Annotated in this window: 41 protein-coding genes and 1 pseudogene (1 of these 42 running past the window's edge); 26 read left to right on the forward strand and 16 right to left on the reverse strand. The window is 67.0% G+C overall.

Annotation, left to right across the window (positions count from 1 at the left end; genetic code table 11):
• The first annotated feature begins 22 nt into the window (after positions 1–22).
• The 4 genes from ACJH71_RS05000 to ACJH71_RS05015 are packed head-to-tail and all read left to right on the forward strand — an operon-like array spanning position 23 to position 15,208.
• Positions 23–4,105, forward strand: coding sequence for an SDR family NAD(P)-dependent oxidoreductase (locus ACJH71_RS05000; protein WP_406756931.1), 4,083 nt, complete (start codon positions 23–25; stop codon positions 4,103–4,105).
• Positions 4,105–9,528, forward strand: coding sequence for a type I polyketide synthase (locus tag ACJH71_RS05005; protein WP_406756932.1), 5,424 nt, complete (start codon positions 4,105–4,107; stop codon positions 9,526–9,528). Before ACJH71_RS05000 ends, ACJH71_RS05005 begins: the two co-directional genes overlap by 1 nt.
• Positions 9,525–13,928 carry a type I polyketide synthase gene (locus ACJH71_RS05010; protein WP_406756933.1) on the forward strand — a complete coding sequence of 1,468 codons (4,404 nt, stop codon included), beginning with the start codon at positions 9,525–9,527 and terminating at the stop codon, positions 13,926–13,928. Before ACJH71_RS05005 ends, ACJH71_RS05010 begins: the two co-directional genes overlap by 4 nt.
• Positions 13,929–13,954: 26 nt before the next feature.
• Positions 13,955–15,208 carry a phthiocerol/phthiodiolone dimycocerosyl transferase family protein gene (locus ACJH71_RS05015; protein WP_406756934.1) on the forward strand — a complete coding sequence of 418 codons (1,254 nt, stop codon included), beginning with the start codon at positions 13,955–13,957 and terminating at the stop codon, positions 15,206–15,208.
• On the opposite strand, the gene ACJH71_RS05020 is transcribed toward ACJH71_RS05015, so the two are convergent.
• Complete coding sequence (locus tag ACJH71_RS05020; RefSeq protein WP_406756935.1) at positions 15,201–16,031, reverse strand: class I SAM-dependent methyltransferase; 831 nt, start codon at positions 16,029–16,031, stop codon at positions 15,201–15,203. The genes ACJH71_RS05015 and ACJH71_RS05020 overlap by 8 nt on opposite strands.
• Positions 16,032–16,191: 160 nt before the next feature.
• Here ACJH71_RS05020 and ACJH71_RS05025 point away from each other — a divergent pair, with 160 nt between their 5' ends.
• The 5 genes from ACJH71_RS05025 to ACJH71_RS05045 all read left to right on the forward strand — a co-directional run bounded on the left by ACJH71_RS05025 (position 16,192) and on the right by ACJH71_RS05045 (position 21,671).
• The gene (locus ACJH71_RS05025) at positions 16,192–16,890 is read left to right on the forward strand and encodes a flavodoxin family protein (protein WP_406756936.1); all 699 of its coding nucleotides are present in this window, start codon (positions 16,192–16,194) and stop codon (positions 16,888–16,890) included.
• A 13-nt stretch (positions 16,891–16,903) separates the two neighbouring features.
• Positions 16,904–17,407: a DUF2505 domain-containing protein gene (locus ACJH71_RS05030; RefSeq protein WP_406756937.1), complete on the forward strand. Its 504-nt coding sequence runs from the start codon at positions 16,904–16,906 to the stop codon at positions 17,405–17,407.
• Positions 17,400–18,119 (forward strand): nitroreductase family protein, encoded by a 720-nt coding sequence (locus ACJH71_RS05035; RefSeq protein ID WP_406757242.1) that lies wholly within the window; start codon positions 17,400–17,402, stop codon positions 18,117–18,119. The genes ACJH71_RS05030 and ACJH71_RS05035 overlap by 8 nt, the downstream gene beginning before the upstream one ends.
• 330 nt (positions 18,120–18,449) lie before the next feature.
• Positions 18,450–20,081, forward strand: coding sequence for a hypothetical protein (locus tag ACJH71_RS05040; protein WP_406756938.1), 1,632 nt, complete (start codon positions 18,450–18,452; stop codon positions 20,079–20,081).
• 240 nt (positions 20,082–20,321) lie between these two features.
• On the forward strand, positions 20,322–21,671 hold the full coding sequence (locus tag ACJH71_RS05045; RefSeq protein WP_406756939.1) for a hypothetical protein: 1,350 nt from the start codon (positions 20,322–20,324) through the stop codon (positions 21,669–21,671).
• 129 nt (positions 21,672–21,800) lie between these two features.
• Here ACJH71_RS05045 and ACJH71_RS05050 read toward each other — a convergent pair whose 3' ends face one another.
• A complete protein-coding gene (locus tag ACJH71_RS05050; RefSeq protein WP_406756940.1) occupies positions 21,801–22,883 on the reverse strand; it encodes a PE-PPE domain-containing protein in 1,083 nt (360 codons plus the stop codon).
• Between the two features lie 151 nt (positions 22,884–23,034).
• On the opposite strand from ACJH71_RS05050, the pseudogene ACJH71_RS05055 reads away from it, so the two are divergent.
• Together ACJH71_RS05055 and ACJH71_RS05060 are read left to right on the forward strand one after the other, a co-directional pair.
• Positions 23,035–23,835, forward strand: a pseudogene (locus ACJH71_RS05055) (SDR family NAD(P)-dependent oxidoreductase); the annotation flags it as partial.
• A gap of 87 nt (positions 23,836–23,922) precedes the next feature.
• Positions 23,923–24,708, forward strand: coding sequence for an alpha/beta hydrolase (locus ACJH71_RS05060; RefSeq protein ID WP_406757243.1), 786 nt, complete (start codon positions 23,923–23,925; stop codon positions 24,706–24,708).
• 42 nt (positions 24,709–24,750) lie between these two features.
• Here ACJH71_RS05060 and ACJH71_RS05065 read toward each other — a convergent pair whose 3' ends face one another.
• The 5 genes from ACJH71_RS05065 to ACJH71_RS05085 form a co-directional block, all read right to left on the reverse strand.
• The gene (locus ACJH71_RS05065) at positions 24,751–25,563 is read right to left on the reverse strand and encodes a phthiotriol/phenolphthiotriol dimycocerosates methyltransferase (RefSeq protein WP_406757244.1); all 813 of its coding nucleotides are present in this window, start codon (positions 25,561–25,563) and stop codon (positions 24,751–24,753) included.
• Between the two features lie 70 nt (positions 25,564–25,633).
• On the reverse strand, positions 25,634–26,464 hold the full coding sequence (locus ACJH71_RS05070) for an SDR family NAD(P)-dependent oxidoreductase (RefSeq protein ID WP_406756941.1): 831 nt from the start codon (positions 26,462–26,464) through the stop codon (positions 25,634–25,636).
• Positions 26,461–27,819 carry a cytochrome P450 gene (locus ACJH71_RS05075; RefSeq protein ID WP_406756942.1) on the reverse strand — a complete coding sequence of 453 codons (1,359 nt, stop codon included), beginning with the start codon at positions 27,817–27,819 and terminating at the stop codon, positions 26,461–26,463. Before ACJH71_RS05075 ends, ACJH71_RS05070 begins: the two co-directional genes overlap by 4 nt.
• Positions 27,820–28,015: 196 nt before the next feature.
• Positions 28,016–28,783, reverse strand: a complete 768-nt coding sequence (locus ACJH71_RS05080) for a phthiotriol/phenolphthiotriol dimycocerosates methyltransferase (protein WP_406757245.1) — start codon at positions 28,781–28,783, stop codon at positions 28,016–28,018.
• Positions 28,784–28,880: 97 nt separating this feature from the next.
• The gene (locus ACJH71_RS05085) at positions 28,881–29,930 is read right to left on the reverse strand and encodes a diiron oxygenase (protein WP_406757246.1); all 1,050 of its coding nucleotides are present in this window, start codon (positions 29,928–29,930) and stop codon (positions 28,881–28,883) included.
• 273 nt (positions 29,931–30,203) lie between these two features.
• Here ACJH71_RS05085 and ACJH71_RS05090 point away from each other — a divergent pair, with 273 nt between their 5' ends.
• The 3 genes from ACJH71_RS05090 to ACJH71_RS05100 all read left to right on the forward strand — a co-directional run bounded on the left by ACJH71_RS05090 (position 30,204) and on the right by ACJH71_RS05100 (position 35,398).
• On the forward strand, positions 30,204–31,691 hold the full coding sequence (locus ACJH71_RS05090) for a flavin-containing monooxygenase (protein WP_406756943.1): 1,488 nt from the start codon (positions 30,204–30,206) through the stop codon (positions 31,689–31,691).
• A 75-nt stretch (positions 31,692–31,766) separates the two neighbouring features.
• Positions 31,767–34,781, forward strand: a complete 3,015-nt coding sequence (locus tag ACJH71_RS05095; protein WP_406756944.1) for an RND family transporter — start codon at positions 31,767–31,769, stop codon at positions 34,779–34,781.
• 143 nt (positions 34,782–34,924) lie between these two features.
• Positions 34,925–35,398 (forward strand): hemerythrin domain-containing protein, encoded by a 474-nt coding sequence (locus ACJH71_RS05100; protein ID WP_406756945.1) that lies wholly within the window; start codon positions 34,925–34,927, stop codon positions 35,396–35,398.
• 19 nt (positions 35,399–35,417) lie between these two features.
• Here ACJH71_RS05100 and ACJH71_RS05105 read toward each other — a convergent pair whose 3' ends face one another.
• Positions 35,418–36,176: a lipase family protein gene (locus ACJH71_RS05105; protein WP_406756946.1), complete on the reverse strand. Its 759-nt coding sequence runs from the start codon at positions 36,174–36,176 to the stop codon at positions 35,418–35,420.
• A 297-nt stretch (positions 36,177–36,473) separates the two neighbouring features.
• On the opposite strand from ACJH71_RS05105, the gene ileS reads away from it, so the two are divergent.
• The 4 genes from ileS to ACJH71_RS05125 all read left to right on the forward strand — a co-directional run bounded on the left by ileS (position 36,474) and on the right by ACJH71_RS05125 (position 42,973).
• Complete coding sequence (gene ileS, locus ACJH71_RS05110) at positions 36,474–39,629, forward strand: isoleucine--tRNA ligase (protein ID WP_406756947.1); 3,156 nt, start codon at positions 36,474–36,476, stop codon at positions 39,627–39,629.
• Between the two features lie 388 nt (positions 39,630–40,017).
• On the forward strand, positions 40,018–41,223 hold the full coding sequence (locus tag ACJH71_RS05115; RefSeq protein ID WP_406756948.1) for a PPE family protein: 1,206 nt from the start codon (positions 40,018–40,020) through the stop codon (positions 41,221–41,223).
• Between the two features lie 18 nt (positions 41,224–41,241).
• The gene (locus ACJH71_RS05120) at positions 41,242–42,582 is read left to right on the forward strand and encodes a PPE family protein (protein ID WP_406756949.1); all 1,341 of its coding nucleotides are present in this window, start codon (positions 41,242–41,244) and stop codon (positions 42,580–42,582) included.
• Positions 42,583–42,592: 10 nt separating this feature from the next.
• Complete coding sequence (locus ACJH71_RS05125; protein ID WP_406756950.1) at positions 42,593–42,973, forward strand: DUF732 domain-containing protein; 381 nt, start codon at positions 42,593–42,595, stop codon at positions 42,971–42,973.
• A gap of 8 nt (positions 42,974–42,981) precedes the next feature.
• On the opposite strand, the gene ACJH71_RS05130 is transcribed toward ACJH71_RS05125, so the two are convergent.
• Positions 42,982–43,548, reverse strand: a complete 567-nt coding sequence (locus ACJH71_RS05130; protein WP_406756951.1) for a class I SAM-dependent methyltransferase — start codon at positions 43,546–43,548, stop codon at positions 42,982–42,984.
• An 87-nt stretch (positions 43,549–43,635) separates the two neighbouring features.
• Between ACJH71_RS05130 and ACJH71_RS05135 the strand changes: the two genes are divergently transcribed.
• Entirely contained in the window at positions 43,636–44,961 is a 1,326-nt protein-coding gene (locus tag ACJH71_RS05135; RefSeq protein WP_406757247.1) for a DNA polymerase IV, read from the forward strand.
• Between the two features lie 4 nt (positions 44,962–44,965).
• Here the strand turns inward: ACJH71_RS05135 and ACJH71_RS05140 are convergent, their stop codons facing one another.
• Genes ACJH71_RS05140 through ACJH71_RS05150 form a run of 3 tightly spaced genes read right to left on the reverse strand, consistent with a single transcriptional unit; the run spans position 44,966 to position 46,874 of the window.
• Positions 44,966–45,436 carry an OsmC family protein gene (locus tag ACJH71_RS05140; protein ID WP_406756952.1) on the reverse strand — a complete coding sequence of 157 codons (471 nt, stop codon included), beginning with the start codon at positions 45,434–45,436 and terminating at the stop codon, positions 44,966–44,968.
• 34 nt (positions 45,437–45,470) lie between these two features.
• Complete coding sequence (locus ACJH71_RS05145) at positions 45,471–45,932, reverse strand: hypothetical protein (protein WP_406756953.1); 462 nt, start codon at positions 45,930–45,932, stop codon at positions 45,471–45,473.
• A gap of 3 nt (positions 45,933–45,935) precedes the next feature.
• On the reverse strand, positions 45,936–46,874 hold the full coding sequence (locus ACJH71_RS05150) for an asparaginase (protein WP_406756954.1): 939 nt from the start codon (positions 46,872–46,874) through the stop codon (positions 45,936–45,938).
• 41 nt (positions 46,875–46,915) lie between these two features.
• On the opposite strand from ACJH71_RS05150, the gene lspA reads away from it, so the two are divergent.
• Positions 46,916–47,551 (forward strand): signal peptidase II, encoded by a 636-nt coding sequence (gene lspA / locus ACJH71_RS05155; RefSeq protein ID WP_406756955.1) that lies wholly within the window; start codon positions 46,916–46,918, stop codon positions 47,549–47,551.
• A gap of 7 nt (positions 47,552–47,558) precedes the next feature.
• Positions 47,559–48,479: an RluA family pseudouridine synthase gene (locus tag ACJH71_RS05160; protein ID WP_406756956.1), complete on the forward strand. Its 921-nt coding sequence runs from the start codon at positions 47,559–47,561 to the stop codon at positions 48,477–48,479.
• 9 nt (positions 48,480–48,488) lie between these two features.
• Here the strand turns inward: ACJH71_RS05160 and ACJH71_RS05165 are convergent, their stop codons facing one another.
• Both ACJH71_RS05165 and ACJH71_RS05170 read right to left on the reverse strand, forming a co-directional pair.
• Complete coding sequence (locus tag ACJH71_RS05165) at positions 48,489–49,253, reverse strand: methyltransferase domain-containing protein (RefSeq protein ID WP_406756957.1); 765 nt, start codon at positions 49,251–49,253, stop codon at positions 48,489–48,491.
• Positions 49,254–49,261: 8 nt separating this feature from the next.
• Complete coding sequence (locus tag ACJH71_RS05170) at positions 49,262–49,498, reverse strand: dodecin family protein (protein ID WP_024443139.1); 237 nt, start codon at positions 49,496–49,498, stop codon at positions 49,262–49,264.
• Positions 49,499–49,635: 137 nt separating this feature from the next.
• On the opposite strand from ACJH71_RS05170, the gene dnaE reads away from it, so the two are divergent.
• Positions 49,636–53,187 (forward strand): DNA polymerase III subunit alpha, encoded by a 3,552-nt coding sequence (dnaE, locus tag ACJH71_RS05175; protein WP_406756959.1) that lies wholly within the window; start codon positions 49,636–49,638, stop codon positions 53,185–53,187.
• A gap of 32 nt (positions 53,188–53,219) precedes the next feature.
• Here the strand turns inward: dnaE and ACJH71_RS05180 are convergent, their stop codons facing one another.
• Positions 53,220–53,672 carry a PPOX class F420-dependent oxidoreductase gene (locus ACJH71_RS05180; RefSeq protein WP_406756960.1) on the reverse strand — a complete coding sequence of 151 codons (453 nt, stop codon included), beginning with the start codon at positions 53,670–53,672 and terminating at the stop codon, positions 53,220–53,222.
• Positions 53,673–53,726: 54 nt separating this feature from the next.
• On the opposite strand from ACJH71_RS05180, the gene ACJH71_RS05185 reads away from it, so the two are divergent.
• The gene (locus ACJH71_RS05185) at positions 53,727–54,113 is read left to right on the forward strand and encodes a MerR family transcriptional regulator (RefSeq protein ID WP_406756961.1); all 387 of its coding nucleotides are present in this window, start codon (positions 53,727–53,729) and stop codon (positions 54,111–54,113) included.
• Positions 54,114–54,384: 271 nt separating this feature from the next.
• Complete coding sequence (locus ACJH71_RS05190) at positions 54,385–55,101, forward strand: hypothetical protein (RefSeq protein ID WP_406756962.1); 717 nt, start codon at positions 54,385–54,387, stop codon at positions 55,099–55,101.
• A gap of 9 nt (positions 55,102–55,110) precedes the next feature.
• On the opposite strand, the gene ACJH71_RS05195 is transcribed toward ACJH71_RS05190, so the two are convergent.
• A complete protein-coding gene (locus ACJH71_RS05195; protein WP_406756963.1) occupies positions 55,111–55,944 on the reverse strand; it encodes a class I SAM-dependent methyltransferase in 834 nt (277 codons plus the stop codon).
• A gap of 86 nt (positions 55,945–56,030) precedes the next feature.
• Between ACJH71_RS05195 and ACJH71_RS05200 the strand changes: the two genes are divergently transcribed.
• Both ACJH71_RS05200 and fadD11 read left to right on the forward strand, forming a co-directional pair.
• Positions 56,031–56,828 (forward strand): enoyl-CoA hydratase/isomerase family protein, encoded by a 798-nt coding sequence (locus tag ACJH71_RS05200; protein ID WP_406756964.1) that lies wholly within the window; start codon positions 56,031–56,033, stop codon positions 56,826–56,828.
• Between the two features lie 24 nt (positions 56,829–56,852).
• Positions 56,853–57,671, forward strand: partial view of a fatty acid--CoA ligase FadD11 gene (gene fadD11, locus ACJH71_RS05205; protein WP_406756965.1) — the start only. It continues 1,017 nt past the right edge of the window; 819 of the gene's 1,836 nt are visible here — the first part of the coding sequence; the start codon lies at positions 56,853–56,855; its stop codon lies beyond the right edge, outside the window.

Raw genomic sequence — 57,671 nt, forward strand, 5'->3', positions numbered from 1 at the left:
GGCGGGGGTGTCCTCGTTTGGGGTGTCGGGCACTAATGCGCATGTGATTGTGGAGCAGGCTCCCGATGTTGAGGTTGCTGCGGCGGGTGCTCCCGCGCCGGTGAGCACGTTGGTGGTGTCGGGGAAGTCGCCGGCGCGTATCGCGGCAACCGCCGGAGTACTCGCACAGTGGATGCAGACCGATGGTGCTGGTGTGTCCCTGGCCGACGTCGCAGTGACCCTGCAGCAGAACCGAAGCCGCTTCAAATACACCGCGGGTGTATGCGTTCGCGACCGCGCCGCCGCGGTGGCCGGCCTGACGGCGCTGGCTGCTGGCGAGTCCGCGCCCGGCGTCATCGAGCCCCGGCCGCGTCCGGCGACATCTCGGCCGGTGTTTGTGTTTTCGGGTCAGGGTTCGCATTGGGTGGGGATGGGTCGTCGGTTGTTGGCCGATGAGCCGGTGTTTGCCGATGCTGTTGCTGAGTTGGAGCCGCTTTTTGCCCGGCAGGTGGGTTTTTCGCTGCGTGAGGTGATTGAGCAGGGCGTTGAGATTTCTGGTGATGCGCAGGTGCAGCCGGTGATCATGGCGTTGCAGTTGGCGTTGGCTGCGTTGTGGCGTTCGTATGGGGTTGTTCCGGATGCGGTGATTGGGCATTCGATGGGGGAGGTGTCTGCGGCGGTGGTGGCCGGGGCGCTGACGCCGGAGCAGGGTTTGAAGGTGATCGGGGTGCGGTCGGCGTTGATGTCGCGTCAGGCCGGTCAGGGTGCGGTGGCGTTGTTGGAGTTGGATGCCGCCGCGGCCCAGGAGTTGTTGGTGGGTTATCCCGGTGTTGAGGTGGCGGGGTATTTGTCGCCGCGGCAGACGGTGGTGGCGGGTTCGCCGGCGGATGTGGATGCGGTGATTGCTGCGGTGGCTGCTGCGGAGCGGTTTGCGCGGCGGGTGAATATGGAAGTGGCTTCCCATACCGCGTTCATGGATCCGATCCTGGATGAGCTGCGTGCCGAGTTGGCCGACCTGACCCCACAAATGCCGCAGATCCCGTTCATATCCACGGCGGTGGATCCTGCGGGGCCCACGCCGCGTTTGGACGCGGACTACTGGGTGGCCAACGTGCGCAAGCCCGCGTTGGTCAGCCAAGCCGTGACCGTGGCGGTCGCGGAGCACGACACGTTCATCGAGATCAGCCCCCACCCGTTGCTGACCCACTCGATCACCGAGACGGCCGAAGCCGCCGCCGCCGAACCGGTGACCGTGGCCTCGACCCTGCGCCGGGGCGACGACGAAACCCTGAGCTTCCATGTTCAGCTCACCGAACTCGGCCGGCATGCCGGCGACACCAACGCTGCCAATCCCTCCCAGGCCGGCGGATTCGCCGAACTGCCGACCACCCCCTGGCAGCACAGCCGGCATTGGCTCGCCCCGCGTGGACCAGCTACTCAGGCCCAGGACGTGCATCCACTGCTCGGTGTGCACGTCGAGATGCTCAGCGGCGGCGACCACATCTGGCAGAACGATCTGAGCACCGAGACGATGCCGTGGCTGGCCGAGCACCCGGTGCACGGACAGTCCGTGGCGCCGGCGGCGGCGCTGATCGAGATGCTGGTGGCAGCGGGCAGCGAGGCGCTCGGCCGACCCACCGAGTCGATCGCGGTGACCGGCATACAGATCGAACAGCCGCTGGTGCTGGAGCGCGGGATGCAGGTCACCACCCAGCTCAGCGGCAGCGAGGGGCAGACCCGGGTCGAGATCCACGCCCGCGCGGCCGGCGAAGCATGGTCCCGGCATGTGGTCGCCGACATCTCGCCGGCACCGGCCGAGCGGGACGGTTCGGCGTCCCAAGAGGACTCCGCGCACAGTGTGCTCACGTTGCCCGACAGCGTGGCCACCCATCCCGCCTACCGCCTGCACCCCGCATTGCTCGATGCCGGGCTGCGGCAACTGGCGGCGGCTATCTCGGCCGAGGGGATCAGCTACGTGCCGACGGCGGTGGCCGCGGTACGGGTGTTCGCCCCGGCTGGGCGCCAGGTTGGTTGCCACGCCGAAGTGACCAGTCACGAAGACCAGGTGGCCGTTGGCCGGGTCGTCCTGAGCGATGAGGCGGGCGCCGTCCTTGCAGAGCTCACCGGCATCGAGCTGCGCCCGCTCGATCCCCGGTCCCTGCGGGTGCCGCTGGATCAGAAGCTCTTTGCCACCGAGTGGGCTCTGTCGCCTGCACCCGACGCCGCCGGGGCTGCCGACGGCAGCTGGCTGGTGCTGTCCGAGCCGTCGGCCGGTGAACTCGCCGCGCAGTTCGGGGCACGCCTGGGCGGCCCGAATCGCAAGGTTGTGACCGGCCCGTTCGCCGACGAACCGGCCCTGACTGAAGCGGTTGCACGTGCCGCCGCCGACCCCGCGCATCCGCCGGCCGGCATCGTGGTCTTCCTGGACCGGCGCGGATTCGACGGGTCCGACCCGGAAGGCGCACTGGCTCGCGCCCGCGAGCTCGTCTGGACGGCTTCATCGACGGCTCGCGCAGCGGTCCAGGGCTGGCCGGCTGCGACCGGAGCCAACAAGCCGCGGTTGTGGCTGGTCAGCCGCGGCGGGTTGGCCTTCGGCGATCGTGAGCCGCATGAGCCGGCTGACCCGGCTATCGGCGCGCTCAAAGGTGTGGTCCGTACCTGGCGCTTCCCCGGCGAACTCGCCCGGGTGCTGGCCGATGAGCCCGACCTGGGCGCCACCCTGGTCGACCTGGACGCCTCGGCGGACACCGCGGCCCTGGCCGACGCCCTGCTGGCCGAACTGGGCGCTCCGCTGCGCGACGACGTGATCGCCTGGCGCGGCGGACAGCGCTACACCGAACGGCTCACCCGGGCCACCCTCGACGGTGCCGAGACGATCCAGGCCCCGCAGGCCGAGGTGCGCGCCGACGGCTCCTACCTGCTCACCGGTGGTCTGGGCGGTCTGGGCATCGTGGTGGCCCGCTGGCTGGTGGCCCGCGGCGCCGGCCGAATCGTGCTGAACGGCCGCAGCGAGCCCGCCGAACAACAGCGCGCCGTCCTGGACGAACTGGCCGCCGGAACCGAGGTGGTCTTTGTCGCCGGCGACATCAGTTCACCGGGAGTAGCCGACGCTCTGGTGGCCGCCGCGCAGGAGACGGGCAAGCCGCTGCGCGGTGTCGTGCACGCCGCCGGTGTGCTCGGCGACGGACTGGTGACGGCCGTGACCCGCGAGAGCTTGGAGAGCGTCTGGTCCGCCAAGGCCGTCGGCGCCGCCCGGCTGCATGCGGCGACCGCAGCCACCCAGCTTGACTGGTGGGTGGGTTTCTCCTCGATGGCCGCGCTGCTGGGTCTGCCCGGCCAGCTCGGCTACGCCACCTCCAACGCCTGGCTGGATGCGCTGATGGCGTGGCGGCACGCCTCCGGTCTGCCCGCGACCGCGATCAACTGGGGCCAGTGGTCCGATGTGGGTCTCGGACGGTCGATGACGCTCAGCGTCCTCGACCCGATCAGCCCCGACGAAGGCATCGAGGCACTGGATGCCGTGCTGGGTGCCGACGCCGGCCGGATCGGGGCCCGGATCGGGGTGGGACGCCTGCGCATCGACCGTGCGGTCGCCACCTCGCCGGAGTTCCGTGAGCTGACCTTCTTCGAGGATCTGGTGAGCGAGGCCTCTGAAGCCGGAGTGACGCTCGGTGCTGCTGCGACCAGTGAGCAGTCCGGCGCCGCTGCCTCGGCGGCAGGCGTTCCGGACTGGTCGACCATCCCCGCCGACCAGCGGCACGGGGAACTGGTGGTCAGGCTGCAGGCTATTCTGGCCCGCGAACTTCGGACATCTGCGACAGCGGTCGATGTGGATCAGCCGTTCCCGGAGATGGGGCTCGATTCCATGATCGCGATGACGGTTCTGAAAGAGACACAACAGTTGGTGGGGGTGGATTTGTCGGCGTCGATGCTGTGGAATCACCCCAGCATCTCAGCGTTGGCAACGCACCTGGTGGGACTGCTGGCGTCACGTTATGTCGAACCGGACACCACAACGGGGCAAGACGACGATGATTTGGGGTTCGGCTCATCCGGCGGTGTGCTGGACGAGTTGTTCGATCAGGTCGAGTCGGCTTCGACCGGTAGCGAGAGCGGTATTTATTAATGACGACGATCTTCAACAGGATGTCGGCCATGGGGGCCGACAAGCGGGGGGCGCTGACCGAGCAGTTCGACAAGGCGTCGCGGATCGCCGCCGCCGAACCGATTGCGGTCGTCGGGATCGGCTGCCGCTTCCCGGGCGGTGCCTCGGGCCCGGACGCCTACTGGGAGCTGTTGGAGACCGGGCGCGACGCCATCACCGAAATCCCTTCGGATCGCTGGGACGCCGACGAGTACTACGACCCGGATCCGCTGGCCCCGGGCCGGATGTCGTCGAAGTGGGGTGGCTTCATCTCCGACGTTGCCGGCTTCGACGCCGACTTCTTCGGAATCTCTCCGCGCGAAGCCGAGGCGATGGACCCGCAACAGCGTCTGATGCTCGAGGTTGCTTGGGAGGCCCTCGAACACGCCGGGTTGTCGCCGGAAACCCTGTCGGGCATCCGGTCCGCGGTGATGATGGGTGTGTATTACACCGAATACCAAGGGATTTCAGCAGCCAATCCAGATGCGATCGACGGCTACTCGGCCACCGGTAACGCCCACGCCGTCGCCGTCGGCCGAATCGCCTACCTGCTGGGACTGCGCGGTCCCGCGGTCGCGATGGACTCGGCATGCTCGTCGTCGCTGGTCACGATCCACATGGCCTGCCAGAGCCTGCGCATGCGGGAGAGCGACCTGGCCCTGGCCGGCGGTGTCAGCCTCATCCTGCGGCCGGAAACACAGGTCGCCATGGCCAAGTGGGGAATGCTGTCACCGCGCGGCCGATGCCACACCTTCGACGCCGGAGCGGACGGATTCGTGCGCGGCGAGGGCGCCGGGATCGTCGTACTCAAGCGCCTCACCGACGCCATCCGTGACGGCGACCGGGTGCTGGCGGTGGTGCGCGGCTCGGCGGTCAACTCCGACGGCAAGTCCAACGGGCTGACCGCGCCGAACACCATCGCTCAGATCGACGCGATCAGCCGGGCGCTGCGTAGTGCCGACGTTACGGCCAATTCGGTGAACCTCATCGAGACGCACGGCACCGGAACGGCTTTGGGTGACCCGATCGAGTTCGAGGCGCTCGCAGACGTCTACGGCCGCGGCGCCGACAAGTGCGCCTTGGGTGCGGTCAAGACCAACATCGGGCACCTGGAGGCGGCGGCCGGCATCGCCGGCTTCATCAAGGCCGCGTTGTCTGTGCAACACGGCCAGATTCCGCCGAACCTGCACTTCTCCAAGTGGAACCCGGCGATCGACCCGTCTCCGACGCGGCTGTTCGTCCCCACTGAGATGACGCCTTGGCCGGCGGCCGAGGGGCCGCGCCGGGCCGCGGTGTCATCGTTCGGGCTGGGTGGAACCAACGCGCACGTGGTGCTCGAGCAGGGACCGGACCCGGTACCGGCACCGGCGTCGGCCGAACCGGTCGCCACGCTGGTGATCTCGGGCAAAACCGAAAAGCGGGTGGCGGATTGGGCCGCCACGTTGGCTGACTGGATCGCGGGCCCGGGCGCCGCCGTACCGCTGGCAGACGTCGCCAACACCCTCAATCACCACCGCAGCCGGTACGCCAAGTTCGCCACCGTCTGCGCACGCGACACCGAGCAGGCGCTGGCCGGGTTGCGGGCGGTCGCCGGCGGATACCCGGCTCCCGGAGTGGTCGGCACGCGTGCCACGTTGCGCGGCAAAGGAACCGTGTTCCTGTACTCGGGCCAGGGATCTCAGTGGGCCGGCATGGGCCGCCAACTGCTGATCGATGAGCCGGCGTTCGCCGCCGCCGTGGACGAGCTGGAGCCCGATTTCGTTGCGCAGGTTGGGTTCTCGTTGCGCCAGGTTCTCGAATCCGGCGAGCCGGTGGTCGGCATCGATCGCATCCAGCCGGTGTTGGTGGGCATGCAGCTGGCACTGACGGCGCTGTGGCGATCCCACGGAGTCGAGCCGGACGCGGTGATCGGCCATTCGATGGGGGAGGTGGCCGCGGCCGTGGTGGCCGGTGCGCTGAGCCCCGCGGACGGCCTGAAGGTGATCGCCACCCGGTCGAGACTGATGGCCCGATTGAGCGGCCAGGGCGCGATGGCGCTGCTGGAGCTCGATGCCGACGCCGCCGAAAAGCTGGTCGCCGAGCACCCGGACATCACCGTGGCGGTGTACGCAGCGCCGCAGCAGACCGTGATCGCCGGACCGCCCGACCAGGTCGACGCCGTCGTCGCGATCGTCGACGCCCAGGGCAAACTGGCCCGCCGCGTCGAGGTGGACGTGGCGTCGCATCACCCGACCGTCGACCCGATCCTGGGCGACCTGCGGAGCGCGCTGGCTGACCTGAGGCCGTCCGCGCCGAAGATTCCGCTGATCAGCACCGTCGGTCAAGAAGGAACCGGCGTGCCGGCTTTCGATGCGGACTACTGGGTGCACAACCTGCGCAACCCGGTGCGGTTCGCCCAGGCCGTGACTGCGGCCGCCGCTGGGCACGCCACCTTCATCGAAGTCAGCCCGCATCCGTTGCTCAGCCACGCCATCAACGGCAACCTTGAAACCGCGCGGCCCGCCGGCGACAGCGTGGTGACCGGCACCCTGCTGCGCGAGCAGCCCGAGGCGCTGAGCTTCCACACCAATCTGGCGACAGTGGCACCGCCGCCTGCCGACGCACCGCAGCCCGACGGCGGGATCGGCCGCGCCGATCTGCCGCCGCGGCCGTGGCAGCACGTCCGCTATTGGGCCGCGCCGGTCGCCGCGAACCGTCACAGCGCCGATGCACATCCGCTGCTGGGTATCCACGTCGAGCTGCCGTCGGGCCACGGCCACGTCTGGCAGGCCGACGTGGGCACCGACCTCGTGGCGTGGATGGCCCACCACAAGGTGCACGGCCAGGTCGTGATGCCCGCGACCGGCTTCGCCGAGATGGCGTTGGCGGCGGCGGGTGAGGCCTTGGGTCTGCCGCCGTCCGCCGTCGCGGTGGATCGGGTCGAGGTGGAGCAGATGCTGCGCGTCGACGAGCGGACCGAAGTCACCACCCGGTTGCTGCACGACGCCGACGGTTCCGACGAACTGCGCATCGAGATCCATTCCCGCCCGGCCGGCGGCAGCTGGTCCCGGCACGCCGTGGCCCGCGCTGCGGCGGCGCAACCCGCTGCTGCGGCGCAACGTCCGGCACCCACCGGCGGCGGCACCGCGCTCTCACCGGCCGACCTCTACACGGCGCTGCGCCGCACCGGCCTGCAGCACGGGCCGGCGTTCGCCGCGCTGACGCGGATCGTGCGCAAGCCCGGCGGCGCCTCGGAGGCCGAGATCGTGCTGCCCGACGAGGCCACCGCGCACCGGGGTTATCGGATCCACCCGGTGATGCTCGACGCGGCCCTGCAGTGCCTGGCCGCGGCGCTGCCCGACGAGTCGTTGATGGGCTCGGCCGGGATGGAAGAGGCCACCTATCTTCCGGTGGCTGTTGAGAACATCCGGATCTTCGGCGACGTCGGCCGCCGGGCCCGCGGGCACGCCGAACTGGTCAGCCACGACGACGGCGGGATCCTGGGCCGGGTCACGCTGACCGACGACACCGGGGCGGTCACGGCCGAGCTGTCCGGGATCTATCTGCAGCGGGTGCAGCGCCGTACCGTGCCGCTGCCGTTGACCCAGAAGATCTTCGACACCGAGTGGATCGACACGTCTGTCCCCGCGCAGCCGCCGGCAGCTCCCGATGGCAGCTGGCTGGTGCTCACCGACGGTGCCGAAACCGAAGCGCTGGCAGCCGATTTCGCCACTCGCTTCGGTTCGGACAGCCGCCGGGTGATCACCGCAGACCTGGCCAGCGAACCCGCCGTGCGGGAGGCGTTCGCGCAGACCGCCGACGACCCGGACCGGCCTCCGGTCGGGGTGATCGTGTTGGCTGCTCAAGGTGCCTTCGACGGCACCGAGATCGGCGATGCGCCGGCACGCGGTCGTGACCTGGCCTGGTCGGTCGCCTCCACGGTGCGCACCATCGTCGGCGGCTGGCACGGCGCCACGCCGCGGCTGTGGCTGGTGGGCCGCAACGGCCTGACCGTGGGTGCGCTTGAGCACGGTGACCCGTCGATCAGCGCCCTCAAGGGGCTGGTTCGGGTGTTGGCCTACGAGCACCCGGACCTGCACACCGGCGTGGTCGACCTGGACGCGTCGGCGGATCCGGCGGCGGCGTTGATCACCGAGCTGGGGCTGGCGAGCACCGATGACGTGGTGGCCTGGCGCGGGGAGCACCGCTACGCCGAACGTCTGAAGCGCGCGACCTTGACACCCACCGGCGCCCCGACCGTGCGATCGGACGGCGCCTACGTGCTGACCGGCGGCCTGGGCGGCATCGGGCTGGTCGTCGCCCGGTGGCTGATCGACCGCGGTGCCGCGCGGATCGTGCTCAACAGCCGCTCGCAGCCGTCGGAGGAGCAGCGCGCCGTGCTGTCCGAGCTGGAGGCGCGGGCCCAGATCGCGGTCGTCTCGGGCGATCTCGCCGCACCGGGTGTGGCCGAGAGCCTGGTCGCCGCCGCGGAACAGACCGGGCTGACGCTGCGCGGTGTCATCCACGGTGCCGCGGTCATCGATGACCAAATCGTGGTCGGCATCGACAAAGACACGCTCGGTCGGGTGTGGGCGCCCAAGGCCGCGGCCGCACTGCGACTGCACGTCGCGACGGTCGGCAAAGAGCTGGACTGGTGGGTCGGGTTCTCCTCGACCTCGTCGCTGCTGGGGGCACCCGGCCAGGCGTCCTACGCCGCGGCCAGCGCCTGGCTGGACGGCCTGGTGGCGTGGCGGCGGGCCGCCGGGCTGCCGGCGATCACCATCAACTGGGGCCAATGGTCCGGAGTCGGTGTCGCCCAGGAGCTCAAGTTCAGCGCGCTGGACCCGATCAACCCCGACGAAGGCATGGAGGCCCTCGAGGCCGTCCTCGGCGGCGATCTTTCCCGGATCGGTGTTGCCCGGCTGCGCCTGGACCGGGTGGCCGCGGCCTTCCCGGAACTGCAGCAGCTCGGGTACTTCGCGACCCTGGCCGAAGAACTCGACCTCGACGACGAGGACGACGACTGGCCCGGTCCGGAAGGCCTCAAGCAACTCAACGCCGCCGAGGCCACCAAAGCCGTTGTTGCACGGTTGGGTTCGCGGATCATGGCGATCATGGGCTACCCCAAGGGTAGCGTCATCGACCCGGCGAGGCCGTTGACCGAGCTCGGCATGGATTCACTGATGGCAGTGCGCATCCGCAACACCGTCCGGGGCGACTTCGGTGCGGAGCCCCCGGTGGCACTGCTGCTGCAGGGTGCCTCATTGACCGACCTGGCCGCTGACCTGGCCCGCCAACTCGGCCTCGCCGAGCCGGAAGGGGCGGACGGCGCAGGCGACGTCGGCGGTGTTCGGAGCCGAGCCCAGCAGCGTGCCGCGGCACGTCAGCGGGCCGCGGCACGGCGAAAAGTAGGAGATCGTTCGTGACCAACAATGAAGTGCCGCCCAACGCGATCGCGGTTGTCGGCATGGCGGGGCGCTTTCCGGGTGCCCGCACCCTGACCGGATTCTGGAACAACCTGCGCAACGGCACCGAATCCATCGTCACGTTGTCCGAGGACGAGCTGCGCGCCAGCGGTGTGAGTGACAAGGCACTGGCGAACCACAACTATGTGCGGCGGGCCGCGCTGCTGGACGGCATCGACGAGTTCGATGCGGGCTTCTTCGGCTTCACCCCGTTGGCTGCTCGCACCATGGACCCGCAGCACCGGCTGTTCCTGCAGACCGCCTGGCACGCCCTGGAGGACGCCGGCTACCGGCCCGGCGAGATCGAGGGATCGGTCGGCGTCTACGGGACCAGCACCACCAGTGGCTACCTGCTGCACAACCTGATGTCGCACTACGACCCGAACCTGATCATCGGCCAGGGCGTCAGCTTCGAGATGGTCAACCTGTCGTTGCAGAACGACAAGGACTATCTGGCCACCCGGGTGGCTCACCAGCTCGACCTGCACGGCCCGGCACTGTCGGTGCAGACGGCCTGCTCGTCGGCGTTGGTCGCGCTGCACCTGGCCTGCCAGAGCATCCTGGGCGGCGAATGCGACATGGCGCTGGCCGGTGGTTCGTCGCTGCGGGTTCCGCACCACGTCGGGTACTGGCACGAGCCGGGCTCGATGGTCTCGGCGAGCGGGCATTGCCGGCCGTTCGACGTGCGCGCCGACGGCACCATCTTCGCCAGCGGTGTCGGTGTGGTGGTGCTCAAGTCGCTGGATGCGGCCGTCGATGACGGTGACCAGATCCACGCGGTGATCCGGGGTTCGGCGCTGAACAACGACGGCGGCACCAAGATGACCTACGCGGCGCCCACCGCGGCCGGGCAGGCTGACGTGATCGCCGAGGCGCACGCGGTCGCCGAAGTCGACGCGTCCACCATCAGTTACATCGAGTCGCACGGCACCGCCACCCCGCTGGGTGACCCGATCGAAATCGAAGGCCTGCGACAGGCTTTCGCGGTCTCCGAGGAACAGCGGTCCGGCCCCTGCTATGTGGGCTCGGTGAAGTCCAACATCGGCCACCTGGAGTCGGCGGCAGGTATCGCCAGCCTGATCAAGACCATCCTGTGCCTCAAGCACCGGGCTATTCCCGGCACGCTGCACTACACCAGCCCGAACCCCGAACTGCACCTCGAAGACGGGCCGTTCCGGATCCGCGGCGAATACGGGCCCTGGGAGTCCGACGGCATCCGGCGCGCCGGGGTCAGCTCGTTCGGCGTCGGCGGCACCAACGCCCACGTCATCGTCGAGGAGTGGCCGCAAGAGGAGACCGCCGGCGCCGCGCCCAAGCCCGGCCCCGAGGTGCTGTTGCTGTCGGCGCGTACCGCCGAGGCACTGGCGCAGGGACGCATCGATCTGGCTGCTGAGCTGTCCGGCGGTGACGACGCCGAGGCGCCCAGCCTCCCGGATGTTGCGTACACGCTGGCCAACCGGCACCCGCACAACCTGCGGCTGGCCGCGGTCGTCGCCGATCGCGCCGACGCGGCGGCGGTGCTGGGCGCCGAAGAGAGCGAGAACGTCTTCATCGGCGAGGGCGTGGACCTCAAAGAGGTGGGCGACGCCGCCGACCGGGTGGTGTTCCTGTTCCCGGGCCAGGGTGCCCAGCACATCGGAATGGCCCGCGGCCTCTACGACAACGAGCCGGTGTTCGCCGAGTACTTCGACCGCTGCGTCGCCGGCTTCGAGGCGGAGCTGGGCTACGACCTGCGCGAGATGATCTTCGAGGGCACCTCGCGGGACCTGGAGCGCACCGACCGCACCCAACCGGCCCTGTTCACCGTGGAATACGCGCTGGCCAAGCTGGTCGAGAGCTACGGTGTGCGCCCGGCGGCGCTGGTCGGCCACAGCATCGGCGAATACGCCGCCGCCACCGTTGCCGGTGTCTTCGACCTCGACACCGCAATCAAGGTGGTGGCGATGCGGGCCCGATTGATGCATGCCGCACCGCGGGGCGTCATGGTGGCCGTACCGATCAGTGCCGACGCGGTCGGCGCCTACCTGACCGAGGGTGTCGACCTGGCCGCGGTCAACGACCCGGACGGCTGCGTGGTCGCCGGAACCGAAGCCGACAGCCGTGAATTCTCCGACGCGCTCAAGCAGGCCGGGATCAACGCGCGCCGGGTCCGGACCTCGCACGCATTCCACTCGCGCCTGATGGACTCGATGATCTCGGAGTTCACCGCGTTCCTGTCCCGGCAGACGCTGCACGAACCGCAGATCCCGCTGCTGTCGAACCTGACCGGTACCTGGCTGGCGCCCAGCGAGGCGACCAATCCTGCGACGTGGGCGCGCAGCGTACGGGCCACCGTACGGTTCGCCGACGAGATCGACACGGTGCTGAACGACCCGCACCGCGTCCTGCTCGAGGTCGGCCCGGGAGCCACCCTGACCGCGTCCGCGGCCCGCAACCCGAAGTTCGCGGGTGGGCATCGGGCGGTTCGACTGATGCGTCACCACGCGCAGAACCGCGACGACCGCGACACCTTCTTGCTGGCCCTCGGCCAACTCTGGGCTGCAGGTGTCGACGTGGACTGGTCGGCGTTGCGTGGCGATTACCAACCCAAGCACGTAACTGTTCCCGGTTACCCCTTTGAGCGCCAACGGCATTGGCTTGAACACAATGCCGGCGCCACCTGGGTGTCCGGCTCGGGCGCCGGAAGCGGCGCCGCCGGCGGGCAGAGCAACGGTAGTGGCAGTGGCGGCTCGGCCGGGTCTTCGATCGAAGCGACGCTGCAACGCATCTGGGCGCTGTGCCTGGGTGTCGGCTCAGTGGACCGCACGGCCAACTTCTTCGACGTCGGCGGTGACTCGCTGGTGGCGATCAGCGTCGCCATGGCCGCCTCCCACGAGGGGCTGGACCTCACCCCGCAGGACCTCTACGACAACCCGACGGTGGCGGCGCTGGCCAAGGCGCTGACCGCCCGATACACCGCCGGCGGGCTGGGGCGCCAATCGCTCGGCGAGGTCGAGCACCCGCCCGTGCCGCCGAACATCACCTACTTCCTGGAAAACGGTGTCCGCGAACACGGTCGCTGGCGTATCCCGCTGATACTGCGGTTGCGGCCGGACGTCTCGGTCGATGACGTGCGAGCCGTGTTGACCGCGGTGGTCAACCACCACGACGCGCTGCGGCTGCGCATCACCGAGCGGGCCGGTACCTGGGAGCAGCGGATCGTCGAACCCGGCGATTTCGGGGAGATCAGCACCCACTCGCTGCCCGAGGGGCTGACCGCCGAACACGACGCGGTGCGCACGCTGCTGGCCGAGCACATCCGCGACCAGGACCTCTCCGGACCGCCGCTGACTGCGCTGTACATCCGGGGCGCGTCGGGTGATCTGTGCTACCTGGCGCTGAGCCTGCACGCCGGAGTCGGTGATGAGGCGTCCCGCGACATCCTGCTGACCGACATCTTCACGGGCTTCGGCCAGAAGCTGGCCGGCAACGACATCGAGCTGCAGCCGGTCGGGGTGGGCTGGACCGAGTGGTCGCAGCGTTGCGCCGGACTCGCGACCCACCCGGCGGTGCTGGAAAGCCGCGAGTTCTGGTTGAAGGCAACGCAATCAGCGACTCTGCGGCTGGCCGCGGATGTCGCCGAACCCCCGGCCGCCGCTGACCTGTCCAAGCTCACCACGACGCTGCCTGCCGCCGACACCAGCGAGATCGACGACGCGCGCCGGCGGCTGCGGTTGCCGATCAACGAGATCCTGTTGGCCGGCCTGAGCCGGGCGGTGGCATCGGTGATCGGCGAGGGCACCGTGGCCGTCGACATGGGGGGTGCGGGCCGTTCGGTGCTCAAGCCCGACGTCGATCTGCGCCGTACCGTGGGCTGGTTCACCACGCTCTACCCGGTCGCGCTCGGCTGCTCCACCGAGGGCCAGGTAAGTGCCCGGCAGCTGCTGGACTCGGTCCACGAAGCGCTCGACGGCGTACCGCATTACGGAATCGGCTACGGCCTGCTCCGCTACCTGTACGCACCGACCGCGCGACTGTTCGGCTCGATTCCTCCCGCGGATATTCATTTCGACTACGTCGGCGCGATTCCCGAGCCGCCATCGCTCGGCGACGCGCCCGTGCAGTTCGACCCCGATACCGCGATGCCGGTGCGTGAGGCGATCCCGGGGCTGGGGCACGCACTGGAGCTGCGGGCCTATCGCACGGGAGGTGTGCTGTACCTGGATTGGTGGCACGACAGCCGCCGGATCGAGGAGTCCGTGGTGCGCGCGATCGCCGACGGCTTCTCCACGGCGGTGATGGACCTGGTCCGCGCGGCCCTCGCCGAAGAGGACATGGCCTCGCAGGGCGAGGACGAAATGACCTTGGTCGAGTTGTCGTAGGCCTTTGATTTAGGAGAGAACCGAAAGTGTTTGCCACGTCGGTCATTCGGAAGCTGGCGATCAGTGAGGAGATGCTCGCCGAGACCCACAATTTTGTGGGCCTCGCCGCGCACGTCACCGGTCCGGTCGACATTGATCTGCTCTCGGAGGCCTACGAGGCGCTGCTGGAGGCGCATCCGATCCTCACCGGGCGCCTGGAGCGACTGCCCGATGGACGCCACCAGTTCGTCACCGACGACCTGATGCCCGACGGTATCGAGGTCATCGAACTCGACGGGCCCGACGCGCAGCCGCCCACCCCGCGGTTCGATCAGACGGAGTCACTGGTGGCGATGCGGGTGATCATCCGCGATGGGCAGGCCCAGCCGACGCTGTACGTGCACCATGCCGTGGCCGACGGTCACCACATGTATGCGCTGATCGAGGAGATGCTGTCCTTCTATACCGACCTGGTCACCATCGGCCGGATCGGTGCGATCAACGTTGAGCCCGCTCCGTTGTCCATCGAGGCGGTGCTGGCCGATCGGGGGATCGCGAAGCAGCAGCGTTCCGGGATCGAGCGGTTCATGCCGGCACTGTTCGCCTACGACCTGCCGCCCACTCGGCGGGCTGTCGGCCAAGAGACGCCGTCGTCGCCGGTGCTGGTGCCTATGGCGTCGTGCCGGTTGACCGAAAGCCAGACCGACAGCGTGGTCGCGTTCGGCCGGGCACACGACCTGAGTCTGCACGCGGTGTTGTCGGCGGCGGTGCTGATCGCCGAATGGCAACTGCGCGGCAAGCTGAGTATCCCGGTGCCCTACGTCTATACGGTCGACTTGAGATACTTTCTGTCACCGCCGGTTTCGGCTACCGGATGCACCAATCCGATCGGACTGGCCACCTATCTCGCCGAGATCGACGCCAAGACCGACCTGGTCGAAATGGCGCGCGATATCGCCGCGAACTTCCAGAAAGACCTCGACGAAGGCGTCATTCAACAGTCCCGGCTGCACTTCAGCCCGCAGTATGTCGGAAACCCACCGGGACTGCCCGACGTTGTCGTGCTGAGCAACAACGGTCTGGTTCCGCCGGTGCGGACACCACCGGGCGTCGAGGTGACCACGACACACGGCGAGCTGTATTTCGCCGTGAGCGCAGGCATCGACATCTACTTCACCCAGATCTTCTCTGGGCAGCTCAATATCGAATATCACTCACACGGTCCGGCGCCGGAGCGCTCGGTGGAGGCGATTCGCGCGCTGCTGTGCGACATCGCCGAGCAGCACGCCGGCGTCAGCTGACCGGACCGAAGGCGTAGCGGTGGTACTGCAGCATTCCGCGCAGCGGCCCCACCGCACGAGCCAGGCGGCTGGATCGCCGGAATCCGGCTGGGACCCGACCGAAGGTCTCCGCGTCGAAGAAATTCGCGGCAGCCAACAGTCGAATACCGGTGACCTTGTCCAGAATGTCGCTGGGGCCGTTGACCGCCCAGTGCAACGTGGCGCCGGACTGTCGTTGCAGCCGATGGGTTTTCTGGCTCTTGATACCGAACCAATTGTAGAAGTCGATCTGCAGTTCGCCGGCCGGGAAGCGGTCGACGATGCTCTGCAGCAGTGCCACACCGTCGGCTTCGGCCAGGTACATGCTGATGCCCTCGGCCAGCAGCAGGACCGGGCGATCGGTGGGAATGTCGTCCAGCCACGACGGGTCCGTCGCCAGCGTCGCCACCAAGTGGTAACCCGGGCGGTCGGGGTAGACCTGCTTGCGCAACGCGATCACCGGCGGTTGGTCGACGTCGTACCAGGCCACCGCGGGACCGGGATCGATCCGGAAGACCCGGGCGTCCATCCCGCAGCCGAGATGAATGACGGTCGCGTCCGGGTGGGCGGCCAGGAACTGACGCGCCCAGATGTCGTATTGCGCGGTGCGCACCGTCACCAGGGGCGCCCAGCGGCCGTTAGCCTTGAGGGCATCCCAGTCGAAGTCGATACGCTCGACCGCCGCTCTGGCGTACCGATCGCCCAGCACCGGCTGGTCGAAATCGGCGTCGAGGGCCTTGAGGTAGAGCGTCGTCAGCATGGTTGCCGCGGCGCCGTGCAGGTCGACGGGGATCTTGTCTGCCACGTCGGCGAGCCTAATACGCTTGCCGGAAAGTCGATGCACCGCACGGTCGGACCCGGCGGTTCAGCGAGGCTCGACGGAGGAGAGCCGAAGCTGGGACCGCCGTATCAACCCGGCGGTTCAGCGAGGCTCGACGGAGGAGAGCCGAAGCTGGGACCACCGCATGAATCAGGAGGCACAGATGGCGGTTCAGGCCAGCGAGCGCAACGGACGAGCGCCGCGGATCCTGTTGTTGTACTACAGCTTCTCCGGGCAGTCGCTCAAGGTGCTCGAGGCCGCCGGCGAGGTGTTCGCTCAGCGGGGCTGCGAGGTGGTCAAAGCCGGCATCGAGTTCACCGACCCGCGCTACTCGCAGCGTTTCGCGCAGTTCCCGCTGCGCCGGGTCTGGCCGGACATGCTCAGCGTGCTCAAGGCACAACAGCGGGGCGAAACGGGGGAGATCCGCACGCCCGACGCGGTGCGCGACGGTGAGTACGACTTGATCTGCATCGGCTCGCCGACCTGGTGGAAGGCGCCCGCCATGCCGATCAGGTCGTTTCTGCAGACGGACGAGGCGCGAAAGCTTCTGGACGGCAAGCCGTTTGTGGTGTTCACCGTGTGCCGCGAGTTCTGGCAGGAGAATTACGCCGAGGTCTGCCGGCTGGCCGAGGAGTGCGGCGGTCGCTATCAGGACGAGATTCACCTCAGCTATCCCGGCGACCCGCTGCGCTCAATGCTGGCGTTGACCAGCTACCTGGGCAGCGGCCGCTACCGGCAGCGCTACCTGGGCCTGCGGCTACCACCCACCAACGTCCAGCCCGAGCAGCTCGACCGGGTCCGCAAGTTCGCCGCGGGCCTGGTGAGCCGGTTGTTCGGCAAGTGAGAGGTCAGCGTTAATGCCCCGTTCCTTTGAGGTGACGTTCTCCTCGCCGGCATCCGTCGAGCAGGTCTATGGTGCCTTCGGGAACCGCTCTTATTGGCAGGCCCGGCTGGAGGCCTTCGGCGGAAGCAAGACCCTCGATTCCCTCGACGTCGATGCGCACGGCCGGATCCGGGTCGTGGTGACTGAGGACCTGCGCCACGGCGCGTTGCCCGGGATGTTGGCCAAGGTGTACCGAGGTGACCTCAACATCGTCACCACTGAGGTGTGGACGCCGGCCGGTGACGGACGGGTCGACGGGGAGATCACTGTCGCGGTGACCGGCGCCCCGGGATCGGGGACCGGCGCCGCGGTTCTCCAACGCGACGGCGCCGGCTCGAGGCTGGAGCTGAACGGCACGATCCGTTTCAAAGTGCCATTGGTCGGTGGCCCGATTGAGAGCTTCCTTGCCCGTGAATTCGCGCAAGGCATTCCGGAGATCCAACGCTTCACAACGACTTGGCTGGGTGAAAATGCCTGAATCAGAATTCACTTACACTCATGTGCCGACTGCGGCCGCGGCGTTGGCCCGGCTGGACATGCCGCTGGCCGAGGCCATGATGACGCAGCGCGCGATACGTCGGGTGTACTCCGATCCGGTCGATGACGCGGTCGTGCTCAAGTGCATCGAGCTGGCGCTGCGTGCCCCGACCGGAAATGACGGGCAGAATTGGGAATTCATCGTTGTGAAGGACCGCCGCGTCAAAGAGGAATTGGCTAAGCGTTATCGGCAGGCGTGGAAAATTCAGCGCGGTGTGGTGTTGCGGCGAAAAATCAAAACCGACGAGTCGATCGCCGGTATTGCCCGGGCGATGGAGTGGCAGATCGACCATTTCGCCGAACTCCCGGTGCTCGTGGTGGCCTGCCTGCGACTGGGCGCACGGGAGGGCCGCTTGCCGGTGGTGCGCATGCCGCACATCGCCGAGTCGGCCTACTGGGGGTCGATCTACCCCAGCGTTCAGAATCTGCTGCTCGCTGCCCGTGCCATGGGCTTGGGCGCGTCGCTGATCACCCTGCCGCTGTGGAATCAGCGCGCCGTGCGACGGATCCTGCGCCTGCCGCATGCGGTCACGCCGTGTTGCATCGTGCCGCTCGGTTGGCCCCGTGGGCGCTACGGTCCGACCACCCGCAAGCCGGTCGGGGAGGTGGCTCATCTCGACGGCTATGGCGATCTCGCGTGGCGCGATAGCTGAATGGGAGCTTAAGATCAGCCTTTGCTGAAGTTTACGTGGAACTTAGCGGAAAACATTCCCCACGTGATGTAAGTTAATGACTGCTCGCTTAGACACCCGGCTGTGACACCTATATGCTGTCACGGTTCGTGGGGGACACAAGGGGGATTTGTGATTGGTGGGGGGACGCGTCAGCGTCGGCACGCAACAGGCGGAGCGCATAGAGCGGTTCCGCAGCGTCGATTCGCGATTGCCGGGGGGCCTGTAGCCGTCCCGCAGGGTCGATCTGCGACCGCGGGGGCGCATCGCGCAGCGCCGCAGCGTCGATCCGCAACTGCCGGTACACGCGTAGTGGCGCCGCCGCGCCGGTACACGGCAGCAGGCGCCGCCGTCGCGGCCGCGACAGCCGTAGCTGCGGTCACCCCGGTCTCGCCGGTCGCACCCTGGATTACGGATCTGACCGCGGCCGAGCGCGCGGTGCAGCTGGCGGCCGAGGCGTCGTTGCTCAATATTCCGTTCAACCTGTTCCAGGACATCGTCAACATCCCGTTCAACGAGGTGTCGGCCACCAACGTGCTGGCCAACTCCTTCTTCTTCACCGGCAACTGGTTCACCCCCAGCGCCACCAATATCTGGGGTGAGGACCCGGGCGACCCGGGCCACTTCATGGCCGTCATGGACTACATGCTGCCGTTCGCCCCGCAGCTCTCCGGCCTGTACGACCCGACGATCGACCCGGATGCGTTGGCCAACGGCACCGCGGGCTGGGGCCAGCAGTTCGCGATGTTCGCCGCGGCCCTGCTGCCGATCAGCGCGTCGTGTGACTCGATTCAGTGCTACCCGATGTCTCCGGTCGAGCCGATCACCGGGATCACCGGCTTGGACGCGGCGCTGAACTTCTTCCTGAAGTTCACCAACTTCCCGAACGACGACAATCAGCTGGACCTGTTCAAGTACTGGCTCAAGGTGCCGATCCAGGACATGTTGAACGGTTATAAGTTCCCCGACAGTCCGTGGAGTGACCCCGATAACCCGACCTCCGGCGGCATCGCCAACCCGGACGCCGGCGTCGGCCCGGGCGGGGCGGTGCCGGGCGGACCCATGTACGGCGGGGCGCCATGGTCCGGTGAGGCTCAGCCCGGGTTCGGCTACCCGGGCACCCACCCGCTCCTCGACGAGAACGGCGACCCGGTCCTCGACGAGTACGGGAACCAGGTCAACCTGATGCCGTGGGCGGGTCTGACCTTCAAGCTGGACCCGTTCGGGCCCCTCCAGCGGTGGTTCGACAGCCTGATGCAGCCGGTCGACTTGAGCGTCAACGGCGACGACCCGCTCACCGGCTTCCACTTCGCCGGCCCGGACGAGATCTTCCAGGCCATGAAGGCGCTGATCGCCGGAATGGTGGTCGACTTCAACCCCTACGTCGCCGGCAGCCCGATGTGCCCGGGACTGTGCAACATGCCGCCGGTCTCTCCGCCGTGGGGAGTGACCAGCCTGGACCTCGTCAAGTCGATCCAGGCCATCGGCGCCCCCAACCCACTGATTCAGCAGTGGATCGACCTGACCGAGCAGGAAGGGGAGAATGCCGTCGGCAATGCCAACGGCGGGACCGATGAGCAGATCCTGGCCGGTATCTCTGCCCTGCAGACCGGCATGTTCACCTTCGACGCGGACACCCACAACCAGATCATCGACATGCTCGCGGACATCAACCCGTACCTGCCGGCCTTGGCCGTCAACGGCGGGATCTTGACCGACCCGGGCCTGCTGGGGCCGTGGCCGATCAACCCGGAGACCGGCTACTACATGCCGCCGACCTGGAACCCCGACCTGCCGCTGGACGAGCAGGAGATCGGTGACTTCGGCGGCAAGAACTCGCTGCTGCTGTGGGACGATTTCCTGCGGTTCCTTGACCCGAGCGGCGGACTCGTCACCGATCTCGACTCGCTGTGGAGCGAACTCGCGAGCTGGTTCCCCTTCTAGATCGACTCTGCGTCTGCGCGACCTCGCGGCAGCCCGGCCCGTTCATACGGCCGGGCTGCCGTGCGTTCTGGGGGCGCCGCGCTCCCGCCCCTACGGTTCTCACAGCAAATACAGCGCATACATCTCGATTGCCAACATGTGACTCTCGATTTGCGCTCAGGTAACACTTTGGTAGATTCATGAACCGCACGCGGCTGTGCCGCTTTCAGTAGTTACCTTAGCTTGTTGGAGGACCCCGGGATGGTTTCAGCCTTGCGTTCGTACTTCTCCGCGGGGCTGGTCGTCACCACCGCCGGACTCATTGCCGTCGCTCCGATGGCGTCCGCGATTCCCGAGCTGCCCACGGTTCACCTGGATACGCAGCTCAGCGCCGGTGAGTCACTGTTGAATGTTCCGCTGAACCTGTTCCAGGCGCTGGTCAACATTCCGGCGAACGAGATCCACGCGATGGACACGCTGGCGAAGTCGCTGTTCTACAGCGGCCCGTGGATGGCCGGAAGCCCGACGAACGCCTGGGGCGAGGACCCCGGCGACATGGGGCACTTCGAGGGCATCCTTCAGATGATGTTCCCGTTCCCGGAGATCTCCGGCGCCGGCCATGAAGGGGACCGATTCTTCCCCGGCCTCGGACAGCAGCTGTCCATGCTGGCCAATGTTCAGATTCCGATCGACCTGAGCTGTGCGGGCCTGGACTGTCTGCCGGTCATGCCGACCAGCCCGATCACCGGCTTCACCTGGATCGACCAGTCCATCTGGAGCGTGCTGATCGCCCTGGGCCTGCAGAACTTCCCGCTGATCCAGAACTGGTTCCAGATCCCGTTCTCGGACATGATGGACGGCAACGAGTTCTACTTCGACCCCAATGGGCCTGGCATGGTCAACATCGGGTACGCCAACGACATGTACTACTGGGAGGGCACTCGCACCCTCGCGGAACTGGGGTTGAACCCCGAGGACTACCCCAACATCGACCCGGACGCCCCGCTGATGCCGTGGGCGGGCAGCTACTACGCGATGGACTTCACCACGCCGTTCACGAACTTCTTCGACAGCCTGATGCAGCCGTTCGATGTCGACAAGTTCAACCTGCCGGACCCGATCGAATTCGCGCGCGCGCTGCAATCCCTTTTCGCCTCGTCCCTGCTGGCCTTCAACCCGTTCATCCCGGGTAGCCCGCTGTGCCCCGGGCCGTGCCTGCTTCCCGAGCCCGGCGGCAACATCTTCAACCCCGAAGACTGGAACACACCCAGCTACTACTGGCTGGTGAAGATCATGGACGACCTGTGGCCGGGCAACCCCGTCATCGGTGAATGGATGGACGCCTACGACGAGGGCACCGCCAACGTCTCCAACCCGGAGATGATCGAGACGCAGGCGTGGTTGTGGCGCCTGGGCACCGTGTTGCTCGACATCAAGAACCCGCTGCCGGACGACCCGTTCATCGACACCTCCGGCTTCCTGCCCACCCCGGAGCAGCTCCAGGAGTTCTTCGGCGACTACTGGTACAACATCTTCGACAACTCCGGCATCATCGGGCCCTTCGATATCCAGGGCCTGTGGGACGCCATCTTCAACATCACCCCGGAGTAGACACTCGCTGGCGACCACGTGTCGGACACGTCCGGCACGTGGGACGGTGGAGTGTTCAACTGCGTTGGGATCCAACGGTTTTGAGCTGATTGACAGTCAGCTTCGTCCGGTAGATTTCTCCATCGCGTGCTACGTGCCGATCAGGCCCGACAGGTCCGGCAGGTAAGGGTAGAGGTCCGGCAGCGCGGACTCCGGCAGCATGCCCAAGTCCACCTGGGCGGCCGTCCAACCCTGTTCCATGCCGAGTTGGATGTTGCGCGACACCAGGTCCCAGTCGATGCCCGGCATGCTCCACGACATCGGTGTGGTGACGTCGGCGGGATCAGAGCGGTCGTAGCCCAAGTCGATCAGTACCCTTAGCGCGGGCTGGATCAGGTCGGCCATCGCCGGCCCGAACAGCGGGAACTGTCGTAGGGACTCGAGCAACGGCAGGTTCATGGTGGGGATCAGGTAGATCGAGGTGTCGCCGTCATAGCCGTCGGACATGGGCAGCTTCACCGCGTCGGCCATCGCACCCGGGTCCCACGAGCTGGGGTAGCCGGTGATCAGGTACGGATGCAGATAGACGTACCCCGCCATCGAATTCGCCAGCGCCAGCATGTTCAGCGGATATTTGGGGAAGTCGGTGGCGCCGCTGTACTCGAAGTTGTAGATGTCGGTGGTGTACGGCGTATCGACGGGGGTGGGCGGAAGGCTCCCGAAGTCCAGCGGAAAGCGCGTGAAGATACCGCCGTTGGGCGTGTTCAGATCCTCGACCAGCACGAAATGAAGATTCGCCGGGTCGGGTGCACTTGCGCCGGCCTGGGCGAGGTCGATCATTGCCTGCGTAGCGATCGCCGTGGTCGAGGAGACGCCGAACACCGTTACCGGTCCATCCTGCAAGTGCCGGGCAATGTCCTGGTTCAGGGTCTTGGCGGCGTCGAGAAGGCTCTGTTGGTAATCGGAGGGATTCAGCGGCTCGACGACCGGGGTGTAACCCGGATATACCGACTGGCCCGGAAACGGGTTGGCGGGGTTGATGAACAGATCCATCACCCGTTGGTTGTAGACGGCACCGGGATCGGGCGTCAGCACATAACCCATGATCAACGCCGTGCCGTTGCTCTCCCCGAAAGCGAACGATGCGTTGAACATCGAGGTCAGCCCCATCAGGCCGGCGCAGCCCCCTGCTAAGACACCGGCCGTCAACCATCGATAGCTGGAATGCGTCATCTGATCCCCCATTTATCTCAGACACATGCTCGCGTCAGCGTACACAGGAGTTCGGCCCAGCGTGCGCAGAGGCGGCCAATACGGCCAATACTCGCCACTCGACAGGCGCGGGTCCGCTGGTCGTCGACGACACGCGGGATAGGGTGAGCACGTGGTTCTACCAGGTCCGGGAGACGACCGCGCGGCGATCGTGACCGGCGCATCGTCGGGGATCGGTGCGGCGGTGGCCCGCGAACTCGCGCGGCGCGGCCACCAGGTGATTCTGGTCGCGCGCAGCGCCGATCGATTGCACGCACTGGCCGGCGAACTGAGCACGCTGCGACCGGGACCGGTGCACGTGTTGCCCACGGACCTGTCCAGCCCCACCGAGCGAGCCGCATTGCCCGGCCGGATCGCCGATCTGGGTGTGGTGCCGGATGTGCTGGTCAACAACGCCGGCGTGGCGATGGTGGGGCTGGTCGCGAAAACGGAGCCGGAACGGCAGCTGGGCCTGATCGAGGTCGACGTGGCCGCCGTCGTCGACCTGTGCACCCGGTTCCTGCCCGGCATGGTCGAGCGAGGACGCGGCGCGGTGCTCAACGTGTCCTCGGTGGCTGCGTTCGGCCCGCTGCCCGGTCAGGCCAGCTACGGCGCCGCCAAGGCATTCGTGGCGTCCTACACCGAAAGTTTGCGGAGCGAGCTGCGGGGCACCGGCGTCACGGCCACCATGCTGTGCCCCGGGCCGGTCGACACCGGCCTGGATGTCGCTGCCGGGTTCCGGACGGGCGAACGCCGACGGGTGCTACCGGCGGTGATGTGGAAGCCCGTGGACCATGTTGCCCGGGCGGCCGTTGACGGCCTGGCCAAAGGCAAGGGACGGGTGACGCCGGGTTGGGCGAATCGCCTGCTGGTGGACGTATACCGTGCTGTGCCGCACGGCCCACTGCTACCGTTGCTGGCACGGCGCACGCCGCTGTCGACGCGCAAAGCCGGGACGGGGAAGGCCGGGCTATCGTCGAAGTCAGTCAGGGGCAGGTCGCTGGACAGGGGGAGCAGTGTCGTGCTTGAGGTGATCGACAAGGGCTGCGTCAGCGACGCCCATCCTGTCCCTTTGCTGTTCGTCCATGGCGCATGGCATGCCGCGTGGTGCTGGGACGAGAATTTCCTCGGCTACTTCGCCGATCTGGGCTACCGCGCGCTGGCCGTCAGCTTCCGCGGCCACGGCAGCAGTTCCAACGACAAGCCGCTGCGAACCTGCAGCGTGGAGGACTACGTCCAAGACGTCCGATCGGTCGCCGACGAGCTGCCGGTGCCCCCGGTGGTGATCGGCCACTCGATGGGTGGGCTGATCGTGCAGAAGTATCTCGAGAACCGGCCGGCGCCTGCCGGGGTCTTAATGGCCTCCATTCCCCCGCAGGGCAATTACGGGTCGAGTCTGCGCTGGCTGCGCAACCGGCCGTGGCATGCCATCAAAATGGCGGTCACCGGTAAGTCACTGCCCTACATCAACACGCCGGAGTTGGCCCGCGAGAAGTTCTTCTCCGAGACCACTCCGGAGCACGCGGTGCTGGAATGCGCGGCGCGGCTTCAGGAAGACAGCGCACGGGTCAGCGTCGACTGCTTGATGCTCAACCTGCCGCACCCGAAGCGCGTGAGTACCCCGCTGCTGGTGCTGGGCGCCGAAGAGGACGGCGCGCATACCTGTAAAGAAGTGCGGGCCACTGCCAGTGCCTACGGCACCGAGGCCGAGTTCTTTCCGGGCATGGGCCACAACATGATGCTCGAACCGGGCTGGGAGGCCGTGGCCGAGCGCATCCACAACTGGCTCGGCGCCCGGGGCCTATAAAGGCCGCCAGAGGCAAGCCAGCGGGCCTATTGGGCTCTCCGCTCAGTCTTTGGTGAAGCAGTACAGGCGGTAGACGAACTCGCCGTTCTTCAGGGCGCCGTTGAAGGTCCAGTCGGTCGCGGCGCTGGCGAAGCGGGCCAGACCGCCGTGGTGGGCGATCATGTCCTGCTTGCGGGCCAGGTTCTTCTCGTTTCCGCGCAACACGTCCATGCTGATGTCCTCCTGCGACACCAGTCGCAGCCCCGTGTCGGCCAGCTCCGCATCCCAGCGGGCCAGCTCACTGCGGCGGCGGAAATCGGTGTAGAGGAAGTGTCCGCCCGGCGCCAGCACCCGTGCCGCGCCGTTGAAGAACTTGGCCGGGTGCGGGTACAGGTGTGATGCCTCCACCTGGAACACCACGTCGAACGAGCCGTCCTCGAAGGGCAGGTTCTCGGCGTCACCCTGCACGAAATCCATCCCGGGCAGCTGGTGGCGCTCCCGGCAGAACTCAATAGCGGTCTCGTTGAGGTCCAGGCCGGTGTAGGAGGCGGGCTTGAAGGTGCGGGCCACATAGGACGCGCCGCCCCCGTGGCCACAGCTCACCTCAAGCACCTTCTTGCCGGCCATGTCAGCCAGGGCGGCGGTGCGGTGGTACTGCTGGATGAAGAACCGGTTGGGCTCGTCGGAGGCCTCCAGCGGCACCGCCATCGGCGGGTCCTCTTCGTAGCCGTAGTTGAGGAACAGCCAGTCGTCGCCGCTGAGCATCTTGGTCTGGGTCGAGAACCGCTTGGTCACAAACGAGGTGAACAGCAGGTGATAGACGAACGGGTTCGTCATGACGCGGTGGGACACCGGATTGAAGATCAGGCGGTTCATCGTGACCATCGAAAAAGTATCTCACGATTCTGGAGACCCCGCCCTGCCCGGGTCGCCGACAGCGGCGAACTCAGTCGTGTAGACCGCGCATCAGGATTCGATCCCACATCCGATCGGTCAACACGGCACGCGCCAGCACGGTGGCCTTGCCGGAGAGTCCGACCACATAGCGGGGGCGAGGATTCCTCGACCGGACCACGCGGAGCACGGCACGGGCGACCACGTCGGGTTCGATCATCACCCCGGGCTGGGCGGAGAGCTGGCGGGTGTTCTCGGCGTAACGGATCTTGAAGCCGCCGTAGGGATCATCATCGGTATAGGACGGTCGCGCCTCCTGTTGGGAGATGACGAACGGTGTCCGCACCGCGGTCGGGTCCAGCAGCACCACCCGCACTCCGAACGGCGCGACTTCGGCGCGCAGCGACAGCGACAACGCCTCCATGCCGTACTTGATCACGTGGTAGCCGCCAGCTCCCGGGCTGGCGAAGCGCCCGCCGGTACTGCCGATGTTCACGATGACGCCGGACCCGCGGCGGCGCATCTCCGGCAGGACGGCCTGGGCCAAGTGAAGTGTCGCAACCACATTGGTCTCGAACAGGCCGCGAAGGTCATCGAGAGGCAACTGCTCAAGCGGACACGTGAGTGGATATCCCGCGCTGTTGACCAAGACATCGACCCCGCCGTGTTCCGCGTCGATCTCCGCGATGAGCCGATCCACCGCGGCTTCATCGGTGACGTCGAGGGCGCGAGCCGTCAGCCCGCGTGATGTAAGGCGTTGCAGCGCTTCGGGATTGCGTCCCACCGCAAAGACGCGATAGCCGGCTGCCTGCAGCCGATCGGCGGTCGCTTCGCCGATCCCGCTTGTCGCTCCGGTGACCAGCGCTACCGGCTGGGTGCTCATCGGGTGCCGGTGTTCCCGGACGGCACGGGCGCGGAGTCCACACCGGATTCGGCGGGCACCAACTCGACGGGCAGGTGCTCGAGGCCGCGCATGGTCGCATTGACCAGGTAGCGGTAGTCCCCGGCCAGCCGGATCTCCTTGACATGGGGGATCAGCTGCGTGAGTACCCGGCTGACTTCGATGCGGGTCAGGTGGGTGCCGAGGCAGTAGTGCGCGCCACCGCCGAACGCGAGGTGGTCGGTCGGATTGCGGTCCAGGTCGAAGGTGTCGGGATCCGGGTAGTGCTGCGGATCGCGATTGGCGGCCGCGTACAGGATCAACACCCGGGCTCCGGCCGGGATGGTCTGGTCGCCGACCCGGTAATCGCGGGTCGCGGTTCGGTAGAAGCCCTGAACGGGGGAGACCAGCCGCAGTTGCTCTTCGATGGCTGCCGGGATCAATTCGGGGTGTTCGCGCAGCCGGCTGTAGACGTCCGGACGCTGTGCCAGTGTCAGAAACAGGCCCGAGATCAGGTTCGTGGTGGTCTCGCTGCCCGCGCCGACGAGCATCGAGGCGGTCCAGAACACCTCGTCATCGGAGAGGGTGTCCTCACCGCTCGGTGCCGCAAGCATCGAGATCAGGTCATCGCCGGATTCGGCGCGGCGCGCCTTGATCATCGGATCGAGACTGCGGTGCATCGCGATGACCGCCTGACTCGAGCGCATGTTCATCGCCATCCCACGCAGGGTCAGCGGTGCGAACGCAGCTTCATTGATGGTGTCCGCCCATTCCAGGAACTGGTGGCGGTCTTCCTGCGGAATCGCCAGCATCATGGTGATCAGCCGGTTCGGCAGGGGCTTGGCCAAATCGGCCACGATCTCGACTCGTCCGCGCGTGATCATCGCGGCGACCAGTTCGTCGGCCGCGCGGTTGATATTGATCTCCCACGACTTCATCGCGCGGGGCGTGAATGCCCGAGACACCGACCGGCGCAGCCGGGTGTGCACAGGCGGATCGGTGGCGTTCATGGTCTGCAGGCGGACCCGGAAGCGGGCCTGGCTCTGCGCCGAGGACAACGCCTCGTCGTCGCGCAGCGCCTGCCGGACTTCGTCGTAACCCGGGATGATCCAGATGCCGCGCTTGCGGCTGTACCAGACCTTCGGACCGGACAGCAGCGTGCGATAGCCCGGATAGGGATCATGCATCGTCTCGGGCGCGAACGGGTCGAAGTCGGTCAGCGGTGCGGTTTCGCGTCGGGTCAGGGCGTAGCGGTAAGCGGTTGCCCGGTCGCGGACCACGCCGATAAGCCCGTCAGTGCCGATCTTGAGCAGGCTGGCGCGAAACCGAAGCCGACGCGTCAGTTCCTTCTGATCCATCTGGCAAGCCCCTCGTCACGATTGTCGGGTGTGGAGCGCGATTGTGGCCCGGTGCCGGGCCACGGTTGGCCTGCGATCAGGCTAGCCGCCACCCTAACCGGCTGCCTCGGTCGCCTGAAGGGACGTCGGTCACCAAAGAAGCGCCGGAGCGCCGGGACGTCAGTCCCGATCGCTCCGCCGCTTCGATGCAGTTTCCTCAGTCTTTGACGAGGTCGAAAATGCGGTAGGTGATCTCGCCGCGGTCCAGGTCGCGGTAGAACAGCGACCCCTCCACGACGGCGAATTCCCGAGCGAAGCGGCGCAGGAAGAACGGCATCCGCTCGTTGATCAGGTCGTTGGAGCGCGGCGAGTTGGCGGCCAGGCCACGAACGACCTCGCGGCTGATGTCGCGCTCGTTGACCAGCCGCAGCGGCGGGGTGGCCAGGGTCTGCTGCCAGGACTCGATGTCCTCCTTGGCGCGGAAGTCGGTGTGCAGGAAGTGTCCGCCCGGACGCAGCACCCGTCCCACCTCGCGAACGAACTGCGCGAAGTCGGGGTAGATGTGCGAGGCCTCGACATTGACGACCGCGTCGAACGAATTGTCCGGGAACGGCAGGTTCAGTGCGTCACCCTGCACGAAGTCCAGGCCGGGCACCTGGTGGCGCTTCTGGCAGAAGACGACACCGTCCGGGTTGAAGTCCAGTCCGGTGTACGAGGCGGGCTTGAGGGTGCGGGCCAGGAAGGAGGCGCCGCCGCCGTGCCCGGAGCTGACTTCGAGCACGTTCTTGCCGGCCAGATCGATCTGGGTGGCGGTCTGGTGGTAGAGCTGGATCGAGTACCGGTTCTCTTCGTCGGCCTCGTCGAGCTTCAGGCCCAGCGGCGGGTCCTGCTCATAACCCCAGTTGAGGAAGACGACGTCGTCGTGTCCCATTCGCTTGGTCATGAACGGGTACCAGTATTTGAAGGCCTTCTTGTACAGCGGCATCGCCGAGATGCGGTACACCAGATCGGCGCCGACTTTTTCCAAGGTCTCAGATGGGGAACGCACCATACCGAAAGTATGGCACAGCGCAGAGCGGGCTTTAGACCTCGGTGAGTTGCACCGGCAGCTGCGCGCGTTGCGGCTCGCCGCGATACCGCGACGGCGCTCCGTCGATCTTGCAGATGCGCCACATCAGCCGCGCGGCCGGATTCATCAGCCCGAGTTCGTGGCAGACCATCCGGACATCGGAGAACATGTCCCGCCAGGTCTGGCGTGCGTCCGGGGTGCCGAAGAACCACTGCTTGCGCGCGGACTTCGGAACACCGAACTCGCGGAAGAACTTACGGGGCGGCACGATCATCGCTTGGCCGAGCATCCGCATGACAACGGGCACGTACAGCGAGAGCATGAATCGGCTGCTCCACCACAGCCGAGGCACCCGTCGCTCCAGGTACTTGTGGGCGAACGAGATGTGGCGCGCCTCTTCGGCGACGTGGATGCCGATCATCCTCCGCACGATTGCCGGCACGCTGTCCTCTTCGCGCAGGGCAAGGGTCTGCAGGTAGTCGAACGGGACCTCGCCCGCCAGGACTCCGAAGAAGAACGAGTTCGGCAGCGGCCCGGCGTAGAGCGGCACGATCGGGGAGAGCAGGCGCAGCCACCGCGGCATGCCGGGGACATCGACGCCGATGCGGTTCACCAACTCCTGGAACATCAGGGTGTGGTTGCATTCCTCGATGCACTCGTGCAGGCAGTAGCGGTACTCCGGCGAGCCGTTCGGCACCCAGAACGTGTAGTGCATGAGGCCCCGCACCAGGATGCCCTCGAACTGCACGCCGACCTTGGCCATGTTGGCCTGGCGCCACATGCCCATCGCGATCTTCTTTTCCAGGGGCTGCGCCCGGTACCAGGGGTGGCGGCCCAGCGGGTCCGCTCCCGAAAGTACCCAGCGGGCGTCATCCGTCTTCACCGCGAGTTCGGGATCATTCCAGTCGATGTCGACGTACGGGTTGAAGTTGCGTCGCACCGAGCTTTCGGACAGCGTCGCCAGCGTTTCGCCGTAGGCGGCGTCGCCGCCGACATACATCGCGTTCTTCAATCGCCGGAAGAAGTAAAAAAGGGCATAGGGCACCGCGGCGACGGCAATCATGCCGGCCAGCAACCAGCAGATGACGATCACAACGGTCGGCATACGGGCCCATCCTCAATTTCAGGCCCGCACCGCCATGGGGCGTAGCCGAGCCGAAGCTTACCGTCAAGTTTGGCAAAACAGTAAGGTTTAACCGTTCACTTGAGTGTGATCGGCATCATCTTGGTACCGGGCGGCGTCCATTACTTTATCTCTGCGCCGCGGACCGCCTCACACCGGGCTGACCTGCACGTACGGCGATATATTGCGGCGTTGGGGTAGCGTGTTCACCTTATGGGGACCCAGCAATACGACGCCGTCATCGTGGGGGCGGGCTTCGGCGGCATCGGTACGGCCATCCAACTGACCAAGCTGGGCTACGAGAACATCGTGATCGTGGACCGCCTGGACGGTCTCGGCGGAACATGGCGGGTCAACCACTATCCGGGGCTCTCCGTCGACCAGCCCTCTACTACTTATTCCTACTGGTTCGAACCCAACCCCTACTGGTCGCGGCTGTTCGCCCCCGGTAACGAGGTCCAAGCCTATGCCGAGCATGTGGCGGACAAATATGACGTGACGCGCTTCATGCGCTTCAACACCACGGTTGACGGCGCCCAGTGGGACGAGGACGCAAAGCTGTGGCGGACGTCGCTGGCCGGCGGTGAGACGCTGACCTCGCAGTTCCTCATCGTCGCGACCGGCTTCCTGTGCCAGCCGAAGATTCCCGACATCCCCGGCATCGACACCTTCGCCGGCCATGTCGTGCACACCGCCGAGTGGGACCACGATTACTCGATGGCAGGCCGGCGGGCGGCGGTCATCGGAACCGGGTCCACCGGGATCCAGGTGATCCCCGAGCTGGCCAACGAGGTCGCCGATCTGACGGTGTATCAGCGCACCCCGATCCTGGTGACGCCCAAGTCCGACGTGGTGTTCCCGCCGGCGGTGCAACGGATGTTCGCCCGCGTGCCGTTCACCCAGCGTATTGTCCGGTGGCTCACCGACAACACCACGGACTTCATGATGGTGCTGACCATGTGGCGCTACCGGCGCTTCAAGTTCCTCAACAAGGCGATGGCGGCCCAGTCCGCGCGCCATCGGCGGCGCTCGGTGCGCGATCGTGAGCTCGCGCGCAAGATGGCGCCCGATTTCGACTTCGGCTGCAAGCGTCCGTCGATCTCCAACAACTACTACCCGACATTCGCCAAGCCGAATGTGCACCTGGTGACCGAGGGGATCGAGCGGATCGAACCCGACGGCATCGTGGCGTGTGACGGCACGAAGCGTGAGATCGACACCCTGGTGCTGGCAACGGGATACGACGTCTGGGAGGGCAACCTGCCGGCGATCGAGGTGATCGGTCGCGGCGGTCGCAACCTGGGCAAATGGTGGCGCGAGACGCGTTTCCAGGCCTACCAGGGCATGACCGCCCCGCAGTTCCCGAACTTCATCAACATGGCCAGCCCGTTCTCCTGGGTCGGGCTGTCCTGGTTCAACACCGTGGAATACCAGACCCGCCACATGAACCGGCTGTTCGGCGAGGTGCAGCGGCGCCAGGCGCAGACGTTCGAGGTCACCGAGGAGGCCAACACCCGGTTCTACGAGCGGATGATGGGCCTGCTGGACAGCTCGGTATTCCACCTCGGTAACTGCGCGACGTCGAATTCGTATTGGTTCAACCAGAGCACCGGGGAGGCCCCGCTGTTCCGGCCGACCTCGGTGCGCAGCGCTGTCAAGGAGCAGGACCACTTCCCACTCTCGGACTATCTGATCGGATAGTTTCCGCCGCTACGGTCCTGAACAGGGGGTTACAGTGATCGTTTGGGCACATTGTCAGGTGAGGGGCCTCGGACAGTGACACATACACACCGCCCGAGCCACGACCGGTCGTCCGCGGCCGCATTCGTTCGCCGATTCGCGTTGCCGATCATCCTGGGCTGGATCGCCCTCACCGCGTTGGTGAGCGTCGCCGTGCCGCCGCTGGAGCAGGTCGCCAAGGAACACCCGGTGTCGTTGAGCGCCAAAGACTCCCCGTCGATTCAGGCGATGGCACGGCTTGGGCACGACTTCGCCGAGTCCAACACCGACAGCGCGGCAATGATCGTCATCGAAGGCGATGAGCCGCTCGGTGACGCCGCGCACCACTACTACAACGAGCTGATCGCCCAGCTAAACGCCGACACCAAGCACGTTCAGCACATCCAGGACTTCTGGGGAGACCCGCTGACCGCGGGGGGCGCCCAGAGTTCTGACGGCAAGGCCGCATTGGTGCAGCTGAACCTCGCCGGAAACCAGGGTGAGGCGCTGGCCAACGACTCGGTCGAGGCGGTCCGCGACGTCGTGGCGCGCACGCCGGCGCCCGCCGGGGTCCGGGCCTACGTCACCGGCCCGGCGCCGATGGTCACCGACATGAACTCCAGCGGCGACCGAGCGGTGCTCAAGATCCTGGTGGCGACCGTCTCGGTGATCTCGCTGATGCTGCTGCTGCTCTACCGATCCTTCAGCACCGTCGCGTTGCTGCTGGCCGTGGTCGGGGTCGAACTGGCGGCGGCACGCGGAATCGTCGCGTTCCTGGGGCACTACGGCCTGATCGGGCTGTCCACGTTCGCGATCAACATCCTGGTGACGTTGGCGATCGCGGCCGGCACCGACTACGGGATCTTCTTCATCGGCCGCTACCACGAAGCCCGCCATGCCGGCGAAGACCCGGAGACGGCCTACTTCACCACCTATCGCGGTGTCGCCCACGTGGTGCTGGCCTCGGGCCTGACCATTGCCGGTGCCACGTTCTGCCTGAGCTTCACCCGGTTGCCGGTGTTTCAGACCATGGGTGTGCCGTGTGCGGTCGGCATGCTGGTCGCGGTGGCGATCGCGCTGACGCTGGTTCCGGCGGTGCTGGCGATCGCCACGCGCCGCGGACTGCTCGAACCCCGGCGCAAGATGTCCGATCGCGGCTGGCGCAAAGTGGGCACGGCGATCGTGCGCTGGCCCGGCCCCATCTTCGTGGCCGCCTGCGCGATCGCGCTCATCGGCCTGCTCGCCCTGCCCGGCTACAAGGTGAGCTACAAGGACCCGTCGTTCATCCCGCAGGACACGCCGGCCAACCTCGGCTGGGCGGCCGCGGCGCGGCACTTCCCGGAATCGCGCCTGCTTCCGGAGGTGCTGCTGATCGAATCCGATCACGACATGCGCAATTCCGCGGACTTCCTGGTACTCAACAAGCTGGCCAAGAGCGTCTTTGCGGTCGAGGGTGTCGCCATGGTGCAGGGGGTGACCCGGCCGGAGGGCACCCCGCTCGGTCACACCTCGATTCCATTCCTGCTCAGCATGCAGAGCGCCGGGCAGATGCAGAACCTGGACTTCGTCAAGAGCCGGGTGGCCGACATGCGCCAGCAGGCCAACGATCTCGAGGGGACCATCACCTCGCTGCAGCGGATGTACGGGCTGATGCAGCAGATGGCCGCCAACACCCATCACGCGACCGGTGTCTCGCAGGAGGCGAGGGACCTGGCCACGCAGGTGCGCGGCAACATGGCCGATTTGAACGAGAACTCCAAAGCGTTGCGTGAATCCGTCGAAGGGAAGGATTGTCGCGGCGACACCACTTGTCTGTCACTGCGGGCGGCGTATGCGTCGATGGACGGCACCACCCTGCTCACCGAGAAACTCGACGAGCTGGCGCCCGACATGAGCAACATCGACGCGGTGACCCCGCAGCTGCTGGAGATGATGCCGGCGCAGATCGCCGCGATGCGCAGCCTGCAGACCATGATGCTGACGTTGCACAGCACCATGTCCGGGATGATGGCGCAGATCGAGGAGGTCGGTGGTGACTCGGCCGCGATGGGGCAGGACTTCGACGCGGCGAAGAGCGACGACTCGTTCTACCTGCCCCGGGAAGCCTTCGACAACCCGGACTTCAAACGTGTGATCCAGCTGTTCTTGTCGCCGGACGGGCACGCGGCGCGCTTCTTCATCACCCACGACGGCTACCCGGCGACTCCAGAGGGCATGGCGCGGGTCAACCTGATCAAGAAGGCCGCCACCGAGTCGTTGAAGGGCACCCCGCTGTCGACCGCCAAGGTGTACGTGGCCGGCACCGCCGCGCTCTTCAACGACTTGCAGGGCGCCGCCGACTACGACCTGCTGATTGCCGGAATCACCTCGCTGGCAATCATTTTCATCATCATGCTGCTCATCACTCGCAGCTTCATCGCCTCGGTGGTGATCGTCGGGACGGTATTGGCGTCGCTGGGCGCGTCGTTCGGGCTGTCGGTACTGCTGTGGCAATACATCTTCGGCATCAACCTGCACTGGCTGGTGATGGTGATGTCGGTGATCATTCTGTTGGCGGTGGGCTGTGACTACAACCTGCTGCTGGTCGCCAGGTTCAAAGAGGAGATGGGCGCCGGACTGAAGACCGGCATCATCCGCACCATGGGCGGCACCGGCAAGGTCGTCACGGCTGCCGGGCTGGTGTTCGCCTTCACCATGGCGTCCATGCTCGTCAGTGATCTGCGGGTGGTGGGCCAGGTTGGCACCACGATCGGGCTCGGTCTGCTGTTCGACACGCTGGTGGTGCGCTCGTTCATGATGCCCTCGATGGCGGCACTGCTGGGGCGGTGGTTCTGGTGGCCGCTGAATGTGCGGGAGCACCCGGCTCGTGCGGTGCCGGTGGCTGCCCCGGCTGCCACCGCTCCCTCGGCTGCCACGGAAGGCAAGCCCGACGCGAATGACCGGACCTTCGAGGACATGGTCGCCACGGCGTTCCCGGAGCTGTCCGCTCGTCCGGCGACGCCGTCGGACCAGGACCGGCCCACCGAGGTGCTGGCCACGATTCAGCCGCCGGAGGAAGAGGCCGACAACTGAGCCCTGCGCCGGCCCTGGTCAGCGTGCCACCGCATGGGCTAGATTTAGACAATCCGTGATTGTGTAAATCATTTGTAGGGTCTGACGTGGGGATTCGACGGTGTCAGTCAGGTCGTCGAACCGGTCTGAGGGGAGCGCCGTACATGTCCGATGAAGCCCTTTCGGCCGCCTTGGCGCGTGAGCATCAGCAGATCGAGGCCGGAATCGGCGCCTTCCTGGAGGGCCTCGAGGGCGGCAGCGCCGACGTTGACGGCTTGCGCGCAACGCTGGCTGTGCTACGCCGCCACATCTACCTGGAGGAACAGCTGCTGTTCCCGCCGATCAGCAGGGGCGCGCACATGATGGCGGTCTTCGGGATGATCCGAGGCCATGGCGAGATCTGGCGCACCATGAACGCGCTCGACGACCTCTCCCGTGCCGGCGCGGACCATGCGACGCTACGGGGCGCCTGCGGCCGGCTCCTGGAGCAGCTGGCCGACCACAACAAGGTGGAGGAGCCGGTGATCTACCCGGCCGCCGACACCGGCCTGACACCGGAAGTGGCCGCAGAAGTGGCCGAGTTCCTAGCTGCCGGCCGGATGCCCGACGGGTGGACCTGCGCGCGGGGAGCGGCCTGAACCCGCTTGAAACCAGCGATCAGGCTTCGCCGGCGATGAGCGCGGAAAGGCCGGCGTGATAGGCGGCCAGGCTGTGCCGCCAACCGATGTCGACGGCCCCACCGCTGTCCACGGCGATTTCGGCACCCGCGTGTACATACGGCGCGGGCGGCACCAGCGGGACGATGTCGAGGAAATTCACCACGCGATAGCAGCATTCGATGGCGGCGTCGAACGCGGCCTTGAAGTCGGCCACGCCGACTCGCGGGCCGCCGAACGTGGTCAGCCGCGGCTCGATGGTGTTCGGGGGCATCCCGTGCGCGACATCGGGTGCGGCCAGCACGGCCAAGGCGCCCCCGAGGCTGTGCCCAGTGATGAGGATCTGACTGCACCCGGCGGTCGCGGTGGGCAGGTTGGCGGCGATGGAGGCACGGACACAGCCGTAGACGTCCTGGAAGCCGGCATGCACCTGGCCGAAACCCGCCACCGGCGAATACGGCGCCGGGAAGAAATCGAAATCGGCGATCCAGTCCGCCACATCGGAGCTGCCGCGAAAGGCGATGAACGCGGTGCCCCTGGCGGTGTCACGGCCCATCAACCCAAAGATGTTGGTGTCCTTGGCCATCGCCGTCGCAGGATGCTGCGCGGGTAGCTCGGCCAAGTGTGCCCGGTCAGCTTTGATCAGGGCGGTCTGGCTGAAACCGGTAGGCAGTGTGGGTGCAGCGCCGGACATCACGGCGTAGGCCGCCGATGCCAGCGGCAGTACCACGTCGCGGGCGTAGGACGGGCTGAATGCCACGTCGAACAGTCTAGGAGCCTCAAAGTTGTCAACGAGCCTCGAAGTTGTCAACAAGTTGGCAACGTTTAAACTTTGACTCAACGGCTTTGAACCGGCCATCACCGGGGAGCCTTCGGAAGAACAGTCGGACCATTCCCACGGGCCGACTCACTAGAACCGAACGGGACGGCCCGTCACAGCCCTACATCGAGCGGTCGTGCCCCGCAGGCGGGAGTGCGGCAAGCGGGGTGGTACCGCGGCGCTCGCGCAACCGCGCGGCGTCGTCCCCGGGCCGGGCCCTTGGGAGACGACACAGACGTGAGCGAACGCAGCTATCCGAAGCCGGCCGCCGGCGCCCCCGACTTCCCGGCGGCCGAAGCCGCCGTCCTGGATTACTGGGCCGCAGATGACACCTTCCGGGCCAGCATCGCCCGCCGCGACGGCGCGCAGGAGTACGTGTTCTACGACGGGCCGCCGTTCGCCAACGGCCTGCCGCACTACGGACATCTGCTGACCGGCTACGTCAAGGACATCGTGCCGCGTTACCGCACCATGCGCGGCTACAAGGTGGAGCGCCGGTTCGGCTGGGACACGCACGGGCTGCCCGCCGAGCTCGAGGTGGAGCGCCAGCTCGGCATCACCGACAAGTCGCAGATCGACGCCATGGGCATCGCCGCGTTCAACCAGGCATGCCGGGAATCGGTGTTGCGCTACACATCCGAGTGGCAGGCCTACGTCACCCGCCAGGCCCGCTGGGTGGACTTCGACAACGACTACAAGACCCTGGACCTGCCTTTCATGGAGTCGGTGCTGTGGGCGTTCAAGCAGCTCTGGGACAAGGGCCTGGCCTACGAGGGCTACCGGGTGCTGCCGTACTGCTGGCGCGACGAGACCCCACTGTCCAACCACGAGCTGCGGATGGACGACGACGTCTACAAGAGCCGGCAGGACCCGGCGCTGACTGTCGGCTTCCGGATCGTCGGTGGGGGACCCGCCGGTGAGCTCGAGGGCGCTCACCTGTTGGTGTGGACCACCACTCCGTGGACACTGCCGTCCAACCAGGCGGTGGCGGTCAACCCGGATGTGACCTATGTAGTGGTCGCGGCGGGGGAGCGGCGATACCTGATGGCCGAGGCGCGGCTGGGTGCCTATGCACGCGAGCTCGGCCTGGGCGAGGGCGAGGAGCCTCAGGTGCTGGGCAGCTACCGCGGCTCGGAGCTGCTCGATGTGCGCTATGCGCCGCCGTTCCCGTACTTCATGGACTCGGCGAATGCCTTCCGGGTGCTCGCCGCCGATTTCGTGTCCACCGAGGACGGCACCGGCATCGTGCACCTGGCGCCCGCCTACGGTGAGGACGACAAGAACACCACCGACCCGGCCGGCATCGTCCCGGTCACTCCGGTGGACGCCAAGGGCCGCTTCGATGTGACTGTGCCGGACTATGCCGGCCAGCACGTCTTCGACGCGAACAAGGCGATCATCGCCGATCTGAAGAACGGCACCGGCCCGGCTGCCGCCAACGGCGCGGTGCTTGTGCGCCACGAGACCTACGAGCACCCCTACCCGCACTGCTGGCGATGCCGCAACCCGCTGATCTACAAGGCGGTGTCGTCGTGGTTCGTCCGCGTCACGCAGTTCCGGGACCGGATGGTGGAGCTGGGCGAGCAGATCACCTGGTACCCCGAGCACGTCAAGGACGGGATCTTCGGCAACTGGCTTCGTGGTGCACGAGACTGGTCGATCTCCCGAAACCGCTACTGGGGCACCCCGATTCCGGTATGGAAATCCGACGATCCGGCTTATCCGCGGATCGACGTCTACGGCAGTCTGGATGAGCTGGAGCGCGACTTCGGGGTGCGGCCGGACAATCTGCATCGCCCCTACATCGACGAGCTGACCCGGCCCAACCCCGACGACCCGACCGGCCGTTCGACGATGCGACGCATCTCCGACGTGCTGGACGTGTGGTTCGACTCGGGCTCGATGCCCTATGCCCAGGTGCATTACCCCTTCGAGAACTCCGAATGGTTCGACGGCGGCGGGGGACAGGCTGCCCACTACCCGGGCGATTTCATCGTCGAATACATCGGCCAGACCCGCGGCTGGTTCTACATGATGCATGTCCTGGCGACTGCGCTGTTCGACCGTCCGGCGTTCAAAACCTGTGTGGCGCATGGCATCGTGCTGGGCAGCGACGGGCAGAAGATGAGCAAGTCGCTGCGCAACTACCCGGACGTGAGCGAAGTGTTCGACCGCGATGGCTCCGACGCCATGCGCTGGTTCCTGATGGCCTCGCCGATCCTGCGCGGCGGAAACCTGATCGTCACCGAGGCGGGCATCCGCGAGGGCGTACGCCAGGTGATGCTGCCGCTGACCAACGCCTACACCTTCCTGACGCTGTATGCCCCGAAACCCGGTGTCTGGCGCACCGATTCGCAGCACGTACTGGACCGCTACATCCTGGCCAAGCTGGCGTCGCTGCGCGACGACCTGACGCGAGACCTGGATGTGTGTGACATCTCCAGTGCCTGTGAGCAATTGCGACAGTTCACCGAGGCGCTGACCAACTGGTACGTGCGCCGGTCCCGGCAGCGGTTCTGGGACGAGGACGCCGACGCGATCGACACCTTGCACACCGTGCTGGAGATCACCGCGCGACTGGCCGCGCCACTGCTGCCGCTGACCACCGAGGTGATCTGGCGCGGGGTCACCGGGGAACGCTCGGTGCACCTGACCGATTGGCCCGAGGCCGCCGATCTGCCCGCCGACACCGAACTGGTGGCGGCGATGGATCAGGTCCGCGAGGTCTGTTCCGCGGCGTCGTCGGTGCGCAAGGCGCACCAGCTGCGGGTCCGGTTGCCGCTGCCCAAACTCACCGTCGCCGTCGACGAGCCGCAGCGGCTGGCACCCTTTACCGACCTGATCGCCGACGAGCTCAACGTCAAGGCCGTCGAGCTGACCGACGACATCGCTCACTACGGGCGATTCGATCTGGCGGTCAACGCGAAGGTGGCCGGTCCCCGCGTGGGTAAGGATGTCCAGGCCGCGATCAAAGCGGTCAAGGCCGGCGAGGGCGTCGTCAATCCCGACGGGACCCTGAGCGCGGGTCCGGTGGTGCTGCTGGAGGGCGAGTACACCTCCAAGCTGGTGGCCGCCGACCCGGAATACACCGTGGCGCTGCCCGAAGGCGCCGGCCTGGTGGTGCTCGACAGCGCGGTGACGCCCGAGTTGGAAGCCGAGGGCTGGGCCAAGGACCGGATCCGGGAGCTGCAGGAGCTGCGTAAAACCAGTGGCCTCGAGGTCTCCGACCGGATCAGTGTGGTGATCGCGGTACCCGAGCAGCGGCTGGAATGGGCGCAGAATCATGCCGAGTTGATCGCCGGAGAAATCTTGGCGACCAGTTTCGAATTCGGTGACCCGGCCGACCCCGTGGAAATCGGTGACGGTGTGCGGGTGTCCATCGCCAAGGCCTGAGGATTCAGTCGGCGAAATTTCCGGTTTCGGCCAGGACCGACTTTCTCGCGCCCAGATTCTTATGGTCGACGGCGGCCCGCGGACGGGGCCTACGCCGTCCGTCGTTGGCAGCTCGATCACGGCATTTATGCAGTTTGTGGTGGTAAAAAACCCGTCCGTGGGCGCGGGCAGGTAGCACCGCTGAGGTAGGTGAAACACCGGCGAAACAGCCCTGAACTGCCACGTCGGCGACTTCAGGGGCCGTTCGTCCCCGATTAACCTTCAGGCCATACGAACAGTTGTCTGCGGTTGGTTCTGACCCACCCGAATTGCCAGGAACCTGGCAAGCCGTTGCGCGACGCAACTCGGGTGGGTCGGTTCATTACTTGGCTAGAGGGGCAGGGGATTCATGGATTTCGGGGCACTCCCGCCAGAGGTCAACTCCGCGCGAATGTATGCCGGTCCGGGCTCGGCACCGTTGCTGGCGGCCGCGGCGAACTGGTCGGCCATGGCGACCGAGCTGCACTACACCGCCACGTCGTATGCCGCGGTGATCGCCGACCTGGCGGACTCGGCGTGGCAGGGCCCCTCGGCGGCATCGATGACGGCAGCGGCGGGCCCGTACGCGGCGTGGCTGAAGGCCACCGCCGTCGGCGCTGAGGAGACGGCGCTGAAGGCCACGGCAGCAGCCGGCGCCTATGAGGCCGCTTACGCCGCCACCGTGCCGCCGCCGGTGATCGCCGCCAACCGCACCCTGTTGGCCACGCTGGTGGCAACCAACTTCCTCGGACAGAACGCACCGGCGATCGCGGCGACCGAAGCGCAGTACGGCGAAATGTGGGCGCAGGACGCGGCCGCGATGTACACCTACGCCGGTTCGTCGGCGACGGCCACCCAGCTGAGCCCCTTCAACAAGCCGCCGGAGACCACCAACTCCACCGGGGACATCAGCCAGCCGGCGGCAGCCACCAATGCGGTGCAGAACGCGGCCGCCTCCAACGCCGGGACGCTGCCCGGAGGGGTCACCCAGATCTTGGACGACTACCAGGCAATCGTGAAGACACTGACGAATGTGATCAGCACCGCGAACGGACCCTACGGTATTAACGCCCTCAGCTCGGCACGAAGCGTCTACCAAATGGCCATCAGTATCCCGTCGGTGGCCACTGCGCTCGGAAACCTGACCAACACTCTGAACCCTAAGCCGATCGTCGGCGCCTTGGCACCCCTGCTGTCCAGCCCACTGCTCAGCGGTTCGCACTCCGTCCCGGCGGCAGTGTCGGGGGCCGTGGGCCGAGCCGGCCTGATCGGGTCGCTGTCGGTGCCTTCCACCTGGGCCAGCGCCGTTCCGGCAGTCAAGACCGCCACCGTGGCGCTGCAGGCAAGCGTGCTCGAGGCCGCTCCGGCGCTCGCCGCAAACGGTGAGGGTGTGCTGGCCGGCCAGATGGCGCTGTCGAGCCTGGCCGGGCGCGCGATCGGGACACCGATACGGCAGGCCGCGGGTGCCACCGCCACCCGGGCGATCAGTGCGATCAGCCACGTCACCAACAGCCAGACGGGGCCGGATATCGCCACCACCGCCACCGTCATCGTCATCCCGCCGATCGCGAAATAACGGAAGTAGGTCGCGTTCATGGTATTTCAGAGCTTCGCAGCGCAGCCCCCGGAGATCATCTCCGGCCAGTTGTATTCGGGTCCAGGTGCCGACCCGCTGTTCGCCGCGGCGGCGGCCTGGTCGGGGCTGGGCGCCGAGTTGCATGCCGCCGCGTCCTCCTACCAGGCGGCGCTGGCAAGCCTTAGCGGCGGCTGGCAGGGGCCGGCCGCGGCGGCGATGGCGTCCGCCGCCGCTCCGTACGTGACCTGGCTGACGACCACGGCGGCGCAGGCTGAGCAGACCGCCGCCCAGGCGTCTGCCGCAGCTGCCGCCTATGAATCGGCCTTCGCCGGGATCGTGCCACCGCCGGCGATCGCGGCCAACCGCAGTCAGCTGGCATCGTTGGTGGCCACGAACATTCTCGGGCAGAACAGCACCGCGATCGCCGCTGTCGAAGCGGAGTACAGCCGAATGTGGGCGCAGGATGTCGCCGCCATGCTCGGCTACGCCGGCGCTTCGGCGCAGGCAACCAATCTTTCCTCATTCACCGCGCCCCCGCCGACCACCAAGGGCGACGCGGGGAGCGCGCAAGCGGGCGCGGCCCCGACGACTGAACCCGACTTGATTCAGCAGATCACCCAGCAGATCAACTCGTGGACCTCGGCCTATAACACCGGCTGGCAGAACCTGATCGACGGTGCCACCGGCACCACCTACACGCATAACTTGTGGGAGAGCCAGCTCTCCCTGGTGAACGGAGTCAGTGGCCAGACCGGGTGGGTCAACGCCGTCCATGCCAGTACCAACATGGGCATCACCCAATTCCGGAGTGGATATACGGCGGTGGTGCCGGCAATCCCGAAGTCGGCGCTCGGCGGCCTGCACAGTTCCGGGTTGACTTCGGGCGCTGGTCTGACCAGGGCCGCCGGGGCCGCTGCGGGCAGCGCGATGCGCGTCGGAGCGCTGTCGGTGCCGCCGAACTGGGCTAGTGCCACCTCGGCGATCCAGCTGGCCTCCACCTCGCTGCCGCAGACGGCGCTGGGCGCTGCTCCCGCGGCAGGATCGGTGCCGGGCATGCTCGCCCCGGCGGCCCTGGGCAGTGCGGCCGGTGGTGCATTGGGTGCGCCGGCCACTCGGACGGTGGCCCCGGTGGCCCGCGTGGTGTCGACCAACATCAAGGATCGCGATGCGCCGGTTCCACTCGATCAGGTGATCGCGCAATTGCAGCAGACGCCGGATGTGGTGCAGCATTGGAACGTCGATCAGGCCGGCCTCGATGAACTTGTCGCGAAGCTGTCCCTGAAACCAGGCATCCACGCGGTGCACGTCCTCGACGACGAGGACATCGCGCTCGCCGGAACGAAGTCCGCGCTCGGCTGACGTGCCCCCGATGCCGCACGACTTCGGCCGCCCCAGGAGGAGCCCTATGAAGCTGTTGTTCGTCCCGCTTGTCGCCGCCGCCGCGGTTGTTCTTGCCGCCCCTGGGCACGCCGATCCCAATGTGGTTGAGGTGAGCACGGTCGACAGTACAGAATTCATCACCTCGCTTCGGCAGGTCGGGATTGTCTTCGACGACCCGGCCCAAGCCGTGGCCGCCGCCGAAGCGCTCTGCGGGTTGGCGGCAAACGGTGAATCAAGTCTCGAACTGCTCAACGACATCACCGAAGCCAACCCCGACCTGACCGTCGCCGACGCAGCGCGGTTCGCGGCGATCGCAGCGAAAACCTATTGCCCGCACCAGCTCAAAAAGGGCAGCGGAGGGTCGAAGTAGCGCCGGGGTCAGGGTTTGACGGCCAGCCAGCGCTGCTGACCGGCCGCGGTGATCACCTCTACATCGCGGAAACCTATGCCGCGCAACCGGTCCGGTAACGCATCGGGTGAGACCGGGTTGTAAGTATCGCGGAAATGCATCAGCTGGAACATCGCCGAGTGCACCCCGTCGCTGCCGGCGAAGACTGCCCCGGGCCGCAGTACGCGAAAGGCCTCGGCGAACAGTTGGTCCTGCAACGCCGGCGTCGGAACGTGGTGCAGCATCGTGAAACACACCACGGAACTGAATTCGTCCGAGGGCAGCCCCGTATCGGTGCCGTCGCCGTTGATGATGTGGGCACGTGAGCCGTATTTCGCCTGCAGGCGCCTGGTCATCGGGGGGTCGATCTCGACGGCAGTCAGCCGGGGCGTCATATCCACCAGGCACCGCATGTTGGCGCCGTAGCCCGGCCCGATCTCCAGGGTGTTCTCGCCGAGGTCGACGTCCGTCAGCGCCCACGGCAGAAGTTTGCGTTCGACGCTGCGCGCCCAATACCGCGAGCTGCAACACAGTCGGTGCAGCAGATTCATCGCCATCGTCTCGACAGTAGTCGGATGCGGCCGCGAGGAGCAGTGCCCAATAGGCTTAACCCCGTGGACGCCCGATGGGTCCTGCACCTGGATATGGACGCCTTCTTCGCGTCCGTCGAGCAATTGACCCGCCCGACGTTGCGTGGACGGCCGGTACTGGTCGGCGGGCTCGGTGGCCGCGGCGTGGTGGCCGGGGCCAGCTACGAGGCGCGGGTTTTCGGCGCCCGCTCGGCGATGCCGATGCACCAGGCGCGGCGGCTGGTGGGGGCCCCGGCCGTGGTGCTGCCGCCGCGTGGCGCCGTGTATGGCATGGCCAGCAGACGGGTTTTCGAGACCGTGCGTGCGGTGATCCCGGTCGTCGAGCAGCTCTCCTTCGACGAGGCATTCGGGGAACCGGTCGAGCTGGTGGACGCAACCGCTGCGGAGGTCCTGCGGTTCTGCGAACACCTTCGCCGGCGGGTGCTCGACGAGACCGGTTTGGTGGCGTCGGTCGGGGCGGGCTCGGGCAAGCAGATCGCCAAGATCGCCTCCGATCTGGCAAAGCCGAACGGGGTACGGGTCGTCAGCCGCTCCGAGGAACGGCTGTTGCTGGACGGGCTGCCGGTGCGCCGGCTGTGGGGAATCGGTCCGGTCGCCGAGGAGAAGCTGCACCGGCTGGGCATTGACACCATCGGCCAGCTCGCCGCACTGACCGACCGTGAGGTCGCCGACATTCTCGGCGCCACCATCGGTCCCGCGCTGCACCGGTTGGCCCGCGGGATCGATGATCGGCGGGTCGCCGAACGCGCTGAGGCCAAACAGATCAGCGCCGAATCGACCTTCGCCGCCGACCTGACCACCTTGGAGCAGCTACGGGCTGAGATCGGTCCGATCGGCGAACACGCCTACCGCAGGCTGCTGCGGGACGGGCGCGGCGCTCGCACCGTGACGGTGAAACTCAAGAAGGCCGACATGAGTGTGCTGACCCGCTCGGCCACGCTGCCCTATGCGACCACCGACGTCGCCGCACTCACGTCGGCGGCCGGCCGGTTGTTGCTCGATCCGCAGGAGATCGGTCCGATCCGGCTGCTCGGCGTGGGCTTCTCCGGTCTGACCGATGTCCGCCAGGAGTCGCTGTTCCCGGATCTGGAGTTTTCAGAAATCGGCGCCGTCTCGCCGGAAGTTACTGCGCGAGAATCGGTTTCCCCGACAGTTGCGGCGTCGTGGCGCGTCGGCGATGACGTCACCCACTCCGACCTCGGCCACGGCTGGGTGCAGGGGGCCGGCCACGGGGTGATGACGGTGCGCTTCGAGACGCGCAGCTCAGGCCCCGGTCCAGTGCGGACATTCCCCGACGACGAGCCAGGAATCAGCCGCGCCGACCCGGTGGCCAGCCTGGACTGGCCCGACTACGTCGCCCGCCCGGAGGAACACAGCTAGCTCGTCACGGGAGTGCCTGCACCACCGGATCGTGCAGCACCGGGAAGTTGACGGACTTGGCGATAAAGCAGATTCGGTGAGCGTCGGAATGCAATGCCAAGGCCCGCTCCACCATCGCCGCATCGCCGACTTCGATGTGCGGTTGCAAGACAACACTGGTGAAGTGCCCGCCCTCGGTGTTCTCGATCATCGTGCCGACCGGCCGGTCCTGGTAGGAGACGACCACCACGCCGTTGACCGAACACAAATACAGGTAGGACAGCATGTGGCATTGCGCCAGCGCAGCCAACAGCAGCTGTTCGGGATTCCACCGGGTCGGATCACCACGGAATGCCGGGTCGGCGGAGCCGAGAATGGCGGGACACCCCTCGGCGGTCACCTCGTGCTCTCGCCCGTAGCCGCGATAGTCACTGGTCCCGCTGCCGTGATTGCCGGTCCAGCTGACATCCACGGTGTAGGTGTGTTGGGTGGACACGCGGCCTCCACGGGCTAGGGGTGGTGCGGGCTCGTCACCACAGCACACCGTAGACGCTGGAGAGCGTAAAACCATGGTGGCCATAGCCCTTGCAGGTCACCGTGCCCTGGTAGCCGACCGCACAGCTAGAACCCCAGTTCTCCAGCCGATAGCCCTCCGGCAGCACATCCACGTCCCGGGTGAACGATGCGATGTGGGAGTGGCGGTAGGCCGCGGGCACCCCGCCGGCTTCGAGCACAGTCTGGGTGGCGCCGGCGGGAGCATCCGTTGGCACCGCATCGCAGCCGATCGGCCCGCCGTTGGGGCCGATGCCGCAGGAGCGGCCGTCCGGCGTTTTGAAGAAGACCCAGTAGAAGTCGGTCGGCGACGAGTAGCGGCCGGTGGCGACCGGGTAGTCGTCGCCAGCGTCCGCCCCGGGCGGCGGCTCGGCATGGGCCGCCGCGGCGGTCCCGGCTGCGAGAACAGCGGCGCCGATGAGGGCGAGGATCCTGGCCATCGGTCAGCCCCACCGGTCGATGACGTCGCCGACCGGCTGCCCGGCCGCGAGCGCCATCATCAGCAGGATCCGCGCCTGCGGCGGCCTCAGCCGCGGCACCATCACCGCGCCCGCATCCACCAGGGCCCGGCCGGGGCCGTAGTCCGCCTCGATGTGCCCGTCCGGAACTCGGCTGGACACCGCGACCACGAGCCCGGATTCGCAGTGTCGGCGCACCCCGTCGATCACCGCCGTCGGGGCGTTGCCCGACCCGAGAGCGGCCAGCACCACCCCTCGCGCACCAGCGGCGGCGCAGGCATCCAGGGCGACCGTGTCAGCGCCCCCGTAGAGCGCCACGACATCGACCCGCGGCGCGGCGGCCGGCGCACCGAGGTAGGGCCGAGTCTTCTCGCCAGACAGCGTGACCCGGCCATCGGCGACGCCGCCCAGGACCGGACCGGTGAAGCCGGTCAACCCGGTGATGGTGGCCTTCTGCAGACCCAGCGGGGCCAGCACCCGGCCGGCGAAGCACATCAGCACCCCCAGCCCCCGAGCGGCCGGATCCGCGGCCACGGCCAGGGCGTCGCGCAGGTTGCCCGGCCCGTCGGCGTCGGGGGCGTCCGCACCGCGCTGAGCCCCGGTAAGTACCACCGGCGCATCCCCGGTGTAGCCGAGCTCCAGCCAGAGCGCACCCTCTTCGCAGGTGTCGGTGCCGTGGGTGACGACCACCCCGTCGGCGCCGCCGTCCACCGCGGCATTGACCGCGGCGAGGAGCGCAGCCCAGTCGGCCGGGCCCAGTTCGGAGCTGTCCCGCGCCATCAGGTCCACCACGGTGAGGTCCGCGGCGCCTGTGTCGGCGACCAGGTCTGAGCCGCTGCGGGCCGGCCGCAAGGCCCCGTCGCCTTGGGTGCTGCAGGAGATAGTCCCGCCGGTGGTGATGACGGTGAGGCGCTTGGACAGCATGCCGCGATCATGCCGCACCTGGGTTAAGGGATGATGGGAGCGTGACTGACGAGACAACCGACTCGACCGAGACGGAGGTGGACCCGGCCCCGGCCCCGCAGACAGCGCCGGCCGCCCCGCCCCGCCGGCTGGGACTGCTGCTGTCGGTGGCCTCGGTGGTGCTGATGGCCGACGTCGTCACCAAGGTGCTCGCGGTGAAGATGCTGACCCCCGGCCAGCCCGTGCCGATCATCGGCGACACCGTGACCTGGACGCTGGTCCGCAACTCCGGGGCCGCGTTCTCCATGGCCACCAGCTACACCTGGGTGTTGACGCTGATCGCCAGCTCGGTGGTGCTCGGCATCATCTGGATGTCGCGCCGTCTGGTGTCGCCCTGGTGGGCGATCGGGCTGGGGATGATCCTCGGCGGGGCCTTGGGCAACCTGGTGGACCGGTTCTTCCGGGCGCCCGGGCATCTGCAGGGCCACGTGGTCGACTTCCTGTCGATCGGCTGGTGGCCGGTGTTCAACGTCGCGGACCCGGCGGTGGTGGGCGGCGCCATCCTGCTGGTCGCGTTGTCGGTGTTCGGCTTCGACTTCGACGCGGTGGGCCGTCGCCGCGCCGACGACGATGTCGACGCTGAGCAGCGCCGTGACAACAGTGCCGGTGACGGCGACGGCGACGGCGAGCAAGCCTGATGCGGCTGTGACCGAACGATCCATGCCGGTCCCCGAGGGCCTGGCCGGCATGCGCGTCGACGCCGGGCTGGCCCGCCTGTTGGGCCTGTCGCGCAATGTTGTCGCGACGCTGGCCGAAAACGGCGACGTGGAACTCGACGGCGTCGCTGCAGGCAAGTCCGATCGGCTCATCGCGGGGGCGTGGCTGCAGGTGCGGCTGCCCGAAGCGCCGCCGCCGCTGGAAAACACCCCGACCGAGGTCGAGGGCATGACGATCTTGTACTCCGACGCCGACATCGTCGCCGTCGACAAACCTGCCGGGGTCGCCGCGCACGCCTCGGTGGGCTGGAGCGGGCCCACGGTGCTGGGCGGCCTGGCCGCTGCCGGCTACCGGATCACCACGTCCGGAGTTCCGGAGCGTCAGGGCATCGTGCACCGCCTGGATGTCGGAACCTCCGGGGTGATGGTGGTGGCGATCTCCGAACGCGCCTACACCGCACTCAAACGCGCGTTCAAGGCGCGCACCGTGGAGAAGCGTTACCACGCCCTGGTACAGGGCCATCCGGATCCGTCCAGCGGCACCATCGATGCACCGATCGGGCGACACCACGGACCGGAGTGGAAATTCGCCGTGACCGCCGACGGCCGGCACAGCATCACGCACTACGACACGGTGGAGGCGTTCGTCGCCGCGAGCCTGCTCGACGTACACCTGGAAACCGGCCGCACCCACCAGATCCGGGTGCACTTCTCGGCCCTGCGGCATCCGTGCTGCGGTGATCTGACCTACGGTGCCGATCCGACCCTGGCGCGCAAGCTCGGGCTGGAACGCCAGTGGTTGCACGCCCGTTCATTGGCGTTCGCACACCCCGGCGACGGACGGCGCATCGAGATCACCAGCGAGTACCCCGCCGACCTGCAACACGCCTTGGACGTGCTGCACCGCTGACGGCGCGCCTCAGGGCTTGCGGGCCTCGACCAACACCCGGGTGGCGTGCGCGACGAAGCACCCCTGAGACTCGATCAGCTCATGCATCTCGCGCAGCCGGTCACGGTGATCCTCGACCGCAAAGTCGGGCACCGTCCAGATCACCTTGCGCAGGAAGTAGATGACGGCGCCGACGTCGAAGAATTCGGCCCGTAGCCGCTCGAGCCGCAGATCGAGCACCTCCATACCGGCGGCCGACGCGTCGGCACGTACCGCATCCGGCTGGTACTGGGCTCCTTTGCCCGGCATCGGCCCGAGAAAGAACTCACTCAGCTCGAGCATCGTCGCCGGCCCGATCTGCTGGGCGAAGTAGTGACCGCCGGGCCGCAACACGCGGGCGATCTCGTCCCACCACGTCGCCAACGGGTGCCGGCTGCTGACCAGATCGAATGCTTCGTCGCCGAAGGGCAGCGGCGGCCGGTCCGGCACCGTCACCACCACCACGCCACGCGGATGAAGCAGCTCGGTGGCGCGTGCGGCATTCGGCGGCCAGGACTCCGTGGCTGCCATGGTCGGGGGAAACGTGCCGAACTCCTGGATGCCCGCCAGCACCTCGCCGCCGCCGGTGTTCAGGTCGACGGCGGCCGAGACGCCCGAGAGCCGCCCGGCCAGCTGCCGCTGGTAGCCCCAGGAGGGGCGCTGTTCGGTGGCGCGGCCGTCAAGCCAGGAGAACTCCCAACCGTCGACGGGGGCGGTGGCGGCCTCGGCCACCAGTTCGTCGAAGCTACGTGACATCGAGTGGGTTAGCTCGATTCGTCGGCCGGCTTGGATGACTTCGGCGGCCGGATCTTGAAGGAGATGCGCAGTTTGGTGCGGTAGATGATCCCGCCCTTGTCATCGAGGGTGAGGTCCTGCTCGACGACCTGAGCAACGCGGATGTCGTCGATGGTCTGCTTGGCCCGGTGCACCGCTTCGGCCGCGGCGTTCTCCCAAGACGACGGGCTGGTCCCGATGATGTCGATCACCCGGTACACGCTCATGTATGCCTCTCCTCGCTTGCGCCGAACCTCAACGTAGTGCACAGCGGCAGTCGCTGTCCCGGGAAACGACAGCCGAAGAGACACGGCTGCCGACACGCCCGAGAAGCGTCGGTGCCCAGTCCTAGACTGGCGGTCCTATGGACAGTTCATCGTCGCGGTCCTTCGTGCACCTGCATAACCACACCGAGTACTCGATGCTCGACGGAGCGGCGAAGATCGCCCCGATGCTGGCTGAGGCGCAGCGCCTGGAGATGCCCGCGATCGGGATGACCGACCACGGAAACATGTTCGGCGCCAGCGAGTTCTACAACGCGGCGACCAAGGCCGGCATCAAGCCGATCATCGGGGTCGAGGCCTACATCGCCCCCGCGTCTCGTTTCGATACCCGCCGGGTGCACTGGGGCGATCCCAGCCAGAAGAGCGACGACGTTTCCGGCAGCGGCTCCTACACCCACATGACGATGGTGGCCGAGAACGCCACCGGGTTGCGCAACCTGTTCAAGCTCTCCTCGCTGGCTTCCTTCGAGGGCCAGCTCGGCAAATGGTCGCGGATGGACGCCGAGATCATCGCCGAGCACGCCGAGGGCATTATCGCCACCACCGGCTGCCCGTCCGGGGAGGTGCAGACCCGGTTGCGGCTGGGCCACGAGCGCGAGGCGCTGGAGTCGGCCGCCAAGTGGCGGGAGATCTTCGGCGCGGAGAACTATTTCCTGGAGGTGATGGACCACGGGCTGTCCATCGAACGCCGGGTACGCGAGGGCCTGCTGGAGGTCGGGCGCAAGCTCGGCATCCCGACGTTGGCCACCAACGACTGTCATTACGTCACCCGCGACGCCTCGCAGAACCACGAGGCGCTGCTGTGCATCCAGACCGGTAAGACACTGTCGGACCCCACCCGGTTCAAGTTCGACGGAGACGGCTACTACCTGAAGTCGGCCGCCGAGATGCGCGCACTCTGGGACGACCAGCTGCCCGACGCCTGTGACTCCACCCTGCTGATCGCCGAGCGGGTGCAGTCCTATGCCGACGTGTGGGCGCCGCGCGACCGGATGCCGGTGTTTCCGGTGCCCGACGGCCATGATCAAGGGTCCTGGCTGCGGCACGAGGTACAGGCCGGTCTGGAACGACGCTTTCCCGGCGGCGTGCCCAGTGAGTACACCGACCGCGCGTCCTACGAGATCGACGTCATCTGCGGCAAGGGATTCCCGTCCTACTTCCTGATCGTCGCGGACCTGATCCATTACGCCCGCTCGATCAACATCTGGGTGGGCCCGGGCCGAGGGTCGGCCGCTGGGTCACTGGTGGCTTACGCGCTGGGCATCACCAATATCGACCCGATTCCGCACGGGCTGTTGTTCGAGCGCTTCCTCAACCCGGAGCGGCCGTCGGCCCCCGATATCGACATCGACTTCGACGACCGCCGCCGCGGCGAGATGGTGCGCTATGCCGCGGAGCGGTGGGGCAGTGACCGGGTGGCCCAGGTGATCACCTTCGGCACCATTAAAACCAAGGCGGCGCTGAAAGATTCAGCCCGTGTGCATTACGGCCAGCCTGGCTATGCGATCGCCGACCGGATCACCAAGGCGCTGCCGCCGCCGATCATGGCCAAGGACATTCCGCTGTCGGGTATCACCGACCCGAACCACGAGCGGTACAAGGAGGCCGCGGAGGTCCGCGGGCTGATCGACACCGATCCCGACGTGCGCACCATCTACGAGACGGCACGCGGCCTGGAAGGCCTGGTCCGTAACGCCGGCGTGCATGCCTGCGCGGTGATCATGAGTTCCGAGCCGCTGATCGACGCGATCCCGTTGTGGAAGCGCCCGCAGGATGGCGCCATCATCACCGGCTGGGACTACCCGTCGTGTGAAGAAATCGGCCTGCTGAAGATGGACTTCCTGGGCCTGCGCAACCTGACGATCATCGGCGACTGTCTGGAGAACATCAAGGCCAACCGGGGCATCGACCTGGATCTGGACACCGTGGCGTTCGATGATCCCGCCACTTACGAACTGCTGGGCCGCGGTGACACGCTGGGGGTGTTCCAGCTCGACGGCGGCCCGATGCGTGACCTGCTGCGCCGCATGCAGCCCACCGAATTCAACGACATCGTCGCGGTGCTGGCACTCTACCGGCCCGGCCCGATGGGCATGAACGCCCACAACGACTACGCCGACCGTAAGAACGAGCGTCAGGTCATCAAGCCCATCCACCCCGAGCTTGAGGACCCGCTGCGCAGCATCCTGTCGGAGACCTATGGCCTGATCGTCTACCAAGAGCAGATCATGTTCATCGCGCAGAAGGTCGCCTCGTACACGATGGGCAAGGCCGATGCGCTGCGTAAAGCCATGGGCAAGAAGAAGCTCGAAGTGCTCGAAGCCGAGTACAAGGGCTTCTACGAGGGGATGACGGCCAACGGGTTCTCCGAGAAGGCCGTGAAAGCGTTGTGGGACACCATTCTTCCGTTCGCCGGGTACGCGTTCAACAAGTCGCATGCGGCCGCCTACGGCCTGGTGTCGTACTGGACGGCCTACCTGAAAGCGAACTATCCGGCCGAATACATGGCGGGTCTGTTGACATCGGTCGGTGACGACAAGGACAAGGCCGCGGTGTACCTGGCTGACTGCCGCCGGCTGGGGATCACGGTGCTGCCGCCGGACGTCAACGAGTCCGAGCTGAACTTCGCGTCGGTGGGCGAAGACATCCGCTACGGGCTGGGAGCGGTGCGCAACGTCGGCGCCAACGTTGTCGGCTCCCTGATAGCCACCCGGACACATAAGGGCCGCTTCACCGACTTCTCGGATTACCTCAACAAGATCGACATCGCGGCCTGCAACAAGAAGGTCACCGAATCCTTGATCAAGGCCGGTGCCTTCGACTCGCTGGGGCATCCACGCAAGGGGTTGTTCCTGGTGCACACCGACGCCGTGGACTCGGTGCTCGGCACCAAGAAGGCCGAGGCGGTGGGTCAGTTCGACCTTTTCGGCGGGGGAGATGGTGAAAGCGCTGGAACAGATGCCGTTTTCGGCATCAAGGTGCCCGACGAGGAGTGGGCCGACAAGCACAAGCTGGCCCTGGAGCGAGAAATGCTCGGACTCTATGTGTCCGGGCACCCACTCAACGGCATCGCGCACCTGCTGGCCGCCCAGGTCGACACCCAGATCCCGGCGATCCTGGAGGGCGACGTCGCCGCCGACACCCAGGTGCGGGTCGGCGGCATCCTGGCATCGGTGAACCGTCGGGTCAACAAAAACGGACTTCCTTGGGCCTCAGCGCAATTGGAGGATCTCACCGGCGGCATCGAGGTGATGTTCTTCCCGCAGACCTACTCGGCGTACGGCGCCGACGTCGCCGATGACGCCGTGGTGCTGGTCAGCGCCAAGGTCAACATCCGCGACGACCGGATCTCGTTGATCGCCAACGAGCTGGTGGTGCCCGACTTCTCCGCCAACGCCCCGGATCGGCCGCTGGCCGTGAGCCTTCCGACCCGCCAATGCACCATGGACAAGGTCAGTGCGCTCAAGCAGGTGCTGACCCGCCATCCCGGCACCGCCCAGGTGCAACTGCGGCTGATCAGCGGGGAGCGCATCACCGTGCTGGAGCTGGATCCCTCGCTGCGGGTGACGCCATCGTCGGCGCTGATGGGGGATCTGAAGGCGTTGCTCGGCCCCGGCTGTCTGGGCGGGTAACCCACGAAGGCCGGATCCGGCTGAAGTTCGGTCTAACGCGCGAGCAGGTCGACCCGAACGATCACGCTGTCCGGCCATAGGTTGCGCGTCCGGGCGCGCCGCACCTTGTCCCGTAGCGGCAGATCCCGGTGCACATTGGTCACGCCGGGCACCGGGATCATCGGCACGACGTTCCACTGCCAGCCGTACCGCCGGTGCAAGGCGCGGTTGGCGGCTTCGGCCTCATCGCCAGACAGAATGGTCGCCCGGCCGCGCAGCGCGGTCGCGTGGTGACGGCGCCGGCCGCGGTAGTCGCAGGCGGTCAACTCGACGTCCGGGCGAGGGGTCAGCCTGCGAGTCTTGGGTCCGGTCTTGGTCCGAAACAACACGGCGCCGTCGTCGAGCGCGAACCACACCGGAGTGTCCACCGGCGTGCCGTCGCGGCGATAGGTGCGCAGCAGCGCGTAGCGGGTGTCGCGTAGTTCTTCGAGTGGTTGGGGACGCATACCACCAGGGAACAACTTAGAGTTGACTTCAAGTCAAGTCCTTCGGAGGTGGCGGTGTCCGGTCGGCTCACCATCGGCGAGGTGGCTCAACGCAGCGGCGTCGCCGCAACCACCTTGCGCTACTACGAGCGGGTCGGCCTGCTGGCGTCGCCGGCTCGGGTAGGCGGCCAGCGCCGCTATGACGAAGCAGTGCTGGCTCGGCTGGAAGTGATCGGCCTGTGCAAGGCGGCGGGGTTCGCGCTCGACGAAATTCAGTTGCTGTTCGCCGATGACGCGCCCGGGCGTCCGGCGAGTCAGGCGCTGGCCCAGGCCAAGCTCGCCCAGATCGATGCACAGCTGGAGGCGTTATCGCGCGCTCGCGCGGTCATCGAATGGGGAATGCGGTGCACCTGTCCGTCCATCGACGCCTGTACCTGTGGAATCCATCCGCCGAAAGTCTGACTCTCAACATTACGGTTAGATCCGTTCCTGATTACAACATCGCATCACTGGTGTAACGTCTGAAACTTCTCACACAACACGTGTGGCCTCGGGGGGAGGTGGAGACTGTTGACGGCTGTGCGGGGCCGGTTTCGGCGGCGCACTATCGCAAATAATCGAACTTTACCCAAGAGTAGAATTAGCATAGGATATCAATGTTGTAACACAGACGTAACGGAAAACGTCTGTTGATACACAGAAAAGCATGTGCATGAACAACACGGAGGCAGTCATGTGGGTTTCGCGTCGTCTTCTCAACCTGCTCGGGATGGGCGCTGCCGCCGCATTCGCCGCGCTGGTACTACCCACGTCGACCGCCAACGCGGCGGGGGACCCGTTCCTGGATGGCGGCCCCTACGAGACCTGCAATGGGGCGGTCTGCCTGGTGATGGGTGACATTCTGGACGGGAACTGGAAATACGAGGGCATCCGTCCGGTCATCACGGACTGGAAGGGCGACCAGCCCTACACCGTCCAGGTGACCGACGGCGACAACGTGATCGACGCCGGAACGTACAACATCAAGATCGAGGACTACTGGAACTCGTTCTTCTCCACCAGGGCCTACCAATTCGGTGACTTCACCGCCAACTCCAGCCTGCCCGCCGACTTCGACATGAGCAGCCTGGGCAACTTCGGATATCTGTCCGGATCCTCGATCTACGAGGTCAACATCGGCGACTTCACCAACCTGACGATCAACGGCGTGGGGCCGCACGACCTGAACTACTGGGTCATGTCTCTCGGCGACATCAACTACTCCGTGGTGACCGACCCGATCAACTTCACCTCCGCGGGCGTGATCCAGTTCGGCGACGACGCCCCGATGCAGATATGGAACAGCCTGTTCCACTCCTGGACCCCTGAGGTTCCGGACTATCTCATTCCGAACGATCCGTTCGCCAACCTGGACTTCGACCCGTGTGACTTCCTCGGCGGTTGTGTCTAGCCAGGCACGTCAGAACTTGTAGCGCAGCACCCGGGCCTTGCCGGCCACCGACTTGAATCGGCCGGCAAGCCGGGTGATTGTGCGGGCCGGGCCGGGAAACGAATCCACCTCGGCGGCGTGCGCCAGGCAGGCCTGTTCGACCAGGCGCAGGCGCGGCTCCCACCGCTGAGGCGTGCGAGGGTCAGTGAAGCCGGGATTGGCCCAGACATGGCGCAGCACGGTGAACATTCCCCGCGGTGCCAGCTTCATGCCCATCCAGCTGAACGGCCCGACGCGGCCGTAGTCGTTGAACGCCAACTCGCCGGTCCCGAAATGGTCGATGGCGTGCCCGATCAGCGCAATGACCTGCGGCTCGGTGAGAAAGGCGAACAGTCCGTCGGCGATCACCATGGTGGGGCGCCCGACCGGGATGGTGTCGGTCCACGCCGTACCGGTGAGATCGGCGGCGATCACATGCTCGGCGCGCTGTGGCGGCACCACCTTTTCTCGCAGCGCGATCACGTGCGGCAGATCGATGCTGTACCAATCGACGCCGGCCGGCGGCTTCACCCGCGCCAACGGCTCGTTGAGCCCGGCGCCGAGGTCGACCACCACCGCGTCGGGATGCGCAGCCGTGTATGCGCGGACGCGCTCATCGAGCATCTTGGCGCGCAGGGCGGTCTGTCGCACCACACTCGCCGGGATCCGGAATGCGGGGAAGTCGTAATCGATCAGGCCGACGACGCGGTCGGAGAACTCGTCACCGAGGATCGGGATCGGAGCGCGACAGTCCAGTGCGCGGGCATACGCCGTGAGGAAGGCGGTCTGCTCGAGGCGGCTGAACTCGGTGACGGCAATCGACATGGGCTCACCGTAAGCGATGTCGACCGCAGCGGCCTGTAACGGCAATCCCGCGCCCCGGCCGGGGCGGCGCCATTAACGTCGACGCCATGGAAACCACCACGGAGATTCTGTCGACCTCCACCATCGCGGTGACAGCCGACGGTGCGCTCGGCTCCATCACGCTGAGTCGTCCCGACAAGCTCAACCCGCTGGGCACGGTGACGCTCGACGAGTTGGTGGCGGCGGCCCGCTGGTTCGACGCCCGGCCCGCGGTCAAGGTCGTGGTTGTATCCGGCAGCGGCCGGGCGTTCTCTGCCGGCGCCGACCTGGCCGCGTTCGTCGCCGCCGCCGACGGCGCCGGAGCGCTGCGCGAGGCCGCCGACGCCGGCCGCCGGATGGCCGACGCCGTCGAAGCCATGCGGGCCGTGACGGTGGCGCGGCTGCACGGTCACTGTGTGGGCGGCGGTGTGGTGCTGGCCGCAGCGTGCGATCTGCGAGTGGCGGCCGAGGGCACCCGGTTCTCGATTCCGGAGGTGGACTTGGGTATTCCGTTGGCCTGGGGCGGTATCCCGCGGTTGGTCCGCGAGATCGGACCGGCGCTCACCAAGGAACTGGTGATGACCTGCCGCCCGTTCGATGCCGCCGAAGCCAAGGCAATCGGGTTCCTCAACCGTGTGGTGCCCGAGGCCGACCTGGATGCGGAGGTCGACGAGTTGGTGGACCAGCTGGTCAGCAAGTCCACTCTCACGCTGGGCGGCACCAAACGGCAGGTCAACGCGGTCACCGAGGGCATGGTGGGGACCGCGCGCAGCTGGAATGACGCCGATGCGCTGGTCACCGCGGTGCACGATCCCGAGTCGCAGGCATCGGCCATGGCATATCTGCAACGGGTCAGTCGCCGCTGAGGCGGCCACGAGCAGGAGGAACAGATGACGCAGACATCGCCGCCGGTCACCCTGTGTGAGGCGTTTCAGCGCACCGCCGCCATCGACCCGGACGCGGTCGCGGTACGCACCGTCGGCGATACGCAGACGCTGACCTGGCGCGACTACGCACAGCAGGTGCGCCAGGTGGCGGCCGGGCTGGCCGGGCTCGGGGTACGCCGCGGCGACACGGTGTCGCTGATGATGGCGAACCGGATCGAGTTCTACCCGCTGGAAGTCGGCGCCCAGCACGTGGGCGCGACGTCGTTCTCGGTGTACAACACTCTGCCCGCCGAGCAGCTCGGTTACCTGTTCGCCAACGCCGGTACCAAAGTCGTGATGTGCGAGCAGGCGTTTGTCGAGACGATCCGGGACAGCCGAGCGGCGATCGAACACATCGTCTGTGTGGACGGGCATCCCGACGGCACCTTGTCGATCGCGCAGATGCTGGCCGCGGCGGACGACGACTTCGACTTCGAAACCGCTTGGCGGGCAGTGCAGCCCGACGATGTGGTGACGCTGATCTATACCTCCGGGACCACCGGCCTGCCCAAGGGCGTGGAGATGACGCACACCAATCTGCTGTTCGAGGCGGCCGCCCTCGACGCGGTGCTCGGGGTGCGTTTCGGGGACCGGATCACCTCGTATCTGCCTTCGGCACACATCGCCGACCGAGCGATGGGCCTCTACAACTCCGAGATCGCCGGAGTTCAGGTGACCGTGGTGCCCGACGCGCGCCAGATTGGCGCGGCGCTGCCTGACGTGCGGCCCACGATTTGGGGCGCGGTGCCGCGAGTATGGGAAAAGCTCAAGGCGGCAACAGAA

The organism is Mycobacterium sp. SMC-15 (genome assembly GCF_045310925.1).
Taxonomy (GTDB): Bacteria; Actinomycetota; Actinomycetes; order Mycobacteriales; family Mycobacteriaceae; genus Mycobacterium.

Excerpts from the sequence above, each read along its gene's own strand:
- ACJH71_RS05005 (WP_406756932.1), top strand. The coding sequence starts at position 4,105 with ATGACGACGATCTTCAACAGGATGTCGGCCATGGGGGCCGACAAGCGG.
- ACJH71_RS05025 (WP_406756936.1), top strand. The coding sequence starts at position 16,192 with ATGAATCAGGAGGCACAGATGGCGGTTCAGGCCAGCGAGCGCAACGGA.
- ACJH71_RS05030 (WP_406756937.1), top strand. The coding sequence starts at position 16,904 with ATGCCCCGTTCCTTTGAGGTGACGTTCTCCTCGCCGGCATCCGTCGAG.
- ACJH71_RS05035 (WP_406757242.1), top strand. The coding sequence starts at position 17,400 with ATGCCTGAATCAGAATTCACTTACACTCATGTGCCGACTGCGGCCGCG.
- ACJH71_RS05045 (WP_406756939.1), top strand. The coding sequence starts at position 20,322 with ATGGTTTCAGCCTTGCGTTCGTACTTCTCCGCGGGGCTGGTCGTCACC.
- ACJH71_RS05050 (WP_406756940.1), bottom strand. The coding sequence starts at position 22,883 with ATGACGCATTCCAGCTATCGATGGTTGACGGCCGGTGTCTTAGCAGGG.
- ACJH71_RS05065 (WP_406757244.1), bottom strand. The coding sequence starts at position 25,563 with ATGAACCGCCTGATCTTCAATCCGGTGTCCCACCGCGTCATGACGAAC.
- ACJH71_RS05070 (WP_406756941.1), bottom strand. The coding sequence starts at position 26,464 with ATGAGCACCCAGCCGGTAGCGCTGGTCACCGGAGCGACAAGCGGGATC.
- ACJH71_RS05075 (WP_406756942.1), bottom strand. The coding sequence starts at position 27,819 with ATGGATCAGAAGGAACTGACGCGTCGGCTTCGGTTTCGCGCCAGCCTG.
- ACJH71_RS05080 (WP_406757245.1), bottom strand. The coding sequence starts at position 28,783 with ATGCCGCTGTACAAGAAGGCCTTCAAATACTGGTACCCGTTCATGACC.
- ACJH71_RS05085 (WP_406757246.1), bottom strand. The coding sequence starts at position 29,930 with ATGATTGCCGTCGCCGCGGTGCCCTATGCCCTTTTTTACTTCTTCCGG.
- ACJH71_RS05090 (WP_406756943.1), top strand. The coding sequence starts at position 30,204 with ATGGGGACCCAGCAATACGACGCCGTCATCGTGGGGGCGGGCTTCGGC.
- ACJH71_RS05100 (WP_406756945.1), top strand. The coding sequence starts at position 34,925 with ATGTCCGATGAAGCCCTTTCGGCCGCCTTGGCGCGTGAGCATCAGCAG.
- ACJH71_RS05115 (WP_406756948.1), top strand. The coding sequence starts at position 40,018 with ATGGATTTCGGGGCACTCCCGCCAGAGGTCAACTCCGCGCGAATGTAT.
- ACJH71_RS05120 (WP_406756949.1), top strand. The coding sequence starts at position 41,242 with ATGGTATTTCAGAGCTTCGCAGCGCAGCCCCCGGAGATCATCTCCGGC.
- ACJH71_RS05125 (WP_406756950.1), top strand. The coding sequence starts at position 42,593 with ATGCCGCACGACTTCGGCCGCCCCAGGAGGAGCCCTATGAAGCTGTTG.
- ACJH71_RS05130 (WP_406756951.1), bottom strand. The coding sequence starts at position 43,548 with ATGGCGATGAATCTGCTGCACCGACTGTGTTGCAGCTCGCGGTATTGG.
- ACJH71_RS05135 (WP_406757247.1), top strand. The coding sequence starts at position 43,636 with ATGGACGCCTTCTTCGCGTCCGTCGAGCAATTGACCCGCCCGACGTTG.
- ACJH71_RS05145 (WP_406756953.1), bottom strand. The coding sequence starts at position 45,932 with ATGGCCAGGATCCTCGCCCTCATCGGCGCCGCTGTTCTCGCAGCCGGG.
- ACJH71_RS05150 (WP_406756954.1), bottom strand. The coding sequence starts at position 46,874 with ATGCTGTCCAAGCGCCTCACCGTCATCACCACCGGCGGGACTATCTCC.
- ACJH71_RS05165 (WP_406756957.1), bottom strand. The coding sequence starts at position 49,253 with ATGTCACGTAGCTTCGACGAACTGGTGGCCGAGGCCGCCACCGCCCCC.
- ACJH71_RS05170 (WP_024443139.1), bottom strand. The coding sequence starts at position 49,498 with ATGAGCGTGTACCGGGTGATCGACATCATCGGGACCAGCCCGTCGTCT.
- dnaE (WP_406756959.1), top strand. The coding sequence starts at position 49,636 with ATGGACAGTTCATCGTCGCGGTCCTTCGTGCACCTGCATAACCACACC.
- ACJH71_RS05180 (WP_406756960.1), bottom strand. The coding sequence starts at position 53,672 with ATGCGTCCCCAACCACTCGAAGAACTACGCGACACCCGCTACGCGCTG.
- ACJH71_RS05190 (WP_406756962.1), top strand. The coding sequence starts at position 54,385 with ATGTGGGTTTCGCGTCGTCTTCTCAACCTGCTCGGGATGGGCGCTGCC.
- ACJH71_RS05195 (WP_406756963.1), bottom strand. The coding sequence starts at position 55,944 with ATGTCGATTGCCGTCACCGAGTTCAGCCGCCTCGAGCAGACCGCCTTC.
- ACJH71_RS05200 (WP_406756964.1), top strand. The coding sequence starts at position 56,031 with ATGGAAACCACCACGGAGATTCTGTCGACCTCCACCATCGCGGTGACA.